At 60.7% G+C, this 54951-nt stretch carries 58 protein-coding genes and 6 pseudogenes (3 of these 64 cut by a window edge); 31 read left to right on the forward strand and 33 right to left on the reverse strand.

All coding sequences use genetic code 11. The annotated features are described in order from the left end of the window. Window positions 1–25, forward strand: partial view of a Com family DNA-binding transcriptional regulator gene (locus tag BLW24_RS26825; RefSeq protein ID WP_090381309.1) — the 3' end only. Its footprint begins 221 nt before the window's first position; 25 of the gene's 246 nt are visible here — the last part of the coding sequence; the start codon falls outside the window, past its left edge; its stop codon occupies window positions 23–25. Then, window positions 1–764, forward strand: partial view of a Mom family adenine methylcarbamoylation protein gene (locus tag BLW24_RS12640; RefSeq protein WP_208600171.1) — the 3' portion only. The gene continues 58 nt to the left of window position 1, outside the view; the window shows 764 of its 822 coding nt (coding positions 59–822); its start codon lies off the left edge, out of view; the stop codon is at window positions 762–764. Before BLW24_RS26825 ends, BLW24_RS12640 begins: the two co-directional genes overlap by 83 nt. A gap of 244 nt (window positions 765–1008) precedes the next feature. Here BLW24_RS12640 and BLW24_RS12645 read toward each other — a convergent pair whose 3' ends face one another. Continuing rightward, window positions 1009–1212 (reverse strand): hypothetical protein, encoded by a 204-nt coding sequence (locus tag BLW24_RS12645; protein WP_090381313.1) that lies wholly within the window; start codon window positions 1210–1212, stop codon window positions 1009–1011. On the opposite strand from BLW24_RS12645, the gene BLW24_RS25960 reads away from it, so the two are divergent. Continuing rightward, entirely contained in the window at window positions 1204–1350 is a 147-nt protein-coding gene (locus BLW24_RS25960) for a hypothetical protein (protein WP_167360367.1), read from the forward strand. The genes BLW24_RS12645 and BLW24_RS25960 overlap by 9 nt on opposite strands. A 146-nt stretch (window positions 1351–1496) precedes the next feature. Here BLW24_RS25960 and BLW24_RS12650 read toward each other — a convergent pair whose 3' ends face one another. Together BLW24_RS12650 and BLW24_RS12655 are read right to left on the reverse strand one after the other, a co-directional pair. After that, window positions 1497–2477: an IS5 family transposase gene (locus BLW24_RS12650; protein ID WP_090381321.1), complete on the reverse strand. Its 981-nt coding sequence runs from the start codon at window positions 2475–2477 to the stop codon at window positions 1497–1499. A 72-nt stretch (window positions 2478–2549) separates the two neighbouring features. Beyond that, window positions 2550–3434: pseudogene (locus BLW24_RS12655) on the reverse strand (alpha/beta fold hydrolase); the annotation flags it as partial. A gap of 264 nt (window positions 3435–3698) precedes the next feature. Between BLW24_RS12655 and BLW24_RS12660 the strand changes: the two are divergent. The 11 genes from BLW24_RS12660 (at window position 3699) to lipB (ending at window position 13887) form a co-directional block, all read left to right on the forward strand. After that, window positions 3699–4964 (forward strand): glutamate-5-semialdehyde dehydrogenase, encoded by a 1266-nt coding sequence (locus tag BLW24_RS12660; RefSeq protein WP_090387726.1) that lies wholly within the window; start codon window positions 3699–3701, stop codon window positions 4962–4964. A 13-nt stretch (window positions 4965–4977) separates the two neighbouring features. Further along, window positions 4978–5622 carry a nicotinate-nucleotide adenylyltransferase gene (gene nadD, locus BLW24_RS12665; protein WP_090381330.1) on the forward strand — a complete coding sequence of 215 codons (645 nt, stop codon included), beginning with the start codon at window positions 4978–4980 and terminating at the stop codon, window positions 5620–5622. A gap of 37 nt (window positions 5623–5659) precedes the next feature. Next, window positions 5660–6031 carry a ribosome silencing factor gene (gene rsfS, locus BLW24_RS12670; RefSeq protein ID WP_160016433.1) on the forward strand — a complete coding sequence of 124 codons (372 nt, stop codon included), beginning with the start codon at window positions 5660–5662 and terminating at the stop codon, window positions 6029–6031. A 12-nt stretch (window positions 6032–6043) separates the two neighbouring features. Beyond that, on the forward strand, window positions 6044–6511 hold the full coding sequence (gene rlmH, locus BLW24_RS12675; protein ID WP_090381343.1) for a 23S rRNA (pseudouridine(1915)-N(3))-methyltransferase RlmH: 468 nt from the start codon (window positions 6044–6046) through the stop codon (window positions 6509–6511). A gap of 13 nt (window positions 6512–6524) precedes the next feature. Then, a complete protein-coding gene (gene mrdA, locus BLW24_RS12680) occupies window positions 6525–8414 on the forward strand; it encodes a penicillin-binding protein 2 (protein WP_090381349.1) in 1890 nt (629 codons plus the stop codon). Between the two features lie 38 nt (window positions 8415–8452). Continuing rightward, entirely contained in the window at window positions 8453–9556 is a 1104-nt protein-coding gene (rodA, locus tag BLW24_RS12685) for a rod shape-determining protein RodA (RefSeq protein WP_208600230.1), read from the forward strand. 17 nt (window positions 9557–9573) lie between these two features. Beyond that, window positions 9574–10584, forward strand: coding sequence for a lytic murein transglycosylase B (mltB, locus tag BLW24_RS12690; RefSeq protein ID WP_090381358.1), 1011 nt, complete (start codon window positions 9574–9576; stop codon window positions 10582–10584). Continuing rightward, window positions 10584–11588: a septal ring lytic transglycosylase RlpA family protein gene (locus tag BLW24_RS12695; RefSeq protein WP_090381363.1), complete on the forward strand. Its 1005-nt coding sequence runs from the start codon at window positions 10584–10586 to the stop codon at window positions 11586–11588. The genes mltB and BLW24_RS12695 overlap by 1 nt, the downstream gene beginning before the upstream one ends. Before the next feature lie 121 nt (window positions 11589–11709). After that, complete coding sequence (locus BLW24_RS12700) at window positions 11710–12885, forward strand: D-alanyl-D-alanine carboxypeptidase family protein (protein ID WP_090381367.1); 1176 nt, start codon at window positions 11710–11712, stop codon at window positions 12883–12885. A 73-nt stretch (window positions 12886–12958) separates the two neighbouring features. Next, complete coding sequence (locus tag BLW24_RS12705; RefSeq protein WP_090381375.1) at window positions 12959–13234, forward strand: DUF493 domain-containing protein; 276 nt, start codon at window positions 12959–12961, stop codon at window positions 13232–13234. Further along, window positions 13234–13887 carry a lipoyl(octanoyl) transferase LipB gene (lipB, locus tag BLW24_RS12710; protein WP_090381382.1) on the forward strand — a complete coding sequence of 218 codons (654 nt, stop codon included), beginning with the start codon at window positions 13234–13236 and terminating at the stop codon, window positions 13885–13887. The genes BLW24_RS12705 and lipB overlap by 1 nt, the downstream gene beginning before the upstream one ends. 82 nt (window positions 13888–13969) lie before the next feature. Here the strand turns inward: lipB and lipA are convergent, their stop codons facing one another. The 9 genes and pseudogenes from lipA to leuS form a co-directional block, all read right to left on the reverse strand. Further along, a complete protein-coding gene (gene lipA / locus BLW24_RS12715) occupies window positions 13970–15022 on the reverse strand; it encodes a lipoyl synthase (protein WP_090381389.1) in 1053 nt (350 codons plus the stop codon). Window positions 15023–15159: 137 nt separating this feature from the next. After that, entirely contained in the window at window positions 15160–15297 is a 138-nt protein-coding gene (locus BLW24_RS26510) for a hypothetical protein (protein ID WP_244161155.1), read from the reverse strand. A 43-nt stretch (window positions 15298–15340) separates the two neighbouring features. Beyond that, a pseudogene (locus tag BLW24_RS27165) lies at window positions 15341–15506 on the reverse strand (methyl-accepting chemotaxis protein); the annotation flags it as partial. After that, window positions 15458–16474 carry a PAS domain-containing protein gene (locus BLW24_RS12720; RefSeq protein ID WP_420874990.1) on the reverse strand — a complete coding sequence of 339 codons (1017 nt, stop codon included), beginning with the start codon at window positions 16472–16474 and terminating at the stop codon, window positions 15458–15460. The gene BLW24_RS12720 and the pseudogene BLW24_RS27165, both read right to left, overlap by 49 nt. Before the next feature lie 142 nt (window positions 16475–16616). Next, on the reverse strand, window positions 16617–17900 hold the full coding sequence (locus BLW24_RS12725) for a lytic murein transglycosylase (protein WP_090381395.1): 1284 nt from the start codon (window positions 17898–17900) through the stop codon (window positions 16617–16619). A gap of 72 nt (window positions 17901–17972) precedes the next feature. Continuing rightward, window positions 17973–18131, reverse strand: coding sequence for an alternative ribosome rescue factor ArfA (gene arfA, locus BLW24_RS12730; RefSeq protein ID WP_090381403.1), 159 nt, complete (start codon window positions 18129–18131; stop codon window positions 17973–17975). Window positions 18132–18211: 80 nt separating this feature from the next. Next, window positions 18212–19246: a DNA polymerase III subunit delta gene (gene holA, locus BLW24_RS12735; RefSeq protein WP_090381408.1), complete on the reverse strand. Its 1035-nt coding sequence runs from the start codon at window positions 19244–19246 to the stop codon at window positions 18212–18214. 39 nt (window positions 19247–19285) lie between these two features. Continuing rightward, window positions 19286–19897, reverse strand: a complete 612-nt coding sequence (locus tag BLW24_RS12740) for an LPS-assembly lipoprotein LptE (protein ID WP_090381411.1) — start codon at window positions 19895–19897, stop codon at window positions 19286–19288. Between the two features lie 72 nt (window positions 19898–19969). Beyond that, entirely contained in the window at window positions 19970–22582 is a 2613-nt protein-coding gene (leuS, locus tag BLW24_RS12745; protein WP_090381414.1) for a leucine--tRNA ligase, read from the reverse strand. Window positions 22583–22808: 226 nt separating this feature from the next. On the opposite strand from leuS, the gene BLW24_RS12750 reads away from it, so the two are divergent. After that, entirely contained in the window at window positions 22809–23252 is a 444-nt protein-coding gene (locus BLW24_RS12750) for a hypothetical protein (RefSeq protein WP_090381416.1), read from the forward strand. 26 nt (window positions 23253–23278) lie between these two features. After that, window positions 23279–24052, forward strand: a complete 774-nt coding sequence (locus BLW24_RS12755; RefSeq protein WP_090381423.1) for a YdcF family protein — start codon at window positions 23279–23281, stop codon at window positions 24050–24052. Window positions 24053–24079: 27 nt separating this feature from the next. On the opposite strand, the gene BLW24_RS12760 is transcribed toward BLW24_RS12755, so the two are convergent. The 8 genes and pseudogenes from BLW24_RS12760 to BLW24_RS12795 form a co-directional block, all read right to left on the reverse strand. Beyond that, complete coding sequence (locus BLW24_RS12760) at window positions 24080–25051, reverse strand: peptide ABC transporter ATP-binding protein (RefSeq protein ID WP_090381430.1); 972 nt, start codon at window positions 25049–25051, stop codon at window positions 24080–24082. Continuing rightward, window positions 25051–25419: pseudogene (locus BLW24_RS12765) on the reverse strand (oligopeptide/dipeptide ABC transporter ATP-binding protein); the annotation flags it as partial. The pseudogene BLW24_RS12765 and the gene BLW24_RS12760, both read right to left, overlap by 1 nt. Before the next feature lie 3 nt (window positions 25420–25422). Beyond that, complete coding sequence (locus BLW24_RS12770; RefSeq protein WP_090381434.1) at window positions 25423–26385, reverse strand: IS630 family transposase; 963 nt, start codon at window positions 26383–26385, stop codon at window positions 25423–25425. Window positions 26386–26463: 78 nt separating this feature from the next. Beyond that, window positions 26464–27315: a universal stress protein gene (locus tag BLW24_RS12775; RefSeq protein ID WP_090381439.1), complete on the reverse strand. Its 852-nt coding sequence runs from the start codon at window positions 27313–27315 to the stop codon at window positions 26464–26466. Window positions 27316–27485: 170 nt separating this feature from the next. Continuing rightward, window positions 27486–28973, reverse strand: a complete 1488-nt coding sequence (locus BLW24_RS12780; RefSeq protein ID WP_090381442.1) for a SulP family inorganic anion transporter — start codon at window positions 28971–28973, stop codon at window positions 27486–27488. Window positions 28974–29142: 169 nt separating this feature from the next. Then, window positions 29143–29568, reverse strand: a complete 426-nt coding sequence (locus BLW24_RS12785; protein WP_090381445.1) for a DMT family transporter — start codon at window positions 29566–29568, stop codon at window positions 29143–29145. Window positions 29569–29657: 89 nt separating this feature from the next. Next, on the reverse strand, window positions 29658–30356 hold the full coding sequence (locus BLW24_RS12790) for an SDR family oxidoreductase (protein ID WP_090381450.1): 699 nt from the start codon (window positions 30354–30356) through the stop codon (window positions 29658–29660). Further along, on the reverse strand, window positions 30347–31219 hold the full coding sequence (locus BLW24_RS12795; RefSeq protein ID WP_090381455.1) for an MBL fold metallo-hydrolase: 873 nt from the start codon (window positions 31217–31219) through the stop codon (window positions 30347–30349). Before BLW24_RS12795 ends, BLW24_RS12790 begins: the two co-directional genes overlap by 10 nt. A gap of 99 nt (window positions 31220–31318) precedes the next feature. On the opposite strand from BLW24_RS12795, the gene BLW24_RS12800 reads away from it, so the two are divergent. After that, window positions 31319–32218, forward strand: a complete 900-nt coding sequence (locus BLW24_RS12800) for a LysR family transcriptional regulator (RefSeq protein ID WP_090381460.1) — start codon at window positions 31319–31321, stop codon at window positions 32216–32218. 6 nt (window positions 32219–32224) lie between these two features. Here the strand turns inward: BLW24_RS12800 and BLW24_RS12805 are convergent, their stop codons facing one another. The 6 genes from BLW24_RS12805 to BLW24_RS12830 all read right to left on the reverse strand — a co-directional run bounded on the left by BLW24_RS12805 (window position 32225) and on the right by BLW24_RS12830 (window position 35963). Beyond that, window positions 32225–32713, reverse strand: a complete 489-nt coding sequence (locus tag BLW24_RS12805; RefSeq protein ID WP_090381465.1) for a GNAT family N-acetyltransferase — start codon at window positions 32711–32713, stop codon at window positions 32225–32227. Window positions 32714–32729: 16 nt separating this feature from the next. Beyond that, entirely contained in the window at window positions 32730–33293 is a 564-nt protein-coding gene (locus tag BLW24_RS12810; RefSeq protein ID WP_090381470.1) for a DUF4136 domain-containing protein, read from the reverse strand. 24 nt (window positions 33294–33317) lie between these two features. After that, window positions 33318–33911, reverse strand: coding sequence for a DUF4136 domain-containing protein (locus tag BLW24_RS12815; protein WP_090387727.1), 594 nt, complete (start codon window positions 33909–33911; stop codon window positions 33318–33320). 29 nt (window positions 33912–33940) lie between these two features. Continuing rightward, window positions 33941–34690: a methyltransferase gene (locus tag BLW24_RS12820; protein ID WP_090381479.1), complete on the reverse strand. Its 750-nt coding sequence runs from the start codon at window positions 34688–34690 to the stop codon at window positions 33941–33943. Then, window positions 34683–35003, reverse strand: a complete 321-nt coding sequence (locus BLW24_RS12825) for a nucleotide pyrophosphohydrolase (protein WP_090381484.1) — start codon at window positions 35001–35003, stop codon at window positions 34683–34685. Before BLW24_RS12825 ends, BLW24_RS12820 begins: the two co-directional genes overlap by 8 nt. Before the next feature lie 105 nt (window positions 35004–35108). Further along, window positions 35109–35963 carry a MaoC family dehydratase gene (locus BLW24_RS12830; protein WP_090381488.1) on the reverse strand — a complete coding sequence of 285 codons (855 nt, stop codon included), beginning with the start codon at window positions 35961–35963 and terminating at the stop codon, window positions 35109–35111. Between the two features lie 172 nt (window positions 35964–36135). On the opposite strand from BLW24_RS12830, the gene BLW24_RS12835 reads away from it, so the two are divergent. Continuing rightward, on the forward strand, window positions 36136–37128 hold the full coding sequence (locus tag BLW24_RS12835) for an AraC family transcriptional regulator (RefSeq protein ID WP_090381492.1): 993 nt from the start codon (window positions 36136–36138) through the stop codon (window positions 37126–37128). Window positions 37129–37131: 3 nt separating this feature from the next. On the opposite strand, the gene BLW24_RS12840 is transcribed toward BLW24_RS12835, so the two are convergent. Beyond that, window positions 37132–37902: a sulfite exporter TauE/SafE family protein gene (locus tag BLW24_RS12840; protein WP_090381495.1), complete on the reverse strand. Its 771-nt coding sequence runs from the start codon at window positions 37900–37902 to the stop codon at window positions 37132–37134. Between the two features lie 876 nt (window positions 37903–38778). Here BLW24_RS12840 and BLW24_RS12845 point away from each other — a divergent pair. Beyond that, a complete protein-coding gene (locus BLW24_RS12845; RefSeq protein WP_244161156.1) occupies window positions 38779–39297 on the forward strand; it encodes a TIR domain-containing protein in 519 nt (172 codons plus the stop codon). Window positions 39298–39318: 21 nt separating this feature from the next. Here the strand turns inward: BLW24_RS12845 and BLW24_RS27400 are convergent. The 3 genes and pseudogenes from BLW24_RS27400 to BLW24_RS12860 form a co-directional block, all read right to left on the reverse strand. Then, window positions 39319–39534 (reverse strand): annotated as a pseudogene (locus BLW24_RS27400) (site-specific integrase); the annotation flags it as partial. A gap of 154 nt (window positions 39535–39688) precedes the next feature. Then, window positions 39689–40669 (reverse strand): IS5 family transposase, encoded by a 981-nt coding sequence (locus BLW24_RS12855; protein ID WP_090381501.1) that lies wholly within the window; start codon window positions 40667–40669, stop codon window positions 39689–39691. A gap of 215 nt (window positions 40670–40884) precedes the next feature. Next, a complete protein-coding gene (locus tag BLW24_RS12860; protein WP_090376416.1) occupies window positions 40885–41865 on the reverse strand; it encodes an IS5 family transposase in 981 nt (326 codons plus the stop codon). Here BLW24_RS12860 and BLW24_RS12865 point away from each other — a divergent pair. Then, window positions 41825–43372 carry a ShlB/FhaC/HecB family hemolysin secretion/activation protein gene (locus BLW24_RS12865; protein ID WP_167360368.1) on the forward strand — a complete coding sequence of 516 codons (1548 nt, stop codon included), beginning with the start codon at window positions 41825–41827 and terminating at the stop codon, window positions 43370–43372. The genes BLW24_RS12860 and BLW24_RS12865 overlap by 41 nt on opposite strands. Before the next feature lie 790 nt (window positions 43373–44162). Further along, on the forward strand, window positions 44163–44411 hold the full coding sequence (locus BLW24_RS25965) for a hypothetical protein (protein ID WP_167360369.1): 249 nt from the start codon (window positions 44163–44165) through the stop codon (window positions 44409–44411). A gap of 86 nt (window positions 44412–44497) precedes the next feature. On the opposite strand, the gene BLW24_RS12875 is transcribed toward BLW24_RS25965, so the two are convergent. Next, a complete protein-coding gene (locus tag BLW24_RS12875) occupies window positions 44498–44686 on the reverse strand; it encodes a hypothetical protein (RefSeq protein WP_090381510.1) in 189 nt (62 codons plus the stop codon). A 72-nt stretch (window positions 44687–44758) separates the two neighbouring features. Continuing rightward, window positions 44759–45739: an IS5 family transposase gene (locus BLW24_RS12880; protein ID WP_090375425.1), complete on the reverse strand. Its 981-nt coding sequence runs from the start codon at window positions 45737–45739 to the stop codon at window positions 44759–44761. Between the two features lie 274 nt (window positions 45740–46013). Between BLW24_RS12880 and BLW24_RS26520 the strand changes: the two genes are divergently transcribed. Continuing rightward, the gene (locus tag BLW24_RS26520) at window positions 46014–46199 is read left to right on the forward strand and encodes an MliC family protein (protein ID WP_244161275.1); all 186 of its coding nucleotides are present in this window, start codon (window positions 46014–46016) and stop codon (window positions 46197–46199) included. On the opposite strand, the pseudogene BLW24_RS26525 reads toward BLW24_RS26520, so the two are convergent. Next, window positions 46115–46417 (reverse strand): annotated as a pseudogene (locus BLW24_RS26525) (site-specific integrase); the annotation flags it as partial. The gene BLW24_RS26520 and the pseudogene BLW24_RS26525 overlap by 85 nt on opposite strands. 148 nt (window positions 46418–46565) lie before the next feature. Here BLW24_RS26525 and ettA point away from each other — a divergent pair. The 9 genes and pseudogenes from ettA to BLW24_RS12935 all read left to right on the forward strand — a co-directional run. Next, window positions 46566–48260 carry an energy-dependent translational throttle protein EttA gene (gene ettA, locus BLW24_RS12895; protein WP_090381516.1) on the forward strand — a complete coding sequence of 565 codons (1695 nt, stop codon included), beginning with the start codon at window positions 46566–46568 and terminating at the stop codon, window positions 48258–48260. Window positions 48261–48445: 185 nt separating this feature from the next. After that, a complete protein-coding gene (locus BLW24_RS12900; RefSeq protein ID WP_090381520.1) occupies window positions 48446–48778 on the forward strand; it encodes a TraR/DksA family transcriptional regulator in 333 nt (110 codons plus the stop codon). A gap of 121 nt (window positions 48779–48899) precedes the next feature. Then, entirely contained in the window at window positions 48900–51356 is a 2457-nt protein-coding gene (locus tag BLW24_RS12905) for a Lon protease family protein (RefSeq protein WP_090381523.1), read from the forward strand. Between the two features lie 198 nt (window positions 51357–51554). Next, a pseudogene (locus BLW24_RS12910) lies at window positions 51555–51894 on the forward strand (PA4575 family protein). 203 nt (window positions 51895–52097) lie between these two features. After that, window positions 52098–52595 carry a TIGR00645 family protein gene (locus tag BLW24_RS12915; protein ID WP_090381531.1) on the forward strand — a complete coding sequence of 166 codons (498 nt, stop codon included), beginning with the start codon at window positions 52098–52100 and terminating at the stop codon, window positions 52593–52595. Between the two features lie 141 nt (window positions 52596–52736). Next, on the forward strand, window positions 52737–53042 hold the full coding sequence (locus tag BLW24_RS12920) for a DUF6482 family protein (RefSeq protein ID WP_090381537.1): 306 nt from the start codon (window positions 52737–52739) through the stop codon (window positions 53040–53042). Window positions 53043–53053: 11 nt separating this feature from the next. Further along, a complete protein-coding gene (locus BLW24_RS12925) occupies window positions 53054–54589 on the forward strand; it encodes a cryptochrome/photolyase family protein (protein WP_090381543.1) in 1536 nt (511 codons plus the stop codon). Further along, a complete protein-coding gene (locus BLW24_RS12930) occupies window positions 54586–54732 on the forward strand; it encodes a DUF2256 domain-containing protein (RefSeq protein WP_090381548.1) in 147 nt (48 codons plus the stop codon). The genes BLW24_RS12925 and BLW24_RS12930 overlap by 4 nt, the downstream gene beginning before the upstream one ends. A 61-nt stretch (window positions 54733–54793) precedes the next feature. Further along, on the forward strand, window positions 54794–54951 hold the start of the coding sequence (locus BLW24_RS12935; RefSeq protein WP_090381555.1) for a BamJ family beta-barrel-assembly machinery protein. The gene runs 460 nt beyond the window's last position; 158 of the gene's 618 nt are visible here — the first part of the coding sequence; its start codon is at window positions 54794–54796; the stop codon falls past the right edge of the window.

Raw genomic sequence — 54951 nt, forward strand, 5'->3', positions numbered from 1 at the left:
CAACAACCCAGCCAGGCTTCATTGAAGGAACCGAAGCGACGGCAGGTTTTGGGCACCGCGACTTCTATATCGCGGTCATCCCCAGGGCCGAGGCGGTGAGCATCATCAGGGCCAATCACTATTCCAGGCGCATTGTCTCCAACAGCTTCATCCACCTGGGTGTTTGGGTGGATGGGGTTATGCGCGGAGTTTTGCAGTTTGGCTACGCCCTCAACCCAAGGGCGGCTGACAAGATCGTAGCAGGCACAGAGATTGGTCAGTATCTGGAGCTAAATCGCATGTGGCTCGACGACATTGCGCCACGCAACAGCGAAAGCCGGGCGTTGAGCTACTGCTTCAAGTACATCAAGCGGGTATGCCCAGCTGTGGCTTGGATTCAGTCTTTTGCGGATGAGCGCTGCGGGGCTTGGGGCGTGGTCTATCAGGCGGCGAACTTCCATTACTTTGGCCACCACTGGACAAGCTTCTACGAGCTGGACGGCGAGACCTACCACAGCCAGCTGTTAAGCCGGCACAAAGCCAGTGGCGGGCGGGCGCAGTACCTGCGAGAGAACCTAGGTCGTGCAACCATCCACAGACTCAGGCAGTTCCGCTACATCTATATGGTTAAGCAGTCCTGGCTTAAGCGCTGCAAGGTCAGTCCGCTCCCGTATCCAAAGCCCGGCCAGCCTCTACCAGATCGGCGTAGGCATCGCCGGCTTGTCCAGGTGCCAAACACCGCGCAAAATTTGCCAACGCGGCGCACGCCGCGCGGTGCCAAATAACGTGCAAGGCGGTGCCAAAACCGGCGCGCGCTTACAATCTCGCGAGCTAGAGCGAGACAAGGCGCTACGTTAGTAACAGCCTCCGGCTGGTCAAAACAGGGGAGGAAGCGGAGTTTACTGTTGTAAATGAGCATGACTCGTTCCACTCGCCCTTCGGGCCGCGCTAAAGCGCATTAGCCGCGAGCGGCTTGCCGAGCCTGTTTTTAGGCAGTATCGCCGACGCGCAGCAGATCCGAAGCAGGCTCTAGGCGCAGGCCGCTGCTGGTAGCGGTTGCAGTTGGAACTGCGTCGCCAGCGCCTGGCTGGCCTGCTGATCGCTGTGCGGGAAAACGAAGGCCAGGCCGTTTGGATCCTGGCGCAGGGGTAGCAGAGGCTGGGCGGGTAGATCCTTGCACAGCAATTGCCAGCCACGCGTGCCGCGAATAGCCGGCAGATCAGCGTGCAGCAAGCCGCCAAAGAAACCCAATTCGCTGAGCTCTACCGTCCATTCCCCACCATCACGATGCTGCAGGCGAGCGTGGCGCTGGCTGGGAGGCAGGCGCGTTTCATGGCGTTTTTCAAGCTGCAGCAGTTGCGATTGGGCTAGGGATGGTCTGAAGTAGCCCTGTATTTCCGGTCAACTTCAGCCTCCGCTGATTTTGAAAGCGGAAAACTGATCAAAAACGATCAAGTCATCCGCTCATTTCGGTGTTTCTGGCCGCCGCGAGCACCTCGCAGCGGTCATTTCCCACATTACAGGCGCACCTCTCCTGCATTCGTCAGCAAATGTCGACGGGCCATCCACAGGTTCGACAGGGCGAACAGCGTTACCAGTTGTGCGGTGTTTTTGGCCAGGCCACGGGAACGCGTCTTCACATAACCGAACTGACGCTTGATCACCCGGAACGGGTGCTCGACCTTGGCGCGAACTTGCGCCTTGGCCTTCTCGATCTTGCGCTTGGCTTTGTACAGCGCGCTGCGCTTACTCAACGTGTTGTACGTACTGCGGCGGGCTGCGATCTGCCAGATCACTTCACGGCCTTCATGTTCTGGCCGCTTCTCTACGCCGGTGTAACCCGCGTCGGCACCCACCATGTTTTCTTTGCCGTGTAGCAGCTTGTCGACCTGAGTAACGTCTGCAACATTGGCTGCCGTGCCGATCACGCTATGCACTAAACCCGACTCGTCATCGACGCCGATGTGCGCCTTCATGCCGAAGTAATACTGGTTTCCCTTCTTGGTCTGGTGCATTTCCGGGTCACGCTTACCGTCCTTGTTCTTGGTCGAACTCGGCGCATTGATCAGCGTGGCATCGACGATGGTGCCTTGGCGCAATGACAAACCGCGGTCACCCAAATAGCCATTGATGACGGCCAAGATGCCCGCAGCCAGTTCGTGTTTCTCCAGCAATCGGCGGAAGTTGAGGATGGTGGTTTCGTCGGGAATGCGCTCCAGGCTCAGACCCGCAAACTGGCGCAGGATGGTGGTCTCGTACAGAGCCTCCTCCATCGCCGGGTCGCTGTAGCCGAACCAGTTCTGCATCAAATGAACCCGTAACATCGCCATCAGCGGATAGGCTGGACGTCCGCCTTCACCCTTGGGGTAATGCGGTTCGATCAAGGCAATCAAACCCTTCCACGGCACAACCTGATCCATCTCGATCAGGAACAGCTCTTTGCGGGTTTGCTTGCGCTTGCCGGCGTACTCGGCGTCGGCGAAGGTCATCTGCTTCATCGGAAAACTCGGCGGGTGGAGTTCAGGTATTTTGCCAAATTCAGGAAGTCTTCTTCAGGGTTTCCCTAGCAGGCTACTGCCGGGACTGCGGCTTGGCAGGGCGTCACCGCGCAGAAACGGGTTGTACAGATTGGCGCAGGCGTCGCGCTGTTCGAATTGCGCGAGGTGATCGGCGTTGTGGATCAGGGCGCAACTGGCCTGGGCGCAGGCGGCAGCAAAGTGTGCGTGCTCCCAGGGTTGAGTGAAGTGGTCATACTCGCCTGCCAGCACCAGGGTCGGGCAGCTGGGGTGTTGTTGGAAACCCTGGAAGTCCAGCAGGCGCTGGCTGTTCTGCCGGTAGCGTTCGATATCGGCGGCTGACAAGCGCTGGATCTGCCTCAGCAGTGCCTTGCGAAATACCGGGGCTACGCCAGTCTGTTCCAGGCGCAAAGGGTTGAGCAGGCCGGTCAGCGCACCATGGGCAAAGGCCTCGCAGCGCCCTTCGGCGAGTAATGCCAGGCCCTCCTGCAGCAGCAGGCGTGCACCGGGGCGGCCGAACGCGGTGATCCCGGCCAGCAATACGCGGGCGCAGTGCTCGGGGTGGCGGGCGGCGAACAGCGCGGCCAGGGCCGAGCCGTAGGACAGGCCAATTGGCATCAAGGGCGGTAGGTCGAGTTCATCGGCGAAGGCGGCGATCAGATTAGCCAGCTGTTCCAGGCTCAGGTCGGGCACCAGTTGCAGGTTGCCGCCTTGGCTGGGCAGGTCGAGCAGGATCACCGGGTGTTCGCTGAGCAGCTCGCTGACCTCGGCGGCAAACGAGCGAAAGCTCTGGAACGCGCCGCCCAGTAGCAGTACCGGCGGGCGTGGATCGTGGCTACGGCAGGCGTAGGCCTGGTAGTGCAGGCGCAGGTCGCCGAGGTGCAGCACCTGTGGGGCGTCGTTGAGTTGTGCGGCGCAGTAGTCGGTACGGTAATGCATATTGATCCCACCCCGGCGGTCGGCCGCCTGTCTTGCTTTTAATGGCAAGGTAAACATTCGGGTGGTTTTTGTTTACCTAACCTTCGGGCGGCTGATGGTCTGTGGTGTCACTGTTTCTCTGGCCGGCCAGCCGGGTGTGGGCTGGCGGCGTTACCGCGCATGCTGGCGAACGCGCTGTATACCGTCTGCCGCGCAGCGCTGGGCGTGGAGTGGCTCGACCGTTATACTCAGCGACTTTTTTCAACCGCCAGACCTGCCAAGACCATGACTGAGTCCGTGCTCGACTATATGATCCGCCTGGGACAGGCCGCCCGCAGCGCTTCACGCGTGCTGGCGCGTGCCAGTACCGCGCAGAAGAATCGTGCCCTGCAGGCCGCCGCGGCCGCGTTGGATGCGGCCCGCAGCGATTTGACCGCCGCCAACGAGCTGGACCTGGCCGCCGCACGCGCCAATGGTCTGGAGCCGGCCATGGTTGACCGTCTGGCGCTGACGCCGGCAGTGATCGACAGCATGATCGAAGGCCTGCGCCAGGTCGCCACGCTGCCCGATCCTATTGGTGAGATCCGCGATATGCGTTACCTGCCGTCGGGAATTCAGGTCGGCAAGATGCGCGTGCCGCTAGGTGTGATCGGCATCATCTATGAGTCGCGCCCTAACGTGACCATCGACGCCGCCAGCCTGTGCCTGAAATCCGGTAACGCGACTATCCTGCGTGGCGGCTCCGAGGCGATTCATTCCAACCAGGCGATTGCCCGTTGCATTCAGCTCGGCCTGGCCGAGGCCGGTTTGCCTGCCAGCGCCGTGCAGGTGGTGGAAACCACTGATCGCGCTGTCGTTGGTGCATTGATCACCATGCCCGATTTTGTCGATGTGATCGTGCCGCGTGGTGGCAAGGGCCTGATCGAGCGCATCAGCCGTGACGCCAAGGTGCCGGTGATCAAGCACTTGGATGGTGTGTGCCACGTCTATATCGACGTCGCCGCCGACCTCGACAAGGCCATCCGTGTTGCCGACAACGCCAAGACCCAGCGCTATTCGCCGTGCAACGCCATGGAAACCCTGCTGGTGCATGCCGCCGTGGCCGCTCAGGTGCTGCCGCCGTTGACCGCCATCTACCGCGACAAGGGTGTTGAGCTGCGTGGCGATGCCGCGACCCGCGCGCTGCTGGGCAGCGATGTGCTGGAAGCGAGCGAAGATGACTGGTTTGCCGAGTACAACGCGCCGATTTTGGCGATCCGCATTGTCGACTCGCTGGATGCGGCCATTGAACACATCAACCATTACGGCTCGCAGCACACCGACGCGATCATCACCGAGAACTTCAGTGATGCGCGGCGTTTCCTCACCGAAGTGGATTCCGCCTCGGTGATGGTCAACGCGTCGACCCGTTTCGCCGATGGCTTCGAGTACGGTCTGGGCGCAGAGATCGGCATTTCTACCGACAAGCTGCATGCACGTGGTCCGGTCGGCCTGGAAGGCCTGACCAGCGAGAAGTACGTGGTGTTCGGCGACGGGCACATTCGTACCTGATGGGGCGTACCTGATGGCCCGACGCATCGGTCTGCTTGGCGGCACCTTTAATCCGGTGCATATCGGCCATCTGCGCAGCGCCGTGGAAGTGGCCGATGCGTTGCAGCTCGATGAGTTGCGCCTGATCCCTAGTGCGCGGCCGCCGCACCGCAGCGCACCAGAGGTCAGTGCCGAGGATCGCCTGGCCATGGTTCGGCTGGCGGTAGTCGATGCCGGGGTGCTGCAGGTGGATGATCGCGAGCTGCTGCGCGACAAACCGTCCTACAGCATCGACACCCTGGAGTCGCTGCGCAGCGAGTTGGCAGTGGACGATCAGCTGTTTCTGCTGCTGGGCTGGGATGCTTTCTGCGGTTTACCCAGTTGGCAGCGCTGGGATGAGTTGCTGCAGCACTGCCATATTCTGGTGCTGCAACGGCCCGATGCCGACAGTGAAGCGCCCGAGGCGCTGCGCAATCTGTTGGCGGCGCGCAGTGTGAGTGCCCCGTCGGCCCTGAGTGGGCCGAGTGGGCAGATTGCTTTTATCTGGCAGACACCTCTGGCGGTGTCGGCTACCCAGATCCGTTCGCTACTGGCGAGCGGAAAGTCGGCACGTTTTCTGGTGCCTGACGCGGTACTGGCCTATATCCATGCCCACGGACTGTACCGTGGCGCGAATTGAACACGAGGCAAACGAGTTACTTATGACTAAGGCAAAAGTGCAGAGCGAAGAGTTGGTCAAACTGGCCATCGCAGCCCTGGAAGAGATCAAGGCGCAGGACATCACCACCATCGATGTGCGCGGCAAGACCAGCATCACCGATTTCATGCTGATCGCCAGCGGCACCTCCAGCCGCCACGTCAAGTCGCTGGTCGACAATGTGCTAGAGAAGGTCAAGGAGCAGGGCGTACGCCCGATCGGCACTGAAGGCATGGATACCGGCGAGTGGGCACTGCTCGACCTCGGCGACATCGTGGTTCACGTGATGCTGCCAACCGCTCGCCAGTTCTATGACCTTGAGCGTCTGTGGCAAGGTGCCGAGCAGAGCCGTGCGCAGTTCAGCGCCGAGCCTGGCCCTGAACAGGAATAAGGACGCGTAGCGGTGCGGATCAAACTGATCGCCGTCGGCTCGCGGATGCCACGTTGGGTGGAAGAGGGCTGGCAGGAGTATGCCAAGCGCATGCCCAGCGAGTTGTCCCTGGAACTGGTGGGAATTCCGTTGACCACCCGCGGCAAGAATGCCGATGTGGCGCGGATGATCCGTCAGGAAGGCGAGGCCATGCTGGCCAAGGTTGCACCAGGGGAACGCATTGTCACCCTGGAAGTCGAAGGGCGACCCTGGAGTACCGAGCAGCTGGCGGTCGAGCTCGAGAAGTGGCGCCTGGATGCGCGCACCGTCAACCTGATGGTCGGGGGGCCGGAAGGGCTGGCGCCCGAGGTGCAGGCGCGCAGTGAGCAGCGCTGGTCGCTGTCGCCGCTGACCTTGCCGCACCCCTTGGTGCGGATTCTGATTGGCGAACAGATGTATCGTGCTTGGACCGTGTTGTCCGGCCACCCCTACCACAAATAACCAGCAGCCATCGATGCCGCAACCAATTCGCCTCAAAGACCACGAGAAAGACGGCCGCCTGATCCGCAAACGCGCGGTGGTCGGTGCTGTGGTGGTTTTGCTGCTGACCTCGGTGCTCGTGGCGCGCATGTATTACCTGCAGGTGGTGCAGTTCGAGCATCACACCACCCTGGCGGAAAACAACCGCATTCACGTGCAGCCGATCCCGCCGAACCGTGGTCTGATCTACGACCGCAACGGGGTGATCATCGCCGATAACCGGCCCAGTTTCAGTCTGACCCTGACCCGTGAGCGCGCCGGTGACTGGCCGCAGGTGCTTGATGTGATTGTCGAAGTGCTGGAGCTGGGGCCGGATGAGCGTGCGCTGTTTGAACGGCGTGTGCGTCAGGGGCGGCGACCGTTCGAGCCGGTGCCGGTGCTGTTCGAACTGAGCGAGGAGCAGATTGCGCGTATCGCGATCAATCAGTTCCGTCTGCCTGGCGTTGAGGTATCCGCGCAGCTGGTGCGGCATTACCCGCAGGGCGAGCATTTTGCCCATTCGGTAGGCTATGTCGGGCGAATTAACGAGAAAGAGCTGAAAGAGCTCGATCCGGTGGCCTACAGCGGCACGCACCATATCGGCAAGACTGGTATCGAGCGCTTCTATGAAGACGAGCTGCACGGTGAGGTGGGGTACGAGGAAGTCGAAACCAATGCCCGTGGCCGCGTGCTGCGTGTGCTCAAGCGCACCGACCCGTTGCCTGGCAAGGACATCGTACTGAGCCTCGATATTCGCTTGCAGGAAGCCGCCGAAAAGGCCCTGGCCGGTCGTCGTGGCGCGATTGTGGCGATTCAGCCGCAGACTGGCGAAGTGCTGGCGATGGTCAGTCAGCCGAGTTTCGATCCCAACCCCTTTGTTACCGGTATCGGCTTCAAGGCCTATGCCGATCTGCGTGATTCGATCGACCGGCCGCTGTACAACCGTGTGTTGCGTGGCCTCTATCCGCCGGGCTCGACGATCAAACCGATGGTCGCGGTGGCGGGACTGGATGCTGGTGTAGTCACGCCGCAGACCCGGGTATTCGACCCCGGCTTCTATCAGCTGCCCAATCACAGTCACAAGTACCGCAACTGGAACCGTAGTGGCGACGGCTGGGTGGATATGGACCTGGCGATTGCCCGCTCCAACGACACCTATTTTTACTCGTTGGCGCATAAGATGGGCATCGACCGCATGCATGACTACATGTCCCGCTTCGGCCTGGGGCAGCGCGTTGCGTTGGACATGTTCGAGGAAACGGCCGGGCTGATGCCGTCGCGGGACTGGAAGCGGGCGCGTTACCGTCAGGCCTGGTACCCCGGTGAAACGCTTATTCTCGGCATTGGTCAGGGCTATATGCAGACCACGCCACTGCAACTGGCTCAGGCCACGGCGCTGATGGCCACACGCGGCAAGTGGATTCGCCCACACCTGGCCAAGACCATTCAGGGCCGTGCGCCAGTCGACCCGAACCCGCTGCCGGATATTGTGCTGCGTGATCCGGCGTTCTGGGATAACGGCCGTCATGGTATGGAGCAGGTGATGCACGGCCCGCGTGGCACCGCGCGCAAGGTTGGCGATGCCGCGCTGTACCGGATGGCCGGCAAGAGCGGTACCGCCCAGGTGGTGGCGATCAAACAGGGTGAGAAATACGACCGCAGCAAGGTCGCCGAACGCCACCGTGACCACGCCCTGTTCGTCGCCTTTGCGCCTGCGGATAACCCGCAGATTGCCGTATCGGTGATGGTCGAGAACGGCGAGTCCGGCTCCGGCGTTGCCGCGCCTGTGGTCAAGCAGGTGATCGATGCCTGGTTGCTGGATGAAAACGGTCAGTTGAAAGCCGAATATGCTCCGCCTGTGGCGGCTGAGGTCGCTGCGCCATGAACAGTAATTTTGACCGCAACCTGTCTTCCGAAGACCTGCTGCGTCGCCGCGCGACCATCCTGCAGCGTCTGCACATCGACGGCATTTTGCTGCTGTTATTGCTGGTGCTGGCCACTGGCAGCCTGTTTATCCTGTATTCGGCCAGTGGCAAGAACGTCGACCTGCTGATGAAGCAGGCCACCTCCTTCGGGATCGGCCTGGTCGGTATGTTTATCATCGCCCAGTTCGAACCACGCTTTATGGCCCGCTGGGTGCCGCTGGCCTATGTCGGCGGTGTGGCCTTGCTGGTGGCGGTGGATGTCATGGGGCATAACGCCATGGGCGCCACGCGCTGGATCAATATCCCCGGAGTGATCCGTTTCCAGCCCTCGGAATTCATGAAAATCATCATGCCGGCAACCATCGCCTGGTACCTGTCCAATCGCAGCCTGCCGCCGCGCCTCAAACATATCTGCATCAGCCTGGCGATGATCATCGTGCCCTTTGTGCTGATTCTGCTGCAGCCTGATCTGGGCACGTCTTTGCTGATCATCGCTTCGGGTGGCTTTGTGCTGTTTATCGCCGGCCTGCAGTGGCGTTGGGTGATCGGCGCGGTGGCGGCGGTGGTGCCGATTGCCATCGGTATGTGGCTGTTTGTCATGCGTGATTATCAGAAGCAGCGGGTGCTGACCTTTCTCAACCCGGAAAGTGACCCGCTGGGCAGTGGCTGGAACATCATCCAGTCCAAGGCGGCGATTGGATCGGGCGGAGTGCTCGGCAAAGGCTGGCTGCAGGGCACTCAGTCGCACCTGGATTTTCTGCCGGAGAGCCACACCGACTTCATCATCGCCGTGTTGGCCGAGGAGTTCGGCCTGGTTGGCGTGTGTTTGTTACTGCTGGTGTACATGCTGTTGATCGTGCGTGGCCTGGTGATTACCGTGCAAGCGCAGACGCTGTTCGGTAAGCTGCTCGCCGGCGCGCTGACCATGACCTTCTTCGTTTATGTCTTCGTCAATATCGGTATGGTCAGCGGCCTGCTGCCGGTAGTGGGTGTACCGCTGCCATTTATCAGTTATGGCGGCACTTCGCTGATTACCCTGCTGGCGGGATTTGGAATTTTGATGTCGATCCACACTCATCGTAAGTGGATGACACAGGCTTGATTGGGATTATGAATTCAATGCAAAACGCGCGTGGTTGGATGGTACGTACTGCACCTTGGCTGGCGTTGGTCGGGGTGTGCGCAGTGGCTCAGCCCGCGCTGGCTGGAGATTATCAGCAGTCGCCGCAGGTGGCTGAGTTTGTCGGTGAAATGACCCGTGACTATGGCTTTGCCGGCGAGCAGCTAGTCGAGCTATTCGCCCAAGTCGAGCGCAAGCAGGCGATCCTTGATGCCATCTCGCGTCCTGCAGAAAAGGCCAAGCCTTGGAAGGATTACCGGCCGATCTTTATCACCGACAAGCGTATCAGCCAGGGCGTCGAATTCTGGAAGCAGCACGAGGAAACTCTGGCCCGCGCCGAAGCCGAGTACGGCGTGCCAGCCCAGGTAATCGTGGCGATCATCGGTGTGGAAACCTTCTACGGTGGCAATACCGGCAGCTGGCGAGTGATGGATGCCTTGTCGACCCTGGCCTTCGATTACCCGCCGCGTGCACCGTTCTTCCGCAAGGAGCTGCGCGAGTTCCTCCTGCTGGCCCGTGAAGAGCAGGTTGAGCCGCTGAACATGACCGGCTCCTATGCCGGCGCCATGGGGCTGCCGCAATTTATGCCGAGCAGCTTCCGCGCCTACGCCGTGGACTTTGATGGCGACGGCCATATCAATATCTGGAACAATCCTACTGATGCCATCGGTAGCGTTGCCAGTTACTTCAAACGTCACCACTGGCAGCCGGGGCAACCGGTAGTCAGCGCCGCCACCGTCAAGGGTGAGCAGGCTGAGCAGGGCCTGACTGTAGGCCTGGACCCGGTGAAGAATGTCGGCGAGCTGCGTGCGTTGGGTTGGGCCAGTGCCGATCCGTTGGCTGACGATTTGCCGGTGACTGCCTTCCGTCTGGAAGGTGCTGATGGCGCCGAGTACTGGTTGGGCCTGCCTAACTTCTTTGTGATCACCCGCTACAATCGCAGTGTGATGTATGCCATGGCTGTTAATCAGCTGGCCGAGTTGCTGATTGATGCACGGGGTAAGAATTAATGTCGCGTTTGCCTTTCAAATTGGCTGCCTATGGCAGCCTGGCGCTGCTGCTGGCCAGTTGCTCGTCCACCCGTGCGCCGCAGCCAGTTGCGCCAGTGCAGCCGGGTGGGGCGATTTCCGGGCCGGGTGATTTCAGCCGGCCACACAAGGACGGCGCGCCCTGGTGGGATGTTGATGTATCGCGGATTCCCGATGCGGTGCCGATGCCGCACTACGGCCCGGTCAAAGCCAGTCCCTACACCGTATTCGGCAAGCAGTATTACCCGATCTCCGATGCCCGTCGCTATCAGGCGGTTGGTCCGGCCTCCTGGTATGGCACCAAGTTCCACGGTCAGGCCACCGCCAACGGTGAAACCTATGACCTGTATGGCATGACCGCCGCACACAAAACCCTGCCGCTGCCGAGCTATGTGCGTGTAACCAACCTGGAAAACGGCAAGAGCGCGATTCTGCGGGTCAATGACCGCGGACCGTTCTATTCCGACCGGATTATCGACCTGTCCTTCGCCGCCGCGAAGAAGCTCGGCTATGTCGAAAGTGGCACCGCGCGGGTCAAGGTCGAAGGTATCGATCCGCACGAGTGGTGGGCTCAGCAGGGTCGTCCAGTGCCTATGGTGTTGGCTGCGCCGCAGCAAGTCGCTCAGGCCCAGCCGGTGGCACAGCCTATCGCGCAGCCGGTTGAGCAATATTCACCGCCCCCGCAGCAGCATGCCGCCGCGGTGCTCCCCGTGCAGATTGACGCAAAAAAAAACGCTTCAGTCGGAGCCTCTGGCCTGTATCTCCAAGTGGCCGCCTTCGCCAATCCGGACGCTGCGGAGCTACTCCGGTCGAAGCTGAGCGAAACAGTGGCTGCGCCAGTGTTCGTCAGCTCAGTGGTGCGCAACCAGCAGATATTGCACCGCGTGCGTCTGGGGCCGCTGAGCAGCCAAAGCGAGGCTGAGCAGCTGCAGAGCAGCGTGCGTCTGGCCAATCTCGGTGAGCCGACCCTGGTCAAGGCAGACTGACAGGGCACTTATGCTTCTTCTGCGTGACTAAACAAACAACTCCGGCCAGCCAGCGGTTGGCCGGGGGATAAGCACCTTATGCCCACTGGGCCTGTTCACCATCAGCAATCTAGAGAGACGGATGAATATCACCAGCTTTACGCAACGCGTTTTCCTATCACTTTGCCTTCTCAGTGCATCGACTGCCTGGGCCAGTCAGCCAGCAATTCCTTCTGCACCACAGTTGGCGGCCAAGTCCTATGTGTTGCTGGATGCCGCCAGCGGCAAGGTGCTGGTGGAAAACAATGGTGATCAGCGTCTGCCGCCTGCCAGCCTGACCAAGCTGATGACGGCGTATATCGCCACCCTGGATATCCGCAAGGGCAAGATTGGCGAGCAGGACCTCGTGCCAGTCAGCGAGCACGCCTGGCGTACCGGTGGTGCCGCATCCGGTGGCTCGACCATGTTCCTGCCACTGAACAGCCAGGCAACTGTGGATGATCTGTTGCATGGCGTGATCATTCAATCCGGCAACGACGCCAGTATTGCCCTGGCCGAGTACATCGCCGGCAGTGAAGATGCCTTCGCCGACATGATGAACGAGACCGCTGCGCGTCTGGGCATGAGCAACAGCCACTTTATGAACGCCACTGGTCTGCCGCATCCGGAGCATTACTCCAGCGCCCATGACATGGCCATTCTGGCTCGCGCCATCATCAACGAAGACCAGCAGCACTATGCGATCTACGCGCAGAAGGAGTTCCTTTGGAACAACATCAAGCAGGGCAACCGCAACCTGCTGCTGTGGCGTGACAAGACCGTTGACGGTCTGAAGACCGGCCACACCGAAGAAGCCGGCTACTGCCTGGTGGCTTCGGCTGTACGTGATGGCGCGCGGATGATTACCTCGGTATTCGGTACCGTCAGCGAGTCGGCTCGTGCTGCGGAAACCCAGAAGCTGCTGACCTATGGCTTCCGTTTCTTTGAGACCCGCACCTTCTACAAGCAAGGCCAGGAGCTGGCCCAGGCCCAGGTGTGGAAAGGCGCTGTGCGTCAGGTCAAAGCCGGCCTCGGCGCTGATCTGAGCCTGACACTGCCGAAAGGTCAGCTGGAAAAACTGCAGGCCGGCATGATGCTCAACCCGCAGCTGACCGCCCCGATTGCCCAGGGTGATGTGATCGGCAAGGTCGAAGTGAAACTGGGTGAAGAAGTGGTGCACAGCGCCGATCTAATCGCCCTTGAGGCTGTTGAGGAAGGTAGTTTCTTCCGCCGCCTGTGGGATAGCATCAGCCTGTTCTTCTTCGGATTGTTCAACTGATAGCGTGACCAGCGCGCCCTTGCCGACCTGCAGGGGCGTTGTTGTTGCCACGGCTTACGAGGCCGATACTGCCATGAATCAACCAGACGTCAAATCGCACAAAATCGAATTCCCCTGCGCGGACTACCCGATCAAGGTCGTCGGCGACAGTGGCGACAACTACAAAAGTACGGTGATCGAGATCCTTAGCCAGCACGCCAAGGTCCATCTCAGCACCCTGGCCGAGCGCCAGAGTAGCAACGGCAAGTACACCACCGTACAGCTGCATATCGAAGCCACCAGCGAAGATCAGTTACGCGATATCAACAGCGCCCTGCGCGCGACCGGTATCGTGCACATGGTGCTGTGATGGACCTGCCGCTCGGCTTTCGTGAGCTGGGCCAGGTCGACTATCAGCCTACCTGGCATGCGATGCAGCGCTTTACCGACAGCCGTGGCGCGGATACGCCTGACGAAATCTGGCTGCTCGAACACTCCCCGGTATTCACTCAGGGCCAGGCCGGCAAGGCCGAGCATGTGCTGTTTCCCGGGGATATTCCGGTGGTGCAGGTCGATCGCGGTGGGCAGGTGACTTACCACGGTCCGGGTCAGCTGGTGGCTTACCTGCTGCTGGATGTGCGCCGCAGCGGCATTGGTGTGCGCGAGCTGGTGAGTCGTATCGAACGCAGCCTGATTGATCTGCTGGCCAGCTATGGTGTTAGCGCCAACGCCAAGCCGGACGCCCCGGGCGTGTATGTGGATGGCGCAAAGATCGCCTCGCTCGGTCTGCGTATTCGCAACGGCCGTTCCTTTCATGGTCTGGCGCTGAATGTGGATATGGACTTGCAGCCGTTCCAGCGCATCAATCCTTGCGGCTATGCCGGTATGGCCATGACTCAGTTGGCCGATCAGGTGGCTGAGCCGATTGATATTTACGAGGTCAGCGCACGGCTGCGTGAGCAGCTGGTCAAGCACCTCGACTATGCGCAGCAGCAGAGCCTGGCGGGCGCAATAGACTGCTAGAGCGGGCAGGGCAGATCGGCAGATCAGATACACAAACGCCTGACCCCAGGCAAAGCCCAAGGTCAGGCGTTGGGTGGCTCAATCAGTTCAGATTGAGGGCAGGAATCAGGCTGTTATCGAGCTGTTGGCCCGGCACGGGCACCGGGGCTGCCAGGCCCAGGTTGTTTTTCTCGAACACCTTGTCGGCGCGATAGCTGGAACGTACCAGTGGACCGGCGGCGACTTCCATAAAGCCCTTCTGCAGGCCGATTTCGCGCAAGCGATTGAACTCTTCCGGGCTGACCCAGCGCTGCACCTTCAGGTGATTGCGCGTCGGTTGCAGGTACTGGCCGAGGGTAAGGATATCGACGTTGATGGCGCGCAGGTCATCCATGGTCTGGATAATCTCTTCGTCGGTCTCGCCCAGGCCAAGCATCAGGCTGGTCTTGGTCAGCACCTCCGGACGGTGAAGCTTGGCATGGGCCAGCACGTTCAGGGTCTTTTCATAACCGGCACGCGGGTCACGCACCACATGGGTTAGGCGTTTAACCGTTTCGACGTTCTGCGCAAACACCTCAAGACCGGAGTCCACCACGCGCTCGATGGCCTGTAGATCGCCGTCGAAGTCCGGGGTCAGGGCTTCCACCACCACGTGTGGGGTATTGTCCTTGATCGCCCGCACGCAGGCCGCGTAGTGGCTGGCGCCACCATCATCCAGATCGTCGCGATCCACCGAGGTCAGCACGATATAGCGCAGCGCCATCAGCTCCACTGACTTGGCGGTGTTCTGCGGTTCTTCCAGGTCCAGCCAGCCATTGGGGTTGCCGGTGTCCACTGCGCAGAAGCGGCAGGCGCGGGTACACACCGAGCCCATCAGCATGATGGTCGCGGTACCGTTGGACCAGCATTCGCCCATGTTCGGGCAGTGGGATTCCTGGCACACGGTGCTCAGGCGGTGTTCGCTGACATTGCGTTTGACCGCCTCGAAGCGGCTGCCGCCAGGCGCCTTGACCCGTAGCCACTTGGGTTTGGGCTCGAACACCTGAGGCTCACTGGAGGCGCGGCGCTTTTGCCCGTCCTTGATCGCGGTGATGCCTTGGGTGGTACGGAATTTTTCGCCACTGGCGACGGTTTTAGGCGGGGAGGTATCGGACATCGGCAATCTGGGCTCCGCTAGAGACTCCGTGAACGAGGCGGCTTGTGGCCGCCGCGCAGCTTACCACAGAAGCTGACCGTTCAGTCCGGCGGGCACCGTGCGGTTCAGGCGGGCGGCTCGCGGGCAGCTGCAGGGGGTTATTGCTGCAACTGGTTGGCGAACTGTTCAACGGCCTGTACCACCTGCTTGGCGCCTTCCTGAATCTCCACAATGACCGTACCCGCCTCATTGGCCAGGTTCAGGCCTTGCTCTGCCTGCTGGCGGCTGCTGGCCATGCGCTCACTGCCTGCTGGGCCAGGCTCTGGTTTCTTTGCACCACGTCGACGATTTCCTCGGTGGCCTGACTGGTGCGGCCAGCCAGTTGACGGACTTCATCAGCTACCACGGCGAAGCCTCGGCCCTGATCACCGGCTCGCGCGGCTTCGATGGCGGCGTTCAAGGCCAGTAGATTGGTCTGTTCGGCAATGCCGCGAATGGTCTGCAGATGGTGCTGATCAACTGCGACTGCTTGTCCAGGGCCTCAATGCCTTCGCTGGCGTCCTGCATTTGCCGGGCAATGCGCTGCATGACTTCGACGGTTTGGCTGACCACGTTGGCACCCTTGTTGGCGCTGGCGTCGGTTTGTTGCGAGATGCTGTAGGCCATGTTGGCGGCATTGGCCACGGCCTCTTCCTGATTGACCTGGTCGGTGATCACGGTGGCAAACTTGACCACTTTGTAGAGCTTGTTGTGGTTGTCGACGATGGGGTTGTAGGAGGCTTCCAGCCAGACCGTGCGACCTGCACTGTCGATGCGCTTGAAGCGTCCGGCGATAAACTCGCCGCGGTTAAGCCTGGCCCAGAAGGCTTGGTAAGCCTGGGAGTTGTACTCCTCGGCTTCGCAGAACTGGCGGTGATGCTTGCCTTTGATCTGCTCCAGGCGATAACCCATGCCATCGAGAAAGCGCTGGTTGGCAGTGAGGACTTCGCCGGCCAGGTTGAACTCAATCACTGCGGTGGAGCGCAGCAGTGCATCGATCAGGCCTTCGTGCTCGCGCGACGTGGAGATGGTGCGGGTCAGGTCGGTGGCGAGACAGGCGAAATAGAGCAGCTCGCCACGGCCATTCAGTACGGGCTGCCAAACGGCGCGGAGCCAGGCTTCCTGACCATTGCCGCGGACCAAGCGAAAGGCTCCGTTGAGGTGTTCGTGCTGGCGCAAGGCCTGCTGCAGGCTCCGGTAGTTGGGCTCGTTGTGGAACGATACAGGGATCAGCGATTCCAGTGTACGACCCAGCAGGGTGCTGCGCTCGTAGTGCATTTCGCGGAGAAAATCGTCGTTGGCGTGGCGAATCGTGCCATTCGGGTCGATCTCAATTACCAGCATTTCACTGTAAATCGAGTCGCGGATCTGCCTCAGGCTGGCCAGCTCTTCACGCAGTTCGGCCAGTTCTTCTTTCAGTTTGTTGTTGAACATCGCAAGGCACCTTGTAAAAAGGTTGGCTGACCCCTGAGTGAATTGGGCATGTCATTGGCGGTTATCGGCAGCAGGCGCCGCTACTCAAGTGTAGTTGAGCAGCGGATTGCCGCGGACTTAGCGTCTTGCGTTGCGCGGGTGCTTACCTGAGCTGCTGCAGCAGCTCATGGCTGGGGTAGCCATCGGCAGGTTGCCCCTTGGATTGCTGAAAGGCGCGTACGGCCTTGCGCGTGTTGGCGCCGATAATGCCGTCCGCCGGGCCTGGCTCGTAGCCTTTGCTGGCCAGCAACTCTTGCAGTTCGATGCGTTCGCTACGCCCCAGCTGACGATCATTGCGTGGCCAAGCCGCCTGTACGCCGGGGTTACCGTCCAGGGCGTCACTGAGCAGGCCGATGGCCAGTGCGTAAGCGGTGGAGTTGTTGTACTTGAGAATGCTGCGGAAGTTATTCAGCAGAAGGAACGCCGGACCGCGATAGCCGGCAGGCAGAAACAACGTGGCCTGGCTTTGCTCGTTGGCATCAATGGCTCTGACTGGGTTGATCCCGAGGGTGCGCCACTGCGCCAGGCTGCGGCGCACTTCCGGGTCGGCCAGGGCATAATCGAAACCCTGCGGTAAATTCACTTCAAAGCCCCAGGGCTGACCATTTTCCCAGCCAGATGCCTGTAGGTAATGTGCGGCAGAGGCGAGGGCGTCAGGCGTAGAGGTCCACAGGTCACGGCGGCCATCGCCATCAAAATCCACGGCATGCTGGTTGAACGTGGTTGGCATAAATTGGGTTTGTCCCATGGCGCCCGCCCATGAACCGATCAGTCCCTGTGTCGGGGCGTCGCCGGCTTGCAGGATCTGCAGTGCGGCCAACAGCTGGCTGCGCCAGAACACTTGACGGCGGCCATCGTAGGCCAGGGTGGCGAGGGAGCGGATGACGTTATGGCTACCGATATTGCTGCCGTAATTGCTCTCCATGCCCCAGATTGCGATCAGCACTTCGTGGTCCACCGCGTAGGCGCTACGAATGGCTTTCAGGGTCGGCCGATGCTGTGCCTTGAGCAGGCGGCCCTGGGCGATCCGCGAGACGGAAACGGCGCCATCGATGTAGTCCCACACCGGGCGGGTAAACTCCGGCTGGCTGTTGTCGGAGGTTACAACTCTTGGGTCCAGGGTGATGCCGGCGAAGGTGCGATCGAACAGATCGGCATCGATACCGGCGGCGATGGCATCGCTGCGTAGCAGCATGCGCCATTCATCGAAGCTGAGTAGCGGGGTTGGGCTGCTGACCACGCTGGCAGTTGGGACTGCAGGGGCTGTGCTGGTTGTAACTGGCGCGGCTGCAAGCGGCTGGGCCGGCGCTTCGGCGCAGGCAGTCAGAAGCAACAGGGTGCAGGCGGTGGCGCTATGGGACAGGCCCCGAAGAAGCAGGTAAGGCATGGTGGTCTCGGCACATTTTGCAGGCCGTAACCTTAGCATGATTGAGGCGCTATGCGGGCTGTGGCGGGCTTTTCAGGCAGCCAGAAAGTATGAAGCCTCCCAGTTTTGCTGGGAGGCTTCGCGGCGGTAGCTGCCTTTGCCTTTGCTGGGTGTTTCCTGGCGTGAGCGAAACAGCGGTTGGGCTATTAGGGATTTGGCCTTGTTAGGGCCGCGTTTGGCTTTCTTCGCCATGACGTTTCCTCGGCAAATGACCTGCACGTCGCAGGCGGACGAAGCATGATCCGCACACTGCCAAAAGTCCAGAGTCTGCGCTAGCGGGATAGACCCAGGCGTTGGCCACAGATGGCTAGCGTCAACAGGCTTAGGCCGCTCCAGGGGTCGCCGGCCGCCTGGCCTTTGATCTGTGCATCAATCTGCTGTGCATCCTGCAGCAGCGCTGCCCAGCGGTTGGTTGAGAGTCGTTGCAGGGCTTTGCTGACTAGGGGGCGGCGTTTGTCCCAGACCGGTGGACGGGCGGAACTGAAGGCTTTATCCAGCGGCATGCCCTGGCTGTACTGCTGGGCGATGGTCGCCAGCAGGCGGATTTCACGGGCCAGAGCCCAGAGAATTACCGGTGGTTCCACGCCTTCACCGCGCAGCCCTTCGAGCATGCGCAGGGCATGGGCGGCTTCGCCATTGAGGGCCGCATCGATCAGGCCGAATACATCAAAGCGAGCACTGTCGGCGACCGAGGCATGTACGGTGTCGACGTCAATCTGTGTGCCTTCGGCCAGCAGTTTGAGTTTTTCGACTTCCTGGGCGGCGGCGAGCAGGTTGCCTTCGACGCGCACGGCAATCATGTCCACCGCTTCGGTGCTGGCGCTGAGGCCCGATTGCGCCAGGCGCTGACGAATCCATTGCGGCAGCTGGTTGGCATCCACCGGCCAGATCTGCACGAACTGCGTTTGCGCGCCTTCGATCAACGCCTTGCCCCACTTGGTCTTCTGCGCGCTGCCGTCGAGTTTCGGCAGGCTGATCAGCAGCACGGTGTCTTCGGCGGGGCGGGCAAGGTATTCCAGCAGCGCGGCGGCGCCCTTGTCGCCGGGCTTACCGTTGGGCAGGCGTAGCTCCAGCAGGCGTTTGTCGGCGAACAGCGAGAGGCTGGCACCGGCTTGCAGCAGGTTGCCCCAGTCGAAGTTGTTGTCGGCGTTGAACACCTGGCGCTCGCTGAAACCCTGCTGGCGGGTCGCGGCGCGAATGGCGTCGGTGGCTTCCTGGCAGAGCAGCGGCTCGTCGCCACTGACCACATAGACCGGGCTCAGGTTGCCCTGCAGGTGTTTGCCGAGTTGTGCGAAGTTAAGCTTCATGCGGGTGCAGAGCGGGGCCGCTTGCGCGGCCCGGCGAGCTTACTGGGCGGGAATCGGCAGCTGAATCGGCGACTGCTGCGGTTGCGCGGCCTGTTGCTGGCGAGCGGCTTCCAGGGCATCGGCTTCGGCCTGGGCCTTGGCTTCTGCGGTTTGCTGCAGTTGGTCCAGTTGCGCTGGGCTGATCTGCTGCAGGCGCTGGACCAGTTGCTGGATCAGTTCGCGGTTCATTTCCTGGCGGATCTGCGCGGCTTCCTGGTCACCGCCAATCAGGTTGTTGCCGTCCTGGGTGTAGAAGCTTTGGGCTTCCAACTTGTCGCTGATCAGCAGCAGGTCTTTGCTGCCACGGATCTCGTATTCGAGGGTTTTGTTCAGCTCGTACTCGGCGGTGCGGGCCGAGCTGGTAAAACTGGCGGCGCGGCGATTTTCCTGCTCGTTGCTCAATACCAGACGGTATTGAGCGCCTGGGTAGACCTTGACGCCGTTGTTCTGCAGCACGTCGCGTACTTCGTTGACGGTTTCGCCATAGGCGTTGCGTGCGCTGACATCCAGTTCCTTGAGGGCGAACTGCACGTCACCGGTGCCGCGCAGCTGGAAACCGCAAGCGCTGAGCAGGGTAGCCAGGCCAATTACCAACAGATTCCGTTTGATCATCTTTTATCCCCTTGGCGTGTCTTGCGGCGCGCCGTTGTGCGGTCGCGCCGAGCTTAATCAGTTGGCGACTAGTCAGTTGGCAACAATGTTGACCAGTTTGCCTGGCACCACGATGACCTTGCGAATGCTCAGGCCCTCAGTAAAACGCAGCACGTTCTCGTTGCTGCGGGCACTGGCTTCGACGTCTTCGCGGCTGGCACTGGCCGACACTTCAATCTGCCCGCGCAGCTTGCCGTTGACCTGGATCACCAGGGTCAGGCTGTCCTGTACCAGGGCGGATTCATCCACCTGTGGCCAGGTGGCGTCGATGATGGCTTCGTCGTGGCCCAGTTCCTGCCATAGCTGATGGCTGATATGCGGCGTGATTGGCGCCAGCAGCAGAGCCACCGCTTCCAGACCTTCCTGCAACAGGGCACGGTCTTGTGCTGTGGTTTGTGCGGCTTTCTCCAGCACATTCATCAGCGTCATCACCTGGGCGATGGCGGTGTTGAATTTGTGATGCTGGCCAATATCGAAGCTCGACTGTTTGATCGCCAGATGAATCGCCCGGCGCACGGCCTTCTGCTCGTCATTCAGGCTGGCCAGGTCGAGTGCACCGGCGATGCCCTGGCTGACGTGGTGTTGCGCCAGGCGCCAGACGCGGCGCAGGAAGCGGTTGGCGCCTTCAACGCCAGCGTCAGACCATTCGCAGCTCATGTCCGGAGGTGAAGCGAACATCATAAACAGACGGCAGGTGTCGGCGCCGAACTGATCGATCATCGACTGCGGGTCGACGCCGTTGTTCTTCGATTTGGACATCTTCTCGGTGCCGCCGATTTCCACCGGCAGGCCGTCGCTCTTCAGTTTGGCACTGATGACCTTGGCTTTTGCATCACGCTCCAGCTCGACGTCGGCCGGGTTGAACCAGTCTTTGCCGCCATTTTCCAGGGTGCGGTAGTAGGTCTCGGCGACCACCATGCCTTGGGTCAGCAGGTTCTTGAACGGCTCATTGGAGGACACCAGGCCTTCGTCACGCATCAGCTTGTGGAAGAAGCGCGCGTACAGCAGGTGCAGGATCGCGTGTTCGATACCGCCAATGTACTGATCCACTGGCAGCCAGTGGTTGGCCGCTTCAGGGTCGACCATGCCGCCGGTGTAATGTGGCGAGGCGTAGCGCGCGTAATACCAGGACGACTCGACAAAGGTGTCCATGGTGTCGGTTTCACGCTTGGCCGGTGCGCCGCATTTCGGACAGTTGCATTCGTAGAACTCCGGCATACGCGCCAGCGGGCTGCCGGCACCGTCCGGCACTACGTCTTCGGGCAGTACGACGGGTAGCTGGTCTTCCGGTACCGGTACGTCACCGCAGCTATTGCAGTGGATGATCGGGATCGGGCAGCCCCAGTAACGCTGACGGCTGATGCCCCAGTCGCGCAGGCGGAACTGGGTTTTGCGAGCGCCGTGATCGTTGGCTTCCAGATCGGCGACGATGGCGTCGAAGGCGGCGCTGAAGTCGAGGTTGTCGTACTTGTCAGAGTTGATGCTGGTCAGCCCAGCCTTGTCGCCGTACCAGTCATGCCATTGAGTGGCGTCGTACTCTTTGCCTTCGCCGGTGTAGACCTGCTTGATCGGCAGGTCGTACTTGCTGGCGAACTCGAAGTCGCGCTCATCGTGCGCTGGCACGGCCATGACTGCACCTTCGCCGTAGCCCCACAGCACGTAGTTGGCGACGAATACCGGCAGCTTGTCGCCGGAAAGCGGATGAATAACGTATTGCCCGGTGGCTACGCCCTTCTTCTCCATGGTGGCCATGTCGGCCTCGGCCACGGAGCCGGCTTTGCATTCGGCGATAAAGGCAGCGATAGCCGGATTGCCCTCGGCAGCGCGCTGGGCCAGCGGGTGCTCGGCGGCCACGGCGACGTAGGTGGCGCCCATCAGGGTGTCGGGGCGGGTGGTGTAGACCTTGAGCTGGCCATCGATACCGACACTGGCCTGGTCATAGTCGAACACCACATCAGCGCCGAAGCTCTTGCCAATCCAGTTGCGCTGCATGGTCTTGACCTGTTCCGGCCAACCATCCAATTCGTCCAGGCTACTCAGCAGCTCTTCCGCATAGGCGGTGATCTTGAAGTAGTACATGGGGATTTCGCGCTTTTCGATCAGCGCGCCCGAGCGCCAGCCGCGGCCGTCGATAACCTGCTCGTTGGCCAGTACGGTCTGATCCACCGGGTCCCAGTTGACGCTACCGTTCTTGCGGTAGATCACTCCCTTCTCGAACAGCTTGGTGAACAGCCACTGTTCCCAACGGTAGTAATCGGGTTTGCAGGTGGTGACTTCGCGAGTCCAGTCCACGGCCAGGCCCAGCGATTTGAGCTGGGTCTTCATGTACTCGATGTTTTCGTAGGTCCACTTGGCAGGTGCGACCTGATTCTTCATCGCGGCGTTTTCTGCCGGCATGCCGAAGGCGTCCCAGCCCATGGGCTGCAGCACGTTCTTGCCGAGCATGCGCTGATAGCGGGCGATCACGTCACCGATGGTGTAGTTGCGCACATGGCCCATGTGCAGCTTGCCGCTCGGGTAGGGGAACATCGACAGGCAGTAGAAGGTCTCCTTGCCCGGCTGTTCGCTCACTACAAAGGATTTCTGCGCGTCCCAATGGGACTGCGCGGCGGCTTCAATTTCACGGGGCGAGTACTGTTCTTGCATGGCTACCGGCGCTGGGAATAAGGGCTTGCGGGAAACGCCGTAGCATACATGAGCCCCGCTTATTCAGGGAAACCCTGATTGCGCCGCGCGCCAGCCACTGCGGCCCGGCCATGCTCGTCTGTGGCGCCTGGCCGGCTAAGCCGTTTGTCGCGAGGTACTGCCGGTTAAAGCGCGAACGCTAAGCTTGCTATATGGAGTGGCAGCCTGCTCTGGGGTGAGGTGAAGGATGGCGGAGTTTCGGCGTGGTGCAGCGGGTGGCGGGCTCTATGAGCGGCTGCTGCAACGCCTTGCCATGGCGTTGGATGAGGCGGATAGCGTGAGTGCGCTGTCTGCACAACCGCCGCTGGAACTGGAGCTGCGTGGCCTGACGGCGGCGGAAATGGAGCTGATTCGCGCTTATCTGAATCGCGACCTGGACTGGCTGCGCGGCTGGCATGCCGCCGCGCAGGAAATGGCGCAAATCGAACAGCTGCCGAGCTCACGCAAGGTCGGCCGCACTGGCCATAAACCCACTGCGATGCTGCCCGGCAAGGTCAAACCCCTGCTTAAACGTCGTTTACAGCTGTGCTGCGCCCTGTGCGGCACTCTGGCGGGCTGGCAGTCCGGCAATGGCGTACAGGCCTGCAAGGCCTGCGGTTCGCAGTTGTTTCGAGCAAGTAATCATCGGTAGGCTGCGCGCACCCAAGGAGGTGCTCAATGCCGATTCGCTACATCCTCAAACAGCTCTTTCTGCCACCAGGCCTGTTCCTGCTGTTGCTGCTGGTCGCTTGGTGGCTGCGTCGGCGTTTTCCGCGCTTGGCGGCGGCTTGCCTGGTCGTTGGCTTGGGCGGTATGTGGCTGTTTAGCCTGCCGGTGGTGGTCGAATACTCGGCGCGAGTGCTGGAAAGCGAGCCGGCATTGGATGAGCGGCAATGGGCTGGTCTGGCTCGGCAGGCGGACGTGATTGTGGTTCTGGGGGGCGGGCGTGAGCTGGCTGACCCCGGTTGGGGCGCAGATCAGCCCAGCCTGCTGGCGTTGGAGCGGGTGCGTTTCGCCGCTCGTCTGGCTAAGGCCTCGGGTTTGCCGCTGCTGACCAGTGGCGGGTTGCACTTTGGCGCACCGCCCAGTGAGGCGGCCTTGATGGCCGAGGTGCTGGCGCGTGATTACGCCTTGCCGGTGCGTTGGCAGGAGGGCGCAAGCCGCACCACCTGGGAGAATGCGACCCACAGCGCTGAATTGCTGAAGCAAGCAGGCATTACCCGCGTGGTGCTGGTGACCCAGGCCTGGCATATGCCCAGGTCACGCTGGAGTTTTGAGCAAGTGGGTTTGCAGGTGATCAGCGCGCCAATGGGGTATCTCGGCACGCCCAATGGCCGGCCGGCCGGCGGTTGGTTACCGGAAAGCAAGGCCGTTTGGCATAACGGTTTGCTGCTTAACGAGGCTATTGGTTTGCTGGCTTATCGGTTGTTCTACCGGGCTGCGCAGGAATAAGCCCCGGCTGGCCGGGGCTTGCATACTTCAACTGTTGATCTGTTCGGCATGGTGACACGCCACTTGCCGCGCATCGAGCAGGCGCAGCGCCGGCTGTTCAGCTTTGCAGCGTTCGCTGGCATGTGGGCAGCGCTGGTGGAAGGCGCAGCCGCTGGGGGGCGACAGCGGGTTGGGTAGCTCGCCACTGATCTTGATCTTCGGTTTGCTCGGGTCAGGGTGGATGGTCGGTGTCGCTGACAGCAGTGCCTGGGTGTAAGGGTGCAGTGGGCGGTTGTAGATCAGCTCGCTGGGGCCCATTTCCACTGGGCGGCCGAGGTACATCACCAGCACATCATCGGCAACGTGGCGCACCACCGAGAGGTTGTGCGAGATAAACACGTAGCCGGTGTTGAACTGCTCCTGCAGGTCCATAAACAGGTTGAGTACCTGGGCCTGTATCGACACGTCCAACGCCGAGGTCGGCTCATCCGCCACCAGCACCTTGGGTTGCAGCATCATCGCGCGAGCCAGGGCGATGCGCTGGCGCTGGCCGCCGGAGAACATATGCGGGTAGCGCTGGTAATGCTCGGGGCGCAGACCGACCTGCGGCATCATTGCCTGCACCCGCTCGCGCCGTTCCGGCTGCGACAGCTGAGTATTGATCAGCAGCGGCTCGCCCAGCTGGTCGCCGACCTTCTGCCTTGGGTTGAGCGAGGCGTAGGGGTTCTGAAAGACCATCTGCACATCACGGCGCAGCTGCTTGCGCTGCGCCTTGTTGGCGCCTGTCACTTCCTGCCCGGCGATCTGCAGCGAGCCTGAGCTGGGTTGCTCAATCAGCGTCAGGGCGCGGGCCAGGGTGGATTTGCCGCAGCCGGACTCGCCGACCACTGCCAGGGTCTTGCCCGCCTGTAATTCAAAGGACACGCCATTCAGCGCCTGCACCTGGGCATTGGGCTGAAACAGGCCGCGGGATATTTCGTAGTGACGGGTGAGGTCGCGAGCAGTCAGGACGGCGCTCATCAGGCCACCTCCGCAGTCAGGTTGAGCGGGTAGAAGCAGCGCGCCGCGCCGCGTTCATGGGCATCCAGACTCGGCCGTTGTTGACGGCAGTGGGCCTGGGCGTAAGGGCAGCGTGGTGATAGCAGGCAACCCGCTGGCCGGTCGTAGCGACCTGGGACAATGCCGGGCAGGGTGGTCAAGCGGCGTTGGCCCTGGCTGTGTTCGGGGATCGCCTTGAGCAATGCTTCGGTATAAGGGTGTGTTGGCGCATTGAACAGCTGCGGCACGCTGCCGATTTCCACCGACTGGCCGGCATACATCACGCAGACCCGTTGCGCGGTTTCGGCGACCACGGCCAGGTCGTGGGTAATCAGTACTAGCGGCCTGTCTGGTTAATCCAATAACTCATTCCGAATTACAGCCAGCTTTGCTCGATGCACGGAGCTGATAATCGACTCAGCCGTTTTGTTCCAGCGGAACGGCTTAGCCGAATGTTCGTTATGAGCCTCAATGAAGCGACGTATCGCCGCTCTCAGGTCAGCCACGCTGCTGAAGGCATCACGATAAAGCGCCCGTCTTTCCAGTTGCGCAAACCAGCCCTCCACGGCGTTCAGCCACGAGGCGCTGGTCGGTGTGAAGTGCAGCTTGAAACGGGGATGCTTCTCCAGCCATTCCCTGACGGCAGCGGTCTTGTGAGTCGAGCTGTTGTCCAGAATTACATGCAGGTCCAGCTCGGCGGGAGTGCTGCGGTCGATCTGTCGAAGGAACTCCAAAAACTCCTTGGCCCTGTGCCGCTGGGTGATACGGCCGATGACCTTACCCGTCAGGATGTCAAAGGCTGCGTACAGACTGGCCGTACCGTGGCGCTTATAGTCATGCGTCCGCCGCTCAATCTGCCCGGGCTTGAGCGGCAGCATGGGCTGTGTGCGGTCCAGCGCCTGGATCTGTGTTTTTTCGTCAACAGATAGCACCAGGGCGTTGTCGGGCGGATTCAAATAGAGCCCGACGACATCGACCACTTTGTCTGCAAAGTGCGGGTCGTTACTGATCTTGAAGGTTTTCAACCGGTGCGGCTTGAGGTCGGCAGCAGCCCACACCTGTGCGACCTGCCAGATGCTGACCCCAGCGTACTTGGCCATCAACCGTAGGCTCCAGTGGGTAGCTTCGCGCGGTACTCGCTGGGTCGTCAGCGTCAGGATTTCCTTGATCTTCTTGGGCGTGAGACCGTTGGCCAGCAGCAACAGAATTCTGGCCCGCTGGCCGATGCTCTGAGGCAGCGATCCCATGCGTAACCAGCCTTGCAGCATGTCGGCATCACTGGGACTCAAGAAGAATGGGGCTGCTGGCCGGGCCATATGGGAGCTCAATTCATGACGATAGAGCGCGCAGTATACTGGCTCGGCATTGGATTAACGAATTTTACAGACAGTTCACTAGCGCAGAATCAGCAGCGCGCTGTTGCTGGTGCGCAGTAGGGTACTGGTGGTGCTGCCGACCAGGAACTGGCGAATCCGCGAGTGGCCATAGGCGCCCATGGCCAATAGATCAATGCCTTGCTCGAGCTGGTAGGCGTGCAGGGTGGGTTCTACCTCTCCGGCGCGAATCGCCAGATACACTGCGCTGGCCGAGCCTTGCACGACACGTTCAGCGGCCTTGAGTTGTTCCCAGGCATCGCTGGTATCCGCGCCGATCATCACCAGATGGCACGGCAGGCCCTTGAGCAGCGGGCTGGCGGCAATCATTTCCAGGCTCTTGCGCGCGGTGGCGCTGCCGTCATAAGCCAGCATATAGCTTTGCGGTGCCTTGAATTCGCCGCAGCTGACCAGAATTGGCCGGTGCAGGGTACGGATAACGTTCTCCAGATGGCTGCCGACCAGCTGGCTGAGGCTGTCGCTGGTCTTGCCCTGGCGGCCGATCACCAGCAGGCGGATATCGCTCTCCAGTTCGTGCAGGCAGTCGACCAGATCGCCATGGCGCTGGCGCAGTTGTGTCGGATCCACACCATCGGCCTGCACTCGCTCGCGGGCTGCTTCGAGCATCAGCCGGCCTTGTTCCATGGCCAGCTTGTGACGCTGCTGATCAAGCTTGGCCAGCTCGTCGAGCAGGTGCTCGCGGCTACCCAGACCGATGTTGCCGGACAGGTCCGGGCTGGTTGGGTACTGCACCTCATCCAGCACGTGCAGCAGGGTCAGCGGCGCACTCAGACGCTGGCTGGCCCAGGCGGCGTAATCGCATACCGCGCGGGTGGATTGCGAACCATCAATGCATGCCATTACTTGGGTCATTGCTGTTCTCCTTGATTAGAGGGGTTTAGAACCGTAGCGCGCGATGGTCAGGCAAGGCGAAATCAGCCGTAAAAGCGGAGTGTACGCGTCGTACATGAGCATTTTGAGACGCCGTGTCTCGGGCTGATTTCAACGCGGCATGGCCGAGCTCAGTCGTTTGTAAACCCCTCTCAGTGGCCGGACAGCAGGTCGGTGGCGTTGTCTTTGTCATGCACACCGAAGCGGTCGACGATGGTCGCGCTGGCTTCGTTCAGGCCCAGCACTTCGACTTCGGTGCCCTCGCGGCGCAGCTTGAGCACGACCTTGTCCAGGGCGGCGACGGCGGTGATGTCCCAGAAGTGCGCGCGCGACAGGTCGATGATCACCTTAGCCACTGCCTCCTTGAAGTCAAAGGCGGCGATGAACTTGTCGGCGGAGCTGAAGAACACCTGACCGATCACCTTGTAGGTGCGCTGGCTGCCATCACTGTCAGCTTCGGAATTGATATAGAGGAAGTGGCCGATCTTGTTGGCGAAGAACATCGCCGCCAGCAGCACGCCGACAAACACGCCGTACGCCAGGTTGTGGGTATAGACGGTGACCGCCACGGTGGCGAGCATGACGATATTGGTCGATAGCGGGTATTGCTTCAGGTTGCGCAGCGAATCCCAGCTGAAGGTGCCGATCGACACCATGATCATCACCGCCACCAGCGCGGCCATGGGGATCTGGCGGACCCAGTCGCTGAGGAACACCACCATCAGCAACAGCACCACGCCGGCCACCAGGCACGACAGCCGGCCACGGCCACCGGATTTCACGTTGATCACCGATTGACCGATCATCGCGCAGCCCGCCATGCCGCCCATCAGGCCAGCGGCGATATTGGCTACGCCCTGGCCTTTGCATTCGCGGTTCTTGTCGCTGTTGGTGTCGGTCAGGTCATCGATGATGGTGGCGGTCATCATCGATTCCAGTAGACCAACCACGGCCAGGGCGGCGGCATAGGGGAAGATGATCGCCAGGGTTTCAAACGTCAGCGGCACATCCGGCCAGAGGAAGATCGGCAGGGTATCCGGCAACTCGCCCATGTCGCCGACGGTGCGGATATCCAGGCCGAAATACATGGCCACTGCGGTCATCGACAGGATGCACACCAGCGGCGAGGGAATGACCTTGCCCAGCTTCGGCATGTAGGGGAACAGGTAGATGATGCCCAGGCCGGCGGCGCACATGGCGTAGACCTGCCAGGTGACGTTGGTCAGCTCCGGCAGCTGGGCCATAAAGATCAGAATCGCCAGGGCGTTGACGAAACCGGTGACCACCGAGCGCGAGACAAAGCGCATCAGCGAACCCAGCTTCAGGTAGCCGGCGCCGATCTGCAGCACGCCGGTAAGCAGGGTGGCGGCCAGCAGGTATTCCAGACCGTGGTTTTTCACCAGGGTGACCATGACCAGAGCCATGGCCCCGGTGGCTGCGCTGATCATGCCTGGGCGGCCGCCGACAAAGGCGATTACCACGGCGATACAGAAGGAGGCATACAGGCCGACTTTGGGATCGACGCCGGCGATGATTGAGAAGGCGATGGCTTCCGGGATCAGCGCCAACGCTACCACCAGACCGGCGAGCACATCGCCGCGGATATTAAAGAGCCAGGTGTTTTTCAGGCTTTGCAGCATGGTCAATTCCAAAGGCTGGGGCGCAGTGGCTAGCCAATAGGTACAACCGCGCCGGACGATGAGTCGGGCACATGACGGTTGGTATCGGCAGGGCAGGCAAGGCGCAGGGTAAAAACGCCGCGCACTTTAGCACAGCCGGTCCGCGCCTACGGCGCGCGGCGCTGGGCGGCTAGCCGCGGCGGATCAGCCAGATGCCGGCGACGATCAGCAACAGGCCGCCGATTTTGCCCGCGGTAATCGGTGCTTCGCGAAAGCCGGCCCAGCCGAAGTGGTCCAGGGTCAGGGCCATGCTCAGCTGTCCGGCGATCACCAGCACCATAAACAGCAGGGCGCCGACGCGTGGGCCGGCAAAGGCGGCGGTGGCGATAAACATCACCCCCAGCAGGCCGCCACTCCAGTGCCACCAGGTCAGACCTTTCAGCGCGCCGAAGCTGGGGAACTCGCGCTGCACCAGCACCAGAATCAGCAGCGCAAGGGTACCGACGGCAAAGGACACCAGTGCGGCGGCCAGCACGCTGGACACCTGCTTGGCCAGTTGCCCGTTGATCCCGGCCTGCAACGGCAGGCAGGCGCCGGCAACGAAGGGCAGGGCCATCAACCACCAGATATCGGGGCAGGCATGGGCGTATCTCCAAGCGGGCAGGGCGGGCGATTATGCCGCAAATGCGCAGCGCGCCGTCAGCCTTACCAAGGCAAGGTCTGGCCTTGGTAATCGAGGAATGTGCAGCGTCGGCGACCCAGCTCAGCGGTGATCACCTGATACAGCCCCGCGGCACTGTCCGCCACACTCAAGGGGGCATCCGCGCCGCCCATGGCCGTGCGCACCCAGCCCGGATGCAGAGCCAGCAGGCTCCAGGGCAGCTCGGCATAGTGGCTGCTCCAGCTCAGCAGCAGGCTGTTCAACGCCGCTTTGCTGGCACCGTACAGCGGCATGTCGAGGGCGCGGTTGAGCTGCAGGCTGGCCATCTGCGAGCTGATAAAGGCCATCACGCCGCCGGCCTCGACTCGCCCGGCCAATTGTTGCGCCAGGCTGATCGGCGCGACCGCATTGGCCAGAAACAGCTGGCCGACCTCTGCGCTGTTGGCCTGGCGCGGATCCTGATGCATTGGGCCGTAGATGCCAGCATTGAACAGGGCGCAGGTCAGCGGTTGGTCACCCAGCGCGCGGTCGATCAGTTGGCCAGCCTCGCGCTGTAGCAAATCGCACTCAATCAGCTGCAGGCGTTGGCCATGTTGCGTGGCCAGCGTCCGCAGTTCGTGGCTGCTGGCCAAGTTGCGGCTCACGGCGTGCACCTGCCAGCCCGCCTGCACAAAGGCCTGGGTCAGACCCAGGCCAATGCCGCGTGAGGCGCCGGTGATCAGGATGCGGCGGCTTAGGGCCACTGCATTTCACCCTTGAGCACCTTGGCGCTCAGTTCCAGGCTGCTGGCGTCGAGCAGCTGCGGGTACTTGGCGTTCATGCTGTCGATCAGCGCCTGACTGTTCTGGGCGTTGGGCAGGGCCGCTTCCAGGTCATTGAGATAGTTGCGGGTAAAGCGCAGGTCATCCAGGTTCAGCGCCGGTTGGCCCATAAAGTGCCCAGGCACCAGGGTTTTCGGTTGCAGCGCTTGCAGTTCATCCAGGGATTTCAGCCAGGATTTACGCGCCTCTGCGGTTTGCGCATCGGCAATCCAGGGGTGGATGTTGGCGTAGGTCAGCACGCCGCCGACCACGGCCTTGATGCTCGGAATCCACAGGCTGGTGTGCTTGGGATCATGGCCGACCAGCTCGATGCGCTGGCCTTCCAGGCTTAGGTGGTCGCCTTGCAGGGCGTGCGGCACCACTGTGCGGGCCGGGGCGCTGTCCTTGAGGACCGGGCCCCAGTAGGCCAGCTTCGGTGCGCGGCTTTTCTCGATATAGGCGATGGTCTGTGGCGTGGCCAGCACCTTGGCCTTGGGGAAGGCGCGGGTCAGGGTGTCCAGGCCGAAGTAGAAATCCGGGTCGCCGTGGCTGATAAAGATGGTGGTCAGGGTCTTGCCGCTGGCCTGGATACGCTCGACCAGTTCCTGCGCTTCACGGGTGGAGAACTGCGTATCGACCAGGATGGCCTCGCGTTCGCCGCTGATCAGCGTTGAAGTTACTGAGAAGATGGCCTTGTCACCTGGGTTGTAGACGTCCAGGATCAGCGGTTGGGCAAGGGCGGTGGTGGCCAGGGTCAGCAGGCTGGCGCTGGCGAGCAGGCCGCGCAGATGAGTGATGATCGACATGGGGAGCTCCTGTTGAGTGATTGAGCCCATCTTAGTTGCTTTAAATCGACCAAAAAGCCCCGTAATCTGCGCATATTTGTTGCATTAAGTGGACTAATCATGGATCGCCTGACGGCAACTAGGGTCTTTGTCGAAGTGGTGGAGCGCGGCAGTCAGACCGCCGCCGCTGATGCGCTGGAGATGTCGCGGGCGATGGTGTCGCGTTACCTCGGCGAGCTGGAAACCTGGGTCGGCGCGCGCCTGCTGCACCGCACCACGCGCAAGCTGAGCCTGACCGGTGCCGGCGAGCAGTTGCTCGGTCAGTGCCGCGAGATGCTGGCCATGGCTGACGCCATGCAGAGCGTCAGTCGTACGGACGAGGCCGCGCCGCGCGGCACCCTGCGCATCGCCTGCAGCCAGTCGCTGGCCCAGGCCTGGCTGGTTCATGCGCTGGATGACTTCACCCGGCTGTATCCGCAGGTCAGTATCGACCTGCTGGTGGGCAGCCAGGCGGTCAATCTGGTGGAGGCGCGCATCGACCTGGCGTTGCGCATCACCAATCAGCTCGACCCCAACCTGATCGCCCGCCAGTTGGCGGTGTGTCGCTCGGTGGTGTGCGCCACCCCGGCGTATCTGGCCAGGCATGGCACGCCACTGCGGCCTGAGGCGCTGGCGCAGCACAACTGCCTGAGTTACGCCTATTTTGGCCGCAGCATCTGGGAGTTCAGCCGCGCCGGTGAGCCGCATGCCGTGGCGGTCAGCGGCAACCTCAGCGCCAATGAATCCATGGTGCTGCTGGAAGCCACACTGGCCGATATGGGCATCAGCCTGCAGCCGCGTTATTCAGTTAGCGCGCATTTGCGTTCCGGGGCGCTGGTGCAGTTGCTGCCTGACTACGAGCCGCAGCAATTGGGTATTCACGCCCTGTATGGCACGCGCCGGCAAATGCCGCCGGCACTGCGCGCGTTGCTGGATTTTCTGATTGAGCGGTTTGCGGACCGGCCGGACTGGGATCTGTAAGCCGGCCTACAGCGGTTTGTTGAACTGGATCAGCGCAACGCGCTGGCCCTTGGGGTCGCGGCGCTCGACCACGGCACTGAGGGTATAGCCGAGCTTTGGGTAGAGCAGCAGGCCGGCGCTGTTGGTGTTGAAGCACGACACCTGCATGCGTTTGGCGTGGTAATGCTCGCGCGCCAGCTGCTCCATCACCGCCACCAGATAGTGCGCCACGCCGTGGCCACGGGCCCAGGGGGCGACCATCAGATTGCCGAGGGCGCAATGGTCGTCGTAGTGCCATTGGTAGAAGTTGGCAAAGCCAGCCACTCGGCCATCGAGCAGCACCACCGTGCTGTCTCGGCGTTCGGCCATGGCGGCGGCCAGCTGACCGATGCTCAGTGGCCAGTCCGCCTTGGGGTAGCAGAAGAACAGTTCATCGGCGTTCTGTGGAAAGCCGACGATCTCGGCCAGGTCAGCCGCCGCAGTGGGACGATGGCTGAGGTGTGGGGTGGGGTTCATGCAACATCCTTGTCGGTCAGCGGGGCGGGTATTGGCTTAATACGTCGGCGACTGTACGGCGTATTGCAGTTTCGCGCTCGCTGGGGCTGGGCTGGCGGCTGCGCAGGACCTGTTCGGCGCTGCCACGCCAGACCAGTTTGCCGTCCTTGCCGTCGAGCAGGTCGATCTGCAGGGTGCCGACCTGATAGTCCAGAGTGCGGGTTTCTACATAACTCGGGCCGCCCCAGAAACTACCGCCCCATGGGTCACCCCAGGCTCCGCCAAAGTGGGTGCTGACCTGCTGCTGGCGATTGTCGACGATCATCCACACCTGCACCTTGAGATCGCCTGTGCTGTTCGCTGGCGCGGGGCGCAAGCCGCGCTGGTCGAGCTGCTCGCTGACCGCGCTGCGAATGCGCTGGCCGGTGAGATCACTGTTGATGCGTGGGTCGTCGGGCTTGTATTGCACGGCCGGTTCCTGCCAGCTCCAGCTGCGGTAAGCAGCAAAATCCCGATTGGGGTCGAAGTCGCGTTCCAACTGCGGCGTCTGGCATGCGCTGAGGATCAGCAGCAGAGGCAGTAATAGCAGTGATGCACGCATGGGTGCTCTCCTCGGGTTCAGCAATCAGTGTGGCGGGTACGCCGCCAGGGCCTGTTGTAGCGCATTGCGTAATGCGGCGGCGCGTTCACTCTGGCTGCCGTTGCTGAGGGTTTCGGCGCTGGCACTCCAGACGGGTTGGCCATCCTGGCCGTCGTACAGTTCGATGCGCACCACCATGACCTCTTCGGTATAGCTGCGCACCAGCGGCGCGCTACCCCACATGCCGTACTCATCGCCATACCGGCTGTGACCGTAATGGCTGCCATAGTGTTCAGTGACCTGGCGTAGGCGCTGCTCCAAACGCAGTTCGGCGCTGACCTTGAGGTCGCTGGTGTTGCCGGCGCGATGCGGGCGCAGGCCGCGCTGGTCGAGGGCATTGCTCAACGCTTCCTGCACCTGCTCGGAACTGGCCCAGGCGCTGCCAGTCGGTAGCTGCTGCCAGCTCCAGGTGCGGTAGCGGCCGTAGTCGCGTAGCGCTGCCGGGTAGGCGCTGCGGTCCAGTTGCTGGGGCGAGTGAGCGGGCGCCGGCGGCATTGGCTTGCTGTCAGCAATATAGGGATTCTGGCTCTGGCAGGCCGCGAGGCTGGTCAGGAGCAGTAAGGCGCCCAGTCTTTTCATTGAGTGTTCAGCCTCCAGCGAGAGGGCAATCAGCGTGGCCGGCAAATCCAGTGCAGATAACGGCCCAGCCCGGCAAAGCTGGGGTGGCGGCGGTAGGCCAGTTCCATTTCCAGCAGGTCGAGCAACTCGGCCTTGGCCTGGAAGGCTTGCGGCATATAGTCATGAAACACCCGTACGCCACTCTGGCTTTCGACCTGCCAATTAGCTTCAAGTTGCGCCGCCAACTCGCGCGGATCAAGCGGCATCTGCGGAGTCAGGCTCTGTTTCTCCCCTGCGAACTCGGCCTTGCGCAGTTTGCGGAAGTGGCCCTTGAGCAAATTGCGGTAGATCAGCGCATCCTTGTTGTAGAAGGCCAGCGACAGCCTGCCGCCGGGCGCGCACAGCTGGTGCAGCACCGGCAGGATGCTGTGCGGCTCGGCCAGCCACTCCAGCACCGCGTGGCAGATCACCAGATCAAAGGGCTGCTCCAGCTGGCCGAGCAAGTCCTGCCAGGGCGCCTGGATAAAGGTGGCGTCTTGCCCAGCAGCGGCAAAGCGCTCGCGGGCGCCGGTGAGCATCGGCTCGGCGGGTTCGGTCAGGGTCACCTGGTGGCCACGTTCGGCCAGCCACAGCGACATATGGCCAAGGCCTGCGCCAATATCCAGCACCCGCAGCGAGCGCTCGGGTAGCGCTTCGGCCAGGTCGGCCTGAAGCACGGCCAGGCGAATTGCGCCTTTGGCGCCGCCATAGATCTTCTCGGCAAAGCGCGTGGCCAGCTCATCGAAGTGCCGATCACTCATGGGCTGTGCTCCCGAGAAAGCGCCGTTCGTTGTCGGCCAGCTTGGCGCGCACCACCTGTTCCATGTCCAGGCCCAGCTCGCCGCACAGCAGTATCAGGTAGAGGATCACGTCGCCGATTTCCTGGCCGGCATGGGTCAGTTTTTCCGGCGGCAATTGGTGTGATTGGGCCTCAGTCAGCCACTGGAATATTCCCACCAGCTCGGCCATTTCCACGCAGGCCGCCATGGCCAGGTTCTTCGGGCTGTGGAATGGCCGCCAATCGTTGTGGTCACGAATGGCGTGCATGCGGGTGGTCAGTTCGGCGAGGTTCATCAGGCGCTCCAGCAAAGAGGAGCATAGCTTCGGGGGTTCATCTGCACTGTGCAAGCGGCTGCCGGACAGTTACCGGGAGCCGTCTGCTTTATTTACGACGAGATTTCACTCCAGTGGCCGCCAGCTGCCGCTCATATGCACCAGCTCATCCTGGCCAAGCAGGCTGAACTGGCCATGGCTGCCGGGTTCGCTGGCCAGCAGGCGCACCTCGGCCGGCAGCAGCACCGGTTTCTGAAAGCGCATACTTACCGCATAACCGGCTGCGGGCAGGCGCGTGCCGAGTTCAGCCAGCGCGCGGCCCTTGTTCCACAGACCGTGAGCAATAGCGCGGGGAAAACCGAACAGCTTGGCCGTGGCGGCAAACAGATGGATCGGGTTGTAGTCACCGGCGATGCGCGCATAACGGCGCCCGATATCTGTCGGGGCGCGCCAGTGCACCAGGGTGGTTTGCGCAAGTGCGGTTTCGGCTTCGCGTTCGGTCGGCTTGCCGTTCAGGCGCAGGGCACGGCAGAGGATGCGGCTGTCGCCTTCCCAGAGCAGGCCGAGCTGGTCGTGCAGCTGGGTGATCAGGCTAAAGGTCACGCCCTTGTCATGGGGCTGCAGGTTCTGCCCCTGCACGCTGACGGTAAACGGCCCGAGGCCGCCGAGCGGGCGCAGCACGCGAATATGGTTTTCCAGATGCACCAGGCCGAGCAGCGGAAAGGGGAAGCGTTTGTCGGTGAGCAACTGCATCTGCAGGGCAAACGCCAGAATATGCGGGTAGGTCGCGGGTAGCAGATGATCATCGGCAAAGCCGCAGATCTGCCGATAGCGCGCCAGGTGTTTGGGGTCAACCGTAACCTGGCAGCGCACACCCAGCTCAGGCAGGCTGCGGCCGGTCACGCGGCGGCGCAGGGCTGCGCGCAGAAACAGGGCGGGTAAGGCAGGCGGGGCGGGCAGGTCGAGCCAGTCGATGGCCATGGGCAAACTCCTCAGAACGGAGGCAGCAGCTTAGTCGGCTAGCGCCGCCGTGCATTGGCCGCCATGCCTGGACGCGCGTCGGGCCAGTCAATCGCTCGCATTCACGCCTTGAGCGCATGACCTAAAGCTGCCTAAGATGGCCGCGCCTCGCAAACAATAAGAGTTCCTCGACATGCGTGACCTGACTGACGATGTGGCGCTGATGCGCCCGGTGATCGACGCCTTGCGTGCCAGCGGTAACGACCCCGATCGGGTTCTGGCGCGTGTTGGCCTACCGCCCGGTGGTTTGCCTGCCGGACGCTTTCCCCATGCGGCCCAGGCCATGTTCTGGAAGGCCGCTATCGATGAATGCGGCGAGGAGCATGTCGGCCTCTATCTGGCCCAGCACCTGCCGGCCTTCCACGGCCTGTTGTTGGAATACCTGTTTCTCTCCAGTGAAACCTTTGGCGATGGGCTGCGTCATGTGCTGCGCTACGTACGGCTGCTCTCCGATACCCTGAATGCCAAACTGGATCTGCAGGGCGAGCGCGCGGTACTGGTGCTTGGGTTGATTCCCGGAACGCCGCGGCACTTTCCGGAGATGCTTGCCGGTGCAGTGATCCGCCTGTTCGATGCGCTGACCGAGGGCGATTTCACGCCTTTTGAAGTGCAGTTTATGCATGCTTCTGGCGCGCCCTCCGAGTTGTATCAGCAGGTCTATGGCTGCCCCGCTCAGTTGGGTGGCGAGCGTTATGCGCTGGTATTCAATGCCTCGGTACTGGAGAAAACCTCGCGGCATGCCGCGCCAGAATTGCTGCGCATGCATGAATCGCTGGCGCGTCGGCAACTGGCCGAAGTCGAGCGGCTGGACCTGGTGCGCAAGGTGCGTGAGTTGATTGGCGAGCTACTGGTCGACAGCGGTGCCACCCTGGAACAGGTGGCGGCACGGCTGAATATGCCGGCGCGGCGGCTGCGTGAGCGGCTGGCCATGGCCGGGGTGCGCTTCAATGATCTGGTCACCGACTACCGCTGCCGATTGGCCAAGGACCTGCTGCTCAACACCGATGAGCGTATTGAGGTGATAGTCGAGCGCACCGGCTTCTCTGAGCCGAGTACTTTCTATCGCGCCTTCAAGCGCTGGGTCGGCGAAACCCCAGTGGAGTTTCGCAAGCGCGGCAAGCAGTGAGGGCTACTGGGCGAAATAGGTCGCCCAGAAGTAATAAAGCGTCATGCCGCTGCCCACGCCGATCACTAGCAGGCGCAGGAACTTGGCCGGCAACCGCTGGCCCAGCGCACCTCCGACATAGCCGCCCAGGGTGGCGCCCACCAGCAGAATCACCAGCTCATACCAGCTGACCCGACCGGCGATGATAAAAGTCGCGGTGGCGACGCTGTAGATCACTGCTGAAATCAGGTTCTTCAGGGCATTGGCGCGAGCCAGCGGGTGGCCTTCGATGGAAAACGCCGCCAGTTGCAGAATGCCCATGCCGGCACCGAAGTAACCGCCATAGATCGATACGCCGATATGCGCGGCCAGTGACAGTGGGCCGTGCGGCGGTTGTGCGGCCTCGGCGCGGCGCGCGGCCAGCCAGCGACTAAGCCAGGGGCTGGCGGCAAACAGCGCAGTGGCGGCCAGCAACAGCCAGGGAATCAGCTTGGCGAATACCGCATCGCCGCCCACCAGCAGCAACAGTCCGCCCAGCAGCCCGCCCGCCAGCCCGGCTGCCAACAATGGCAGCAGATAGCGCCCCAACGGTCGCAGCGAATCCCGCGCCGCCCACGCCCCGGCCAAGCTGGCCGGCCATAGCGCCACGGCATTGGTGGCATTGGCCGTTACCGGCGGTAGGCCTGCCGCGAGCAAGGCCGGAAAGGAGAAAAACGTGCCGCCGCCGGCCAGGGCATTCATCCCGCCGGCAGCAATACCGGCGAGTACCAGCAGCAGAATCTCGGACACAGACATGGCAAAGGCTCAGGTAAAAGGTCAGCAGCTTAACCAGCGCGCGTGGTGGGGCCAAGTCGACCAAGGTCGCTGGCGCATGGGTTGGCCAGATCGCGGGCATGAAAATGGCCGGGAGCCATTTTTAACGTCGCGTATCGACAGCCTGAAGGTAGGCTCTGGGTGGGGCAGACATAAAAAACTGTCTGGAGCAGTTTTTAACGTCGCGCAGCGACGGCTCGAAGGGTGGCTGCCATGGATGGCAGACATAAAAAAGCCGGCTTGTGGCCGGCTTTTAGGGGGTGGTAGCTACTTATTTTTGGTAAGCCGCGACCACCTTTCTTAATCTTTTGATTTCGGGCCTTGCAGCCATAATCGGGCGGCGACTGTACCAAAACAGTACCGATCGTGCCAGTGATTACCCCCAATTTAAGCAAAGCATGGGAGCGTATTAGCTTGGTGCAATTGGGTTGCCCCGAGTGTCGTGATAGTGTTGGAACCACACTCTGTATGGAAGCAATAAATGGTTCGTAAACCATCCACTTTCGCCACTGCGGATGAACCGAAGTTGGTTCTGAGCGCCAGGCAGATATCACTGTGTATTTCGCGTATTGAAGATCGTATAGCAGAGCTCAAAGATTTTAATGTGCGTAGCCTCGAAGGTAGGACATCTCCTGGCCTTCAGGCTCTTGAGGTTGCTATTCAGGACACTCTTGAGCGCTGCTTTGGTTTAAATACTAGCGCAGCTAAAAGGTATTCTGGTGCGGCCAGTCTGCACTATACGGCTTACGTTGTAGCAATCGAGGGGGGGCGCGTCCAGACTACGTGGCCCATACGACGAGAAAAATTCAAGAATCCATAGCTTTGCTTAGTCAAGCGCGACGCTCATTAGAAGATGACTTGTCAGATATCGAGCACATTGGAAAATCCCCTGACGAACTGCCCACTGACGCGCCTAAAACTTCGCCTAAATCATGCCGTATTTTTATTGTGCATGGACACGAGCCTGCGCCACGCGAGGCAGTGGCACGATTCCTAAGTCTTCTTGGTTTTGAACCAATTATTCTTCATGAACAAGCGAGCGGAAGTGGGACTGTCATTGAGAAAATTGAGCGTTATGGTGACGTTGGGTTCGCAGTTGTTCTATTGACGCCAGATGATGAGGGCGGTGTGAAGGGTGGGCCAATTCAGCCCCGGGTTCGCCAGAATGTGCTGCTTGAGCTTGGATATTTCATGGCGAGACTGAGTCGGCCTAATGTATGCGTTATTAAGCAAGGCGAGGTTGAATTACCAAGTGATTTTCTTGGCATGGTATGGACTGATTTCGATAGTGGCGGTGCTTGGAAGCAAGCGCTAGGGATGGAGCTTCAAGAGGCTGGTTACGATATTGATTGGAATAAGGTTCATGGCCGCCGGTAAGTGCGGCCAGATTTACGCACGTTAACTTCTATTGAGCTTTTCCAGCTCCAACATATCTGCGTCTGAATCGATCCACCTTGCATAGGTATCGAGTAGCACCTGGACGCCGTGCCCGAGCTGTTTTGCAACGAAGGCCGGGGTCATACCGGCCATAAGGCATACGGTCGCGTACGTGTGGCGCGTAGCATACTGGCGCCGTGGCCTAATGCCCAGCTGCTTAAGTGCTGCGGCCAGGTAGCACTTAGGGATGGTCTGAAGTAGCCCTGTATTTCCGGTCAACTTCAGCCTCCGCTGATTTTGAAAGCGGAAAACTGATCAAAAACGATCAAGTCATCCGCTCATTTCGGTGTTTCTGGCCGCCGCGAGCACCTCGCAGCGGTCATTTCCCACATTACAGGCGCACCTCTCCTGCATTCGTCAGCAAATGTCGACGGGCCATCCACAGGTTCGACAGGGCGAACAGCGTTACCAGTTGTGCGGTGTTTTTGGCCAGGCCACGGAAGCGCGTCTTCACATAACCGAACTGGCGCTTGATCACGCGAAACGGATGCTCGACCTTGGCGCGCACTTGGGCTTTGGCCTTCTCGATCTTGCGCTTGGCTTTGTATAACCCGCTGCGCTTATCGAGCTTCCTGTAGGTGCTGCGGCGTGCCGCCACCTGCCAGATTACCTTCCGACCTTCATGCTCCGGACGCTTTTCGACACCGGTGTAACCTGCGTCAGTACACACCACGTTTTCGTCGCCGTGCAGCAGTTTGTCTACCTGGGTGACATCCGCCACGTTGGCTGCCGTGCCTACTACGCTGTGCACCAGACCCGACTCGTCATCCACGCCGATGTGCGCCTTCATGCCGAAGTAGTACTGGTTGCCCTTCTTTGTTTGGTGCATTTCCGGATCGCGCTTACGGTCCTTGTTCTTGGTCGAACTCGGCGCATTGATCAACGTGGCATCGACGATGGTGCCCTGGCGCAGTGACAGACCACGGTCGCCCAGGTAGCCGTTAATCACAGCCAAGATGCCTGCAGCCAGCTCGTGTTTCTCCAGCAAGCGACGGAAGTTGAGGATGGTGGTTTCATCGGGAATGCGTTCCAGGCTTAAGCCGGCGAACTGGCGCAGGATGGTGGTCTCGTACAGCGTTTCCTCCATCGCCGGATCGCTGTAACCGAACCAGTTTTGCATCAGATGCACACGCAGCATCGCCATCAGCGCATAGGCGGGCCTGCCACCTTCGCCCTTCGGGTAGTGCGGATCGATCAGGGTGACCAATCCTTTCCACGGCACTACTCGATCCATCTCGATCAGGAACAACTCTTTGCGGGTCTGCTTGCGCTTGCCTGCGTACTCGGCGTCGGCGAAGGTCATCTGCTTCATCGGAAAACTCGACGGGTGGAATCCGGGTATTTTGCCAAAATCAGGAAGTCTTCTTCAGAGTTTCCTTAGGGATCCTCTGAAGTAGCCATGCATTTCTGGCTGACGTCAGCCTCTGCTGATTTCGAAAGTGATAAATCGATCAAAAACGATCAGATTACCGGCTCATTTCTGTGTTTTTAGCCGCCGCGAGCACCTCGCGGCAGCCATTTCCAGCATTACGGGCGCACCTCTCCTGCATTCGTCAGTAAATCTCGGCGCGCCATCCACAGATTTGACAGCGCGAATAAAGTCACCAGTTGCGCCGTGTTTTTGACCAGGCCACGGAAGCGCGTCTTCACATAACCGAACTGACGCTTGATCACCCGAAACGGATGCTCGACCTTGGCTCGCACTTGGGCCTTGGCCTTCTCGATTTTGCGCTTGGCTTTGTACAGCGCGCTGCGCTTACCGAGTTTCTTGTAAGTGCTACGCCGTGCTGCAACCTGCCAGATCACTTGACGGCCCTCATGCTCGGGGCGCTTCTCGACACCGGTATATCCGGCATCGGCCCCCACCATGTTTTCCTCGCCGTGCAGCAGCTTATCGACCTGGGTGACATCCGCCACGTTGGCGGCAGTACCCACCACGCTGTGCACCAAGCCAGACTCGTCATCCACCCCGATGTGCGCCTTCATGCCGAAGTAATACTGATTGCCTTTCTTGGTTGAGTGCATCTCAGGGTCACGCTTACCGTTCTTGTTCTTGGTTGAACTCGGCGCGTTGATCAGCGTGGCATCGACGATGGTGCCTTGGCGCAGCGACAAACCACGGTCACCCAGGTAGCCATTGATCACGGCCAGGATGCCGGCAGCCAGTTCGTGTTTTTCCAGCAAGCGGCGGAAGTTGAGGATGGTGGTTTCGTCAGGAATGCGCTCCAGAGTCAGCCCGGCAAACTGGCGTAGGATGGTGGTCTCGTACAGCGCCTCTTCCATCGCCGGATCGCTGTAACCGAACCAGTTTTGCATCAGATGCACTCGCAGCATCGCCATCAGCGGATAGGACGGTCGGCCGCCTTCACCCTTTGGATAATGCGGCTCGATCAAAGCGATCAACCCTTTCCATGGCACTACCCGATCCATCTCGATCAGGAACAATTCTTTGCGGGTCTGCTTGCGCTTGCCGGCATACTCGGCGTCGGCGAAGGTCATCTGCTTCATCGGAAAACTCGGCGGGTGGAGTGCGGATATTTTGCCAAAATCAGGAAGTCTTTTTCAGACCATCCTTAACACCGAGCAAATCCACCAGGCTGCCGACGCACTCATGCGCCATTACCGTGATGCGGGCTACTTTGCGGCCACGGTGTTTATCCCGCCGCAAACAATCCAGGGTGGTGTCATCAGTCTGGATGTGTTCGAAGGCCACCTGGAAGCTGGCGGACTGGAGGTGGACAACCAAGGAGAGCGCATCGACAGCACGCTGGTTCAAGGCATGCTTGAGGCTGAGCTCAAGAGTGACAAGCCACTGCATCGTGCAGACATGGAGCGCGTCCTGTTATTGATCGAAGATCTGCCCGGCGTGCGCAGCAATGCGACCCTTTACCCCGGCACAGCGGTTGGCACAGCCAGACTGCGCAGCAACATCAGCGATGAACCGCTGTTTAGCGGCAACATCGATGCGGACAACTACGGAAGCGAACACAGTGGCCGTGAGCGCGTGGGTACAACCTTATACCTCAACAGTCCTAGCCGCTCTGGCGATCAACTGGTTACCCGCTTGGTCAGCTCAGGTAGTGACTCAAACTACGCTTATCTGAACTATCTACGTCCGATTTCGGCCACTGGAACCCGCCTAGGTGCCAGTCTCGACTATTACGACTACCAAACGGATAACATCGATAACCTGGGTGGCGCCGATGGTTACGCCAGCGACCTTAGCCTGTACCTGACCCATCCACTGATACGTGCTCGCCATAGTAATCTGAATGTTCGCGGCACCTTCAATCATGCGCGCATCGTAGACAACAACGATCTTGACTTTAACGCCATCCGTGAACTGGACAGTCTGACCCTGGGCCTGGAGGGTGACGAGGATCACGACTGGCTGGCCAATGGTTTATCCCTCTATGGCCTCTCGCTGACCGCCGGCACAGCGGACCTGCGTGGCAATGAAAACGCCCGCAGTTACAACCGCAATGGCCCCGATGCCGACGGCGACTTCCAGCGCATCAACTTCTATTTGCAGCGCTTGCAGCACCTGTCAGGTCAATGGTCACTTTATGGCAATCTCAATGGCCAGCTCGCTGCCGGCAACCTCGATACTTCACAGAAATATTATTTTGGTGGACCGACTTCGATGGCTGGCTACCCACCGGGAGAAGTGGGTGGTGACAGTGCCGTGGCCATGCACCTCGAACTGCGCTATGACTTTGCCCAGCCAATACTAGATGGCTCCTTGCAGGCCGAGCTGTTCTATCAGAAAGGCTGGCTCAAACAGCATCAGGACACATGGACCGGCTGGCAAGCAGGCAACCCCGATCTGGATAACGAAGTCACTCTGGATGCGACAGGCATAGGACTGACCCAGACCTGGCAAAACCAGTGGCTGGTGCGCGGACTAATCGGCTGGCAAACCGCCGACAGTCCTGTGGTTGACCCGATTACCGGTGAAAACACCGACGGCATCGACGACTACCGCGTCTGGATGCAAGTGGTTCATTATTTCTGAGGGGTTTTCCATGAGACTTTTATTGCTATGCCTCACCCTGCTCAGTTCAGCAGCCTTGGCAGGCGCCAACTGCGCCAACTCGCAAAGCTGGCAATGCCAGCACCACAGCGCGGCCACTGGCTCAAGCAATCCGCAGCAGCCAACGCCTGACCACCAGACCAGCAACCCACCCACGCAAACAACCAATCCGCCTTTGGGTAGCCTGACACCTGACATTCACGGCGTGGCCTTAACCCCTGTCGCCGTACCTAACCTGGTACCAACACCTATCCAGCAACCCGTGCCGACGGCCACCCCGTACAAGGTGCCGCAGCCCATGAATATTCCGGGGCAAGTACCTACGCCTACTCCGCAAGCCGTTCCGACTGCCACTCCATACATGGTGCCGCAGCCCATGAACATTCCGGGGCAAGTACCTACGCCTACACCGCAAGCCATTCCGACTGCCACCCCATACATGGTGCCGCAGCCCATGAATATTCCGGGGCAAGTACCTACGCCTACTCCGCAAGCCGTTCCGACTGCCACCCCTTACAAGGTACCGCAGCCTATGAGCATTCCGGGGCAAGTACCTACGCCTACACCGCAAGCCGTTCCGACTGCCACCCCTTACAAGGTACCGCAGCCCATGAACATTCCGGGGCAAGTACCTACGTCCACGCCTACCCCGCAACCCGTTCCAACGGCCACTAAGTACATGGTGCCGCCAATAGCCCATGGCGGTCGGCCGACATTACTGATTAAACCTGGCTCTACAGCCACTCAAAAACCACCCACACAAACTAATCACGTGGTCACCCATCAACTGCAGCTTGTCCAGCCACTTGCCAAAGTGCCTCTGCCAACAACCGGTGATGCACAAGCCCAGTACGGATTGGAGATGATTGAGCCCGGTGTGCAGAACCACCGGGTCGAGGTCTATCGCAGTCATGACGCGCTCGAGCAAATTCACAATGACGTCATCCCAATGGATGAAGGCGACTTCCATTTGACCGTGATCGGTACACGCAAACCTGACTACATGCATGACCAACCCTGAACCCGCGCTTGAGCACATATGATCAGAACCATCGTGTGCTCATAACCCTCAGCCCAGCCTGATCTTTCGCCTAGGCAGATAGCCCCTCATTTGATTGCAGTAAAGTCGAAACGGACAGCCTTGAGCAGCGCATTTGCCAGAATGATGAACTGGCTGCGCTGGATGTGCAGATGGCCAAGGGATATCAAAAGGCCAGCGCTAAGGATGGTCTGAAGTAGCCATGTATTTCTGGCTGACTTCAGCCCCGCCGATTTTGAAAGCGGCAAATCGATCAAAAACGATCAGATTACCCATTCATTTCTGTGTTTTTAGCCGCCGCGAGTAGCTCGCGGCAGCCATTTCCCGCATTACAGGCGCACCTCTCCTGCATTGGTCAGTAAATGTCGGCGTGCCATCCACAGGTTCGACAGCGCGAACAGCGTCACCAGTTGCGCCGTGTTCTTGGCCAAGCCACGGAAGCGTGTCTTTACATAACTGAACTGACGCTTGATCACCCGGAACGGGTGCTCAACCTTGGCGCGCACCTGGGCCTTGGCCTTCTCGATCTTGCGTTTGGCTTTGTACAGCGGGCTGCTCTTACCCAGCTTCTTATAGGTGCTGCGGCGGGCAGCAACCTGCCAGATCACCTCGCGCCCATCATGTTCGGGGCGCTTTTCGACGCCGGTATAACCCGCATCGGCGCACACCACGTTTTCCTCGCCGTGCAGCAACTTGTCGACCTGAGTGACATCCGCCACGTTGGCCGCCGTGCCTACCACGCTGTGTACCAGCCCCGACTCGTCATCCACGCCAATGTGCGCCTTCATGCCGAAGTAGTATTGGTTGCCCTTCTTGGCCTGGTGCATCTCTGGGTCGCGTTTGCCGTCCTTGTTCTTGGTCGAACTCGGCGCATTGATCAGCGTGGCATCGACGATGGTGCCTTGGCGCAACGACAGGCCACGGTCGCCAAGATAGCCATTGATGACGGCCAGGATGCCGGCAGCCAACTCATGTTTCTCCAGCAGACGACGGAAGTTGAGGATGGTGGTTTCGTCGGGGATACGTTCCAGACTCAGCCCGGCGAACTGCCGCAGGATAGTGGTCTCGTACAGCGCTTCTTCCATCGCCGGGTCGCTGTAGCCGAACCAGTTCTGCATCAGGTGCACACGTAGCATCGCCATCAGCGGATAGGCCGGCCGACCGCCTTCACCCTTGGGGTAATACGGTTCGATCAGTGCGATCAAACCCTTCCACGGCACCACCCGATCCATCTCGATCAGGAACAACTCTTTGCGGGTCTGCTTGCGTTTGCCGGCGTACTCGGCATCGGCGAAGGTCATTTGCTTCATCGGAAAACTCGGCGGGTGGCGTCCGGGCATTTTGCCAAAATCAGGAAGTCTTATTCAGAGTTTCCCTAAAGCCCAGAATGAACACCCGCGTGTGCTGAAGGCTGAACAGCTTGGTTGGATCAAGGGTCGCAATGACTGCTGGAAAGCCGACGACATCACCCAGTGCGTCAGTGACAACTACCGCCTGCGCATCGCCGAGTTGCAGGCGCGTTACGCGCTGGTGGCAGGCAGTGGACCGGTGTTCTACTTCTGCGACAACAACCCAGCCGACGAAGTGGTCGCCACCTACTACCCCACAGAACCGCCCACTGCTGTGGTTGAACGGGGCGACAGCGTATCCCTGATGTATCTGCAACCCAGCGCCAGTGGTAGTAAGTACTTCATGGCCAAGGTTTCCTTACTAAACCCCGCGTCTGACACAAACCTAGAAAGCTCAGTGTCTGTCAGGTATTGGCTGTGAGGGCGCTGTTCGAGGTGAGAAATCAAATCAATGGAGGAAAAAGCCAGAAACTCCTCAAGCACAGCCAGATGCTCAAGGTACTTCTTGGTCGTTTCGAGTGCTCTGCCCGAGTGCTCCATTGTGATGTATAGGTTGGGGTAGTAGACAGGGATGTAGTCTTGCACCAGCAGCTTTCTTCGAGCAGCATTCACCACCTGCTCTATGACCTGGAAGCCCATGTTGCTCCCTCATAAAAAATAACTTTTCTAACTATAGTCAGGGGCATCAGCCGGTCAGCGCAAAACATAACGTTTTACTTTCCAGAATTTAAGCGCTTGTCACTACCACTCAAGCACTGAAGACACAGGATTAAAGGCGAATCAAACCATGTCAAAAAGTGACAAATCAGGCAAAACAGGCTCTTACGTTTACACCATGCATCGGCTCGGCAAAGTCGTACCGCCGAAGCGGGAAATCCTCAAGAACATCTCCCTGTCGTTCTTCCCTGGCGCGAAGATCGGCGTGCTCGGCCTCAACGGTTCGGGTAAATCCACCCTGCTGAAGATCATGGCCGGCGTCGACACCGAGTTCGATGGCGAAGCCCGCCCGATGCCGGAGCTGAATATCGGCTACCTGCCGCAGGAGCCCCAGCTCGACCCGAGCAAGACCGTGCGCGAAGTGGTGGAAGAGGCGGTGAGCCAGATCAAGGACGCCCAGGCGCGTCTGGATCAGGTCTACGCCGCTTACGCCGAGCCGGATGCCGACTTCGACAAGCTGGCCGCCGAACAGGCCAAGCTGGAGGCCATCCTGCAGACCAGCGACGGCCACAACCTGGAGCGCCAGCTGGAAGTTGCCGCCGACGCCCTGCGACTGCCTGCCTGGGACGCCAAGGTCGAGCACCTCTCCGGTGGCGAGAAGCGCCGCGTGGCCCTGTGCCGCCTGCTGCTGTCGGCTCCCGACATGTTGCTGCTGGACGAACCCACCAACCACCTGGACGCCGACTCGGTGGCCTGGCTGGAGCACTTCCTCCACGACTTCCAGGGCACTGTGGTGGCCATTACCCACGACCGTTACTTCCTGGATAACGTCGCCGGCTGGATTCTAGAACTCGACCGCGGTGCGGGCATTCCTTATGAGGGCAACTACTCCGGCTGGCTGGAAGCCAAATCGGAGCGTCTGGCCCAGGAATCCAAGCAGCAGTCGGCCCATGAAAAGGCCATGAAGGAAGAACTGGAGTGGGTGCGCAAAGGCGCCAAGGCCCGCCAGTCGAAATCCAAGGCGCGCTTGCAGCGCTTCGAGGAAATGCAGTCGCAGGAATTCCAGAAGCGCAGCGAAACCAACGAGATCTATATCCCGGTCGGCCCACGTCTGGGCGACAAGGTCATCGATTTCGTCAACGTCAGCAAGGGCTACGGCGACCGCGCGCTGATCGACAACCTGTCGTTCAGCATGCCCAAGGGCGCTATCGTCGGGGTGATCGGCGGTAACGGTGCCGGTAAGTCGACCCTGTTCCGCATGCTGATGGGCAAGGAGCAGCCGGACTCGGGCAGCATCGAGATCGGTGAAACCGTGCAACTGGCCTGCGTTGACCAGAGCCGCGACGACCTCGACGGCAGTAAGACCGTGTGGGAAGCCGTGTCTGGCGGCTCCGACATGATCAAGATCGGCAACTATGAAGTGCCGTCGCGTACCTATGTCGGTCGCTTCAACTTCAAGGGTGGCGACCAGCAGAAGTTCGTCAAGGACCTCTCCGGTGGTGAGCGTGGCCGTCTGCACCTGGCGCTGACCCTGAAAGAGGGCGCCAACGTGCTGCTGCTGGACGAACCGTCCAACGACCTCGACGTGGAAACCCTGCGTTCGCTGGAAGAAGCACTGCTCGACTTCCCTGGCGCCGCTATTGTGATCTCTCACGATCGCTGGTTCCTGGATCGCGTGGCGACCCACATCCTGGCGTACGAAGACGACTCGCATATCGAGTTCTTCGAGGGCAACTACACCGAGTACGAGGCCGACCGTAAGAAGCGCCTCGGCGACGCTGCCGCGCAGCCGCACCGCGTGCGTTACAAGAAGCTGGCGCAGTAAGCCGCGCTGCAATAAAAAACGGAGCCGCAAGGCTCCGTTTTTTATTGGCGCTGTATTGAGGGGGCCTTAATAGCCCGTGGCCCTCGTCTGATAAATGAAGAAAAGTTACAGAATTACTGACGGGCATCAGTGTAAAAAGCCCTGCAAGAACCACACTTACAGCTGAGCCTTCGAGGACTATCGGTATGTCTGTCTTTGACCCCCACACCGCTCTCTATAGCCTGCTGAACGAATATAGCGCGCGTGCCCACGCGATTCGCCAGGATCTGGCGCGCAGCCACTCGCCGGATTTCGCCGAGCAGGCTCTGCAGCGGCAGAACGATGAAGTGCTTGAAGCCCTGCTGGCCGAAGCTGAGAGCGGCATGCGCCAGGTTGGCCTGGCCAAACTGCGCCTGGCTGAGGGTTGCTACGGTGTGTGCCTGCGCTGTGGTGAAACCATCAGTCCGGGGCGCCTGCAGGCCATGCCTGCTGCCGAATATTGCCTGACCTGTGCCGGTATGCAGGATCAGGCCAACTGACCCTAGGTGTTGCGCTCGCCTGCTGGCGCCTTAAAGGAGAGGCGCGCGATTGAGCTTATGGCTTGTGGATGCGGGCCGATGCGGCCATGATTTCCACCAGGCCCCCGTCCAAGGATTTCCAATGCCAGACTCCGTCGCAGCCCATTTGCGGTTGGCTCCTGAAGCACTTACCCGTCCCTTTTCCCCTGAGCAGTTCAACTTCACCAATACCGAAGACCTGGAGCCCTTCCGTGGTGTATTGGGCCAGGAGCGCGCCGTCGAGGCGCTGCAGTTCGGCGTGGCGATGCCGCGCCCCGGTTACAACGTGTTTGTCATGGGCGAGCCCGGTACCGGCCGCTTCTCCTTCGTCAAACGCTACCTCAAGGCTGAAGCCAAGCGCCTGGAGACCCCGGCTGACCGGGTTTACGTCAACCATTTCGATGAGCCGCGTGAGCCGCGTGCGCTAGAGCTGCCGTCTGGCACCGCCGGCGAGTTTCTCGCCGATATCAACGGCCTGATCGACAACCTGCTGGCGACCTTCCCAGCGGTGTTCGAACACCCCTCATTTCAGCAGAAGAAAAACGCCATCGACCGTGCCTTCAACAAGCGCTACGACCAGGCGCTGGACGTGATCGAGCGGCTGTCGCTGGAAAAGAGCGTGGCTCTGTACCGCGACAGCAGCAACATTGCCTTCACCCCGATGCTTGAGGGCAAGGCACTGGATGAGGCCGAGTTTGCCCAGCTGCCGGAAGCCGAGCGTGAGCGCTTCCATGCCGATATCGCTGCGCTGGAAGAGCGCCTCAACGAGGAGCTGGCCAGCCTGCCGCAGTGGAAGCGCGAGTCGAGCAACCTGCTGCGTCAGCTCAACGAGGAAACCATCACCATCGCCCTGCAGCCGCTGCTTGCGCCGCTGTCGGAGAAGTACGCCGAGAACGCAGGCGTCTGTGCTTACTTGCAGGCGGTACAGGTCAACCTGCTGAAGACCGTGGTTGACCAGCTGGTTGAAGTGGAAAAGGCCGACGCGCAAACCCGCAAGCTGCTCGAAGAGCAGTACTGCCCGAGCCTGGTGGTCGGTCATCACGCCCAGGGCGGCGCGCCCGTGGTGTTTGAGCCGCCCCCGACCTACGACAACCTGTTCGGCCGTATCGAATACAACACCGATCAGGGTGCGCTCTACACCAGCTACCGCCAGCTGCGTCCCGGTGCGCTGCATCGCGCCAATGGCGGCTTCCTGATTCTGGAAGCCGAGAAGATGCTCGGTGAACCGTTTGTCTGGGATGCGCTCAAACGTGCCCTGCAATCGCGTCAGCTGAAGATGGAGTCGCCACTCGGTGATCTCGGTCGCATTGCCACCGTGACCCTGACCCCGCAGATGATTCCGCTGCACCTCAAGGTGGTGATCATCGGCTCGCGCCAGCTGTATTACACGCTGCAGGACCTCGATCCGGACTTCCAGGAGATGTTCCGCGTCCTGGTCGATTTCGATGAAGACATTCCGCTGGCCGATGACAGCCTTGAGCAGTTCGCCCAGCTGATGAAAACCCGCACCTCGGAAGAGGGCATGGCACCACTGACGGCGGCGGTGGCGCGGGTTGCGACCTACAGCGCGCGCCTGGCCGAGCACCAGGGGCGCTTGTCGGCGCGTATCGGCGATCTGTTTCAGCTGGTCAGCGAAGCCGACTTTATCCGCAGCCTGGCCGGGGATGAAGTCACCGACGCCGGACATATCGAGCGTGCACTGAAGGCCAAGGCCACCCGTACGGGCCGTGTTTCGGCGCGGATCATCGACGATATGCTGGCCGGGATCATCCTGATCGACACCGCTGGTGCAGCCGTGGGCAAGTGCAACGGCCTGACCGTATTGGAAGTCGGCGACTCGGCCTTCGGTGTGCCGGCGCGGATTTCCGCCACGGTCTATCCGGGCGGCAGCGGGATTGTCGATATCGAGCGTGAGGTTAACCTCGGTCAGCCGATCCACTCCAAAGGTGTGATGATCCTCACCGGTTACCTGGGCAGTCGATATGCTCAGGAATTCCCTCTGGAAATCTCCGCGAGCATCGCCCTGGAACAGTCCTACGGTTATGTCGACGGTGACAGCGCCTCCCTCGGTGAGGTCTGCACATTGATCTCGGCCCTGTCGCGGACACCGCTCAAGCAGTGTTTCGCTATTACCGGCTCGATCAACCAGTTTGGTGAAGTGCAGGCGGTGGGCGGAGTCAACGAGAAGATCGAAGGTTTCTTCCGCCTCTGTGAGGCCCGCGGCCTGACTGGCGAGCAGGGCGCGATCATTCCGCACTCCAATGTCACTACCCTGATGCTGGATGAGCGGGTGCTGCAGGCGGTGCGTGCCGGACAGTTTCATATCTACGCGGTGCGCCAGGTCGATGAGGCGCTGAGCCTGCTGGTCGGTGCGGATGCCGGTTCGCCCAATGAACAGGGGCAATTCCCGGCGGGAAGCGTCAATGCGCGGGTGGTTGAGCGCCTGCGCGATATTGCCGCCACGGGCATGGAAGACGACAAGGAGGAGCCGAAGAAGGAAGAGCCGGCTGTTGCGGCCAAGGAGAAGAAGCCGCGGGCGAAAAAACCTGCGGCTGAATGACCGCTCGGCTGCGTCAATTCGCCCGGTGGCTGGTCAGTCACTGAGCGAATTGCCGCGCCAGCCCGTGCGCCTGGCTCGGGCCGGCTTTTCCTCACTTCATCCACACAGTTATCCACAACAAGCGGGGATAACTGTTGGCTTCCCACTGGCGGTTGCGCGGGTGTAGGCTGAAGGCCTGCTCCTGAGAGGGTCGTCGCCATGTCGCGCAGCCTCAATCTCACTCGCCACTGTCTGGGCCTGGATACTCGTATCGAATGCGTGGTGTTGCCGCTGGCCGGTAACAATGGCCTCTGGACACTGATCTGCGCCGCCGGCATGGCCGGTGCGCAGCCTTCCACAATCAAGGCGCAGGGCCCATTTCACGGGGCTTTCGCCGCCGAAAGCATCCTCACGGATATTGCCGAAAATCTGCAGGGTATGGGCTATGAGCAATCTGCCGACGTGCCGATCTGGCGCGCATATCCAGGCCGAGCTGCGCCGTTTGAACGGTGAGCGTGGCCACCATCTGGGGGATTGCCAGTTTCAGCCGGAAACCTGAGTGGGCAATTGCCGAGTATTTGACCAGGTGTCGCAAACCCTGCAGAGGGCTGGCTTGCAGCCATTGATCCTGAGCCTGCCCACAAGGTTATCCACAGTTGTGGGGGATAACCGCAGCGGTCATCGATTGCCGTGCGCCAGGGTTGTCTGGGCGATGGCGCTGGGTATACTGCGCCGGCAGTCTTGAACCCTGAGTGAACCCTTATGGAACGCTTTATCGAAAATGCCATGTATGCCTCGCGCTGGCTGCTGGCGCCGATCTATTTCGGTCTGTCGCTGGCCCTGCTGGCGCTGGCGCTGAAGTTCTTTCAGGAAGTCTTCCATATCCTGCCGAACGTCTTTGCCATGGCCGAGGCGGATCTGATCCTGGTGCTACTGTCGCTGATCGACATGGCGCTGGTCGGCGGCCTGCTGGTGATGGCGATGATTTCCGGTTACGAGAACTTCGTATCTCAACTGGATATCAAGGAGGGCACCGAGAAGCTCAGCTGGCTGGGCAAGATGGACTCCAGCTCGCTGAAGATGAAAGTGGCGGCCTCTATCGTAGCGATCTCCTCGATTCATCTGCTCAAAGTATTTATGAATGCGCAGAACATCGACCCCGTGCACCTCAAATGGTATGTGATCATTCATATGGCGTTTGTGGTTTCGGCTTTCGCCATGGGCTACCTGGATAAACTGACCAAACACGAATCGAGCTGATCCGCTCCTCTGGTGTTCTCGCCGCCCGGCCGTTGCAAAACGGACGGGCGGTTTGCTTTGTGCCTTGTGCTTTTGCTGTGTTGTACAAAAATTGTGTTTGTATAGGTTTTTGTATAAATTTGCTTGCCCGAGGATATCGCCATGAACCTGCAAGACCTGTCGCTGCACGCCCACGCCGGGCATATCGATGCGCTTAACCTGATCTCCATCGAGGGTGGCATCTACTTGCTGGAGGCGCACATGGACGGCCGTGCCCATCCGCTCAATGATGGCCATGGCAAGACCCTGCACCTGCGCTCGGTCGAGCATGCACGCGACCTGCTGCATGACTTGCCGCGCATACCGTTCCACCTGGTGCATGCGGTTGTGCATGACGAAATGTGCGGCCTGCAGGATGGCACTCAGGACACTTTGCGCGTGCCCATTTCCTTCAATTCTTCCTGGTAACGACCCCACCTATGGCTACTCGCCGGCTTGCCCTGGTACTGGGGGATCAGCTGTCTTTCGATCTACCCAGTCTGCAGGCACTGGATCCGCTACTGGATGCTGTACTGCTGGCTGAAGTGGCGGCGGAAACCGATTATGTGCCGCATCATCCGCAGAAAATCGCGCTGATCTTCAGTGCCATGCGTCACTTTGCCGAGGCACTGCGTGAGCGCGGTTGGTGCGTGCATTACGTCAAGCTGGATGATGCGCAGAACAGCGGCTCGCTGCCGGGTGAGTTGCAGCGCTGGGCTGGGCTGTTGCAGGCAACCGAGGTGCACGTCACTGAATGCGGCGAGTGGCGGCTGGAGCAGGCTCTGCAGGCTTGCGGCTTGCCGATCACCTGGCACGCCGATAGCCGCTTTATCTGTGCTCGTGATGAGTTCGCCCGTTGGGCCGAAGGGCGCAAGCAACTGCGCATGGAGTTCTTCTATCGCGAGATGCGCCGCAAGACTGGCTTATTGATCAATGGCGACGGCACTCCGGTGGGCGGGGCGTGGAACTTCGATGCGGAAAACCGCAAGGCGCTGCCCAAACAGATCAAGGCGCCGATGACCGCGCGTTTCCCGGCGGACGCCATTACCCGGGACGTGCTGAAGCAGGTGGCCGAGCGTTTCAGTCACCGTTACGACAGCCTGGGGTCTTTCGATTACCCGGTGACCCATGCCGAGGCCGAGGCACTGTGGCAGCACTTTCTCGATTTCGCCTTACCGGCTTTTGGCGATTATCAGGACGCCATGGCGGTCGGTGAGCCGTTTCTGTTCCATGCGCGGATAAGCGCGGCGCTGAATATCGGCCTGCTGGATGTGCGCCGACTGTGTGCGGATGTCGAGGCGGCATACTGGTGCGGTCAGGTGCCGCTGAACGCCGCGGAGGGCTTTATTCGTCAGCTGATCGGCTGGCGCGAATACGTGCGCGGCATCTACTGGATGCACATGCCGGAGTACGCCGAGCGCAATGCCTTCGGCAACACTCGGCTGCTACCGGAGTTCTACTGGACCGGAAAAACCCGCATGAAATGCATGAGCCAGGCCATCGGTCAGACGCTGGAGCATGCCTATGCCCACCATATTCAGCGGCTGATGGTCACCGGCAACTTCGCCCTGCTGGCCGGCATTACACCCAGCCAGGTCTGCGACTGGTACCTGGCCGTGTATATGGATGCCTTCGACTGGGTCGAGCTGCCCAACACCCTGGGCATGGTCATGCACGCCGATGGCGGTTATCTGAGCTCCAAGCCCTATTGCGCCAGTGGCCAGTACATCAAACGCATGTCCAACTACTGCGGCGACTGCACCTACAAGGTCAGCGAAAGCGTCGGTGAGCAGGCCTGCCCGTTCAACGCGCTGTATTGGCATTTCCTTATGCGCCACCGCCAGCAGCTGTCGGGTAACCACCGGTTGGGCATGATCTACCGTGGCCTGGACAAGATGAGCGAGGTCAAACAGCAGGGGTTGTGGGTGCGCGGTGAGCAGCTATTGGCGCGGCTGGATGCCGGTGAGCTGCTATGAAAAAGGCCGAGTTGCCGGTCAAGACCTGTTTGGTGTGCGGGCTGCCCTTCACCTGGCGCAAGAAGTGGGCGCGCTGCTGGGATGAGGTGAAGTATTGCTCCGAGCGTTGTCGGCGCAATCGCCAGGGCGCGGCGGGCGGGTAGGGCGGGCTGGCGGTTTGTGCTAGGCTGGCCGACCTTTTTTAGCCCCTAGCGGAGCAGTGCTATGTCCGAACTCAATCTCTCGACTGACGAAACTCGCGTCAGCTACGGCATCGGCCGTCAACTGGGTGGTCAGCTGCGCGACAACCCACCGCCGGGCGTGAGCCTGGACGCCATCCTGGCGGGCCTGACCGACGCCTTCAGCGGCCAGCCAAGCCGCGT

It is taken from the genome of Pseudomonas anguilliseptica, from assembly GCF_900105355.1.
Taxonomy (GTDB): Bacteria; Pseudomonadota; Gammaproteobacteria; order Pseudomonadales; family Pseudomonadaceae; genus Aquipseudomonas; species Aquipseudomonas anguilliseptica.

Bases quoted from the DNA above. Each gene is read 5' to 3' on its own strand.
- BLW24_RS12650 (WP_090381321.1), bottom strand. From the start codon at position 2,477: ATGAAGCAGATGACCTTCGCCGACGCCGAGTACGCCGGCAAGCGCAAG.
- BLW24_RS12660 (WP_090387726.1), top strand. From the start codon at position 3,699: ATGACTGAGTCCGTGCTCGACTATATGATCCGCCTGGGACAGGCCGCC.
- nadD (WP_090381330.1), top strand. From the start codon at position 4,978: ATGGCCCGACGCATCGGTCTGCTTGGCGGCACCTTTAATCCGGTGCAT.
- mrdA (WP_090381349.1), top strand. From the start codon at position 6,525: ATGCCGCAACCAATTCGCCTCAAAGACCACGAGAAAGACGGCCGCCTG.
- mltB (WP_090381358.1), top strand. From the start codon at position 9,574: ATGCAAAACGCGCGTGGTTGGATGGTACGTACTGCACCTTGGCTGGCG.
- BLW24_RS12695 (WP_090381363.1), top strand. From the start codon at position 10,584: ATGTCGCGTTTGCCTTTCAAATTGGCTGCCTATGGCAGCCTGGCGCTG.
- BLW24_RS12700 (WP_090381367.1), top strand. From the start codon at position 11,710: ATGAATATCACCAGCTTTACGCAACGCGTTTTCCTATCACTTTGCCTT.
- BLW24_RS12705 (WP_090381375.1), top strand. From the start codon at position 12,959: ATGAATCAACCAGACGTCAAATCGCACAAAATCGAATTCCCCTGCGCG.
- lipB (WP_090381382.1), top strand. From the start codon at position 13,234: ATGGACCTGCCGCTCGGCTTTCGTGAGCTGGGCCAGGTCGACTATCAG.
- lipA (WP_090381389.1), bottom strand. From the start codon at position 15,022: ATGTCCGATACCTCCCCGCCTAAAACCGTCGCCAGTGGCGAAAAATTC.
- BLW24_RS26510 (WP_244161155.1), bottom strand. From the start codon at position 15,297: ATGGCCAGCAGCCGCCAGCAGGCAGAGCAAGGCCTGAACCTGGCCAAT.
- BLW24_RS12720 (WP_420874990.1), bottom strand. From the start codon at position 16,474: ATGTTCAACAACAAACTGAAAGAAGAACTGGCCGAACTGCGTGAAGAG.
- BLW24_RS12725 (WP_090381395.1), bottom strand. From the start codon at position 17,900: ATGCCTTACCTGCTTCTTCGGGGCCTGTCCCATAGCGCCACCGCCTGC.
- arfA (WP_090381403.1), bottom strand. From the start codon at position 18,131: ATGGCGAAGAAAGCCAAACGCGGCCCTAACAAGGCCAAATCCCTAATA.
- holA (WP_090381408.1), bottom strand. From the start codon at position 19,246: ATGAAGCTTAACTTCGCACAACTCGGCAAACACCTGCAGGGCAACCTG.
- BLW24_RS12740 (WP_090381411.1), bottom strand. From the start codon at position 19,897: ATGATCAAACGGAATCTGTTGGTAATTGGCCTGGCTACCCTGCTCAGC.
- leuS (WP_090381414.1), bottom strand. From the start codon at position 22,582: ATGCAAGAACAGTACTCGCCCCGTGAAATTGAAGCCGCCGCGCAGTCC.
- BLW24_RS12750 (WP_090381416.1), top strand. From the start codon at position 22,809: ATGGCGGAGTTTCGGCGTGGTGCAGCGGGTGGCGGGCTCTATGAGCGG.
- BLW24_RS12755 (WP_090381423.1), top strand. From the start codon at position 23,279: ATGCCGATTCGCTACATCCTCAAACAGCTCTTTCTGCCACCAGGCCTG.
- BLW24_RS12760 (WP_090381430.1), bottom strand. From the start codon at position 25,051: ATGAGCGCCGTCCTGACTGCTCGCGACCTCACCCGTCACTACGAAATA.
- BLW24_RS12770 (WP_090381434.1), bottom strand. From the start codon at position 26,385: ATGGCCCGGCCAGCAGCCCCATTCTTCTTGAGTCCCAGTGATGCCGAC.
- BLW24_RS12775 (WP_090381439.1), bottom strand. From the start codon at position 27,315: ATGACCCAAGTAATGGCATGCATTGATGGTTCGCAATCCACCCGCGCG.
- BLW24_RS12780 (WP_090381442.1), bottom strand. From the start codon at position 28,973: ATGCTGCAAAGCCTGAAAAACACCTGGCTCTTTAATATCCGCGGCGAT.
- BLW24_RS12785 (WP_090381445.1), bottom strand. From the start codon at position 29,568: ATGGCCCTGCCCTTCGTTGCCGGCGCCTGCCTGCCGTTGCAGGCCGGG.
- BLW24_RS12795 (WP_090381455.1), bottom strand. From the start codon at position 31,219: ATGTCGATCATCACTCATCTGCGCGGCCTGCTCGCCAGCGCCAGCCTG.
- BLW24_RS12800 (WP_090381460.1), top strand. From the start codon at position 31,319: ATGGATCGCCTGACGGCAACTAGGGTCTTTGTCGAAGTGGTGGAGCGC.
- BLW24_RS12805 (WP_090381465.1), bottom strand. From the start codon at position 32,713: ATGAACCCCACCCCACACCTCAGCCATCGTCCCACTGCGGCGGCTGAC.
- BLW24_RS12810 (WP_090381470.1), bottom strand. From the start codon at position 33,293: ATGCGTGCATCACTGCTATTACTGCCTCTGCTGCTGATCCTCAGCGCA.
- BLW24_RS12815 (WP_090387727.1), bottom strand. From the start codon at position 33,911: ATGAAAAGACTGGGCGCCTTACTGCTCCTGACCAGCCTCGCGGCCTGC.
- BLW24_RS12820 (WP_090381479.1), bottom strand. From the start codon at position 34,690: ATGAGTGATCGGCACTTCGATGAGCTGGCCACGCGCTTTGCCGAGAAG.
- BLW24_RS12825 (WP_090381484.1), bottom strand. From the start codon at position 35,003: ATGAACCTCGCCGAACTGACCACCCGCATGCACGCCATTCGTGACCAC.
- BLW24_RS12830 (WP_090381488.1), bottom strand. From the start codon at position 35,963: ATGGCCATCGACTGGCTCGACCTGCCCGCCCCGCCTGCCTTACCCGCC.
- BLW24_RS12835 (WP_090381492.1), top strand. From the start codon at position 36,136: ATGCGTGACCTGACTGACGATGTGGCGCTGATGCGCCCGGTGATCGAC.
- BLW24_RS12840 (WP_090381495.1), bottom strand. From the start codon at position 37,902: ATGTCTGTGTCCGAGATTCTGCTGCTGGTACTCGCCGGTATTGCTGCC.
- BLW24_RS12855 (WP_090381501.1), bottom strand. From the start codon at position 40,669: ATGAAGCAGATGACCTTCGCCGACGCCGAGTACGCAGGCAAGCGCAAG.
- BLW24_RS12860 (WP_090376416.1), bottom strand. From the start codon at position 41,865: ATGAAGCAGATGACCTTCGCCGACGCCGAGTATGCCGGCAAGCGCAAG.
- BLW24_RS12880 (WP_090375425.1), bottom strand. From the start codon at position 45,739: ATGAAGCAAATGACCTTCGCCGATGCCGAGTACGCCGGCAAACGCAAG.
- ettA (WP_090381516.1), top strand. From the start codon at position 46,566: ATGTCAAAAAGTGACAAATCAGGCAAAACAGGCTCTTACGTTTACACC.
- BLW24_RS12900 (WP_090381520.1), top strand. From the start codon at position 48,446: ATGTCTGTCTTTGACCCCCACACCGCTCTCTATAGCCTGCTGAACGAA.
- BLW24_RS12905 (WP_090381523.1), top strand. From the start codon at position 48,900: ATGCCAGACTCCGTCGCAGCCCATTTGCGGTTGGCTCCTGAAGCACTT.
- BLW24_RS12915 (WP_090381531.1), top strand. From the start codon at position 52,098: ATGGAACGCTTTATCGAAAATGCCATGTATGCCTCGCGCTGGCTGCTG.
- BLW24_RS12920 (WP_090381537.1), top strand. From the start codon at position 52,737: ATGAACCTGCAAGACCTGTCGCTGCACGCCCACGCCGGGCATATCGAT.
- BLW24_RS12925 (WP_090381543.1), top strand. From the start codon at position 53,054: ATGGCTACTCGCCGGCTTGCCCTGGTACTGGGGGATCAGCTGTCTTTC.
- BLW24_RS12930 (WP_090381548.1), top strand. From the start codon at position 54,586: ATGAAAAAGGCCGAGTTGCCGGTCAAGACCTGTTTGGTGTGCGGGCTG.